Raw genomic sequence first — 57,671 nt, 5'->3', positions numbered from 1 at the left:
ACTCCCGAATTATTTTTGTTCATTTTGCCAGAAGGGATCAAAGTTGGTGGAAAGAACATTCAATTAGTATTGTTTCAGATGATCCCAGAACACCTTCCTTCGTTACATTTACGTTTGTTACATGGTCTTTCGTCATTACTGCCTCAAATCTTTGAAAAATTGATGTTGTGTCAGGAAGCTCGTGAGGTCCTAAGTGTTGTCCAACTTGGTGAAAAGGAAATGAAACCAAGTTATAAGAACTTAAACCAATCACAAATTGCGTTTGAATTACAAACCGATTTGCAAAATGGTCTCACCAAAAAGGAAGCAAACTTAAGGTTAAAAACATTCGGAAAAAATGTGATCGATAAGGAAAAGTCAACTCCTATCATTTGGAAGTTTATAAAAAGTTTTTTTAATCTATTTGCAATTTTACTTTGGGTAGCGACTGGTCTTTGTTTTGTGCCTGGTGTGGATATGCCCGAGTTAGGCATTGCGATTTTTATCGTTGTTTTGATCAATGGGATTTTTTCCTTTTTACAAGAATCCAAATCAGACCATGCAGTGGAAGCATTAAGAAACTTACTTGCGAATGAATGCCCTGTGATTCGAGATGGGGAACTGGGAATCGTTCAAGCAGATGATATTGTGCCAGGGGATCTCATCGTTTTGTCAGAAGGTGATATTGTTCCCGCAGATTGCCGCATCATCGAATCAGAAGATGTTGAAGTTGACAACTCTTCTTTAACCGGTGAGTCCACTTCAGCTCGTCGTTATAAATCAGAAAATCAAATTGTCTTAGAAGGCAAATTCCTTTGGTTGGAAATGCCAAACATTTTGTTTGCTGGAAGTTCTCTGATCAAAGGGAAAACAAAAGCAATTGTATTTGGAACCGGTCAAAACACAGAAATAGGCCAAATCGCAGGATTAACTTCACAAATCAAAAGGGAAGAAAGTCCGTTACAAAAACAACTTAGACAAACTGTAATTTCTATTTCTTTATTCGCATTTACGATAGGCGTTGTTTTTTTAATTGTTGGGTATTTTGTTGCAGGACTTAGCTTTGTACAAGCCTTTTTGTTTTTTATTGGAATTTTCGTAGCCAATGTCCCAGAAGGACTTCTTCCTACAGTTACCTTATCACTTGCGTTAGGTGTATCTAGGATGGCAAAACGGAATGCGATCCTCAAAGATCTATCAAGTGTAGAAACTTTGGGTTGTACTACTGTCATTTGTTCGGATAAAACAGGAACTCTCACCCAAAATCAAATGCGAGTGGTGGAGTTATATTTTGATTCTCAATTTTTATCTCCTGAATTATTTTCTAAAAAAGAAGGGAGTCAATTGTTATTTGAATGTGGTTATTATTGTAACAATGCTGTATTAGAACCTAACCCCATGGGTGATCCCACCGAACTTGCATTATTGTATTTGGCTTCTGGACAGATTCAAAATACAAACTATCAAAGGATATTTACCAATGGATTTGACTCAATTCGAAAACGAATGAGTGTTGTGGTTCAAAACAAAGAATTTACGAAGTCATTTGCGAAAGGTGGACCACAAGAGATCCTTTCGATTTGTTCTTATGTGTATGAAAATGGTTCCGTATTACCTCTCGATCCAAAGAAACGTGAGAGATTAAAACAAACATCAGATGAATCTGCCAGAAAAGGAAATCGTGTTTTGGCCTTTGCCTACCAAATGTTAGATGGTAATTCAGATTCAAAAAATGAATATTCGGAGAAACAAATTGAATCAAATATGATTTATTTAGGCCATGCTTGTCTTGCAGATCCGATTAGGCCAAAAGTTCCTGATGCAATCAATAAATGCCACACAGCTGGAATCAGAATCCTGATGATCACAGGAGACCATCCTCTAACAGCTGAATCATTAGGAAAATCAATTGGAATTGGTGGTGAAACTCCTGTTGTGATCACAGGTGTGCAATTGGACCAAATGAATGATTTGAGTCTTCGTGAATGGGTGAAAAAAGGTGAACCAATTTTTGCAAGAGTTTCACCTTCTCAAAAATTGAGAATTGTTTCCATTTTACAAGAGCTAGGTGAAATTGTCGCAGTCACAGGTGATGGAGTGAATGATGGACCTGCCTTAAAAAAAGCAGATATTGGAATTGCTATGGGCAAAAGGGGTACTGAAGTCGCAAAAGAAGCAGCTCGGATGATTATCGTCGACGATGATTTCGCAACCATCGTTTCGGCGATTGAAGAAGGAAGGGGTGTCTTTGAAAATATTCGAAAATTCTCAGCTTATGTATTGAATTCGAATCCACAAGAATTGATACCCTTTCTCCTTTGGGCTATGATTCCTGGTTTTCCTTTGCTTATGACCGTGATGGGAGTACTCGCAGTCGATGTAGGAACGGATTTGATCCCTGCGATGGGACTTGGTTCGGAACCGCCAGAAAAAGGAATCATGAAACGAAAACCGAGGAATCGGAATCAAAAACTCATATCGATCGGATTTATACTCAAATCCTATTGTATGGAAGGGATGATTTTGTTAGGTGCTTGCCTTAGTACTTATTACTATTTTGTTTACACGGAATGTGGTGGAGTGATGCCTCTCTCACCGGAAGGCCTCAACATGACAAAAGCAAGCAACGAGTATTTGCAATCCCTTACCACCTTCTTTTTTCCAACAATTACTGTGCAAATCGCAAATGTACTCAGCAAACGTTCATATACGGAATCCATATTCAGCATGAATTTATTTTCCAATCGCATCATTTGGATTGGAATTGGATTTTCCATCTTACTTTGTTACTTATTTTTTTATACAGAACTAAGTTCTATTTATTATTTTGCACCCCTTCCAATTCATGTTTACGGTTTTGCCTTCCACGGAACGCTGGTTTTATTATTGTATTCAGAAATTTTGAAATACTTCCGTAGAAAAAAACTAAACGCTCATTAGAATCATTCTACGGATCCATTACGGAGTTGTCCTAAATTAAATTTTCTCTTGTTAGGTGAGATAAATAGAGGCAGAACAGCAAACGGATGATAGGTTTTTTAGTTTCTTGAAAAGGAAAATTTGTGGAAGGGAAACGAGTTTTAATTGCGGAAGATGATGCAATATTAGGTTTCTATTTAAAACAAAGACTAACGGAACTAGGGTATAAAGTTTTCCTTGCCAAAGATGGTGAGAAGGCGTTACAAGCGTATCGTGAATATCCATTTCCTGTTGTGATTACCGACCAAGAAATGCCTTCCCTGAATGGTGAAGATTTAATTTCCGCTTTAAAAATGGGGGAAGTGGAACCTTCCATCATCATGATCACAGGGAACAAAGATCCAAAATTCATTGTGAAGGTGATGAAGATGGGTATTTTTGATTACCTCATCAAACCCATTCAGGATTTTGAAATTGCCATCAAACTCAAACGTGCTTTCGAATACTATGAAATGAAACGAACGGAGTTGATTGCAAAAAAAGAACAACAATTACGTTTAGAAGGGCAATTGGAATGGATCCAATGGAAGGAAAAAATGACTTCTGTTGGAAAGTTCAAAAGAGAAAACCAAAACCTTTTCGAAAGTTTGAAACATAGTTTTTGCCAAGGAGCTGGCATTGGGTCCCTTGTTTCCATTTTAAAAATGGTAAGGGATAGTTCTCAAGTCGAAGGAAATTTTTATAAAATTGAATCGGAGTTAATGGAATTGATCCAAATCAATGCTGACATGGCAGAAAAATCCTTAAACAAATTCATTGAAATTGATGCACTCATTTCCAATGAACCCCGTTTGGAATCAATTAACTTACACTCGTTATATGAAGAGATGAGGTCTTGGATAGAAGAACTAAATCCGATTGTAAAAATCAAAAATCATGAATTGTTAATCAGTGACTTTAACCTAAATCATTCTCATCACAGGATATCTATAAGTAAAACTTGTTTTAAAAAATCGTTTGTTGAGATCATTACCAACGCTTGTAAATTTTCGATTCCCAATTCGACGATTACAATCATCATTAAATTTGAAAATGATTGGTTTAAATGTGCTGTTTATAATGAACCAACTCAGAATTTTGATGGTACAACTGGGATCCCAATTGAGTATGAAAATTTGATTTTTGAACCCTTTTATCGACTCTCAAAATCCGTTTATGAAGATTATGGAACTTTGGATTATGGTTTGGGTTTGAGTTACGTTGACAATTGTATCAAAAAACATAGTGGTAAAATGTCTATATTCAATGTCAAAGACCATCTGGATTGGGATGGTAAACCCAAAACGAAGGTCGCTTTCCAAATGGCTCTTCCTACAGAAAAGGAAACAGCGAATGAATCGTTTTCTGGTTAGGGTTTCGTTTTTCCTAAGCATTCGGCTGGGATAAAAGTTGGAAGCGTTATAGTGCGTACTTATCCTAAATTAATCGGTGAGGTGCAGTATGGTGTCGAGTTTGTTCAAACGGAACACCGTGCGAATCAATTTGTTCACACCGGTTAGTCGTAATTGTAAGTTTTGGGATTCTAAAGCTGAATGGTATTTCATCAGTTCGCCAATGGTGGCGCTGTCGAGAGACATGGTGATCTCCGTGAAATCCAATTCAATGTCTTCTTTGGCATTTTGGATGGTAGACATAATCCTTTCTCGAAATCCACTCAACCCATCGAATGAAATGTCTTCATTTTTGATTTTGATCGAGATTGCCAAAGTTCTCTCTTTTTTTTCTGTATTGGAAATTTTGAAAGAATTTTTCGCTACAAAAATCCATTTCTGTCTTGTTTTTTAGAGACCTCTATTGTGTGATAAACTTCCTTACCATGGCAGTTAGCGATCGACAACTCAAACTCATCAAAGAAGCCGCAGAATTATTGGTGATGGAGCACCGACTAACAAGCGAAGATGCGGTGATTGTGATTTCTACTGCTTTAAAAAGGGAACTGGCAAGTCGAAATACTACTTTCGAAAAATTGGAAAAAGGTTCGAAAATAGAACGCACAAATTTTATCAGAAGTGTGGTTAAAAACGTTCAAATTGCACTCGAATCCAATCCATATTGGAGGTCTCACAACTTAGACAAGTCAATTGAAAATTTTTACCAAGTGCTACATGCACAATGGGACAAATAAAATCTTAAGATCCGAATTGTTTCTTTGGATTCAATTTGTTTCTTTTGCTACTGAATCGGTTTCACAATAAAAAGAATCTGGTACAACTTTTGAGCGAAACAACTCAAGAGAAAAATTTTGGGTGGCTTTAGGTAAAAAATCTTCTTCTTCTAGAGTATACGTTCCGTAATCGATGGTCTTTCCGTTCGATCCAACTAACATACATTTGATCCTAGTAAAATTGGCAATGGAGGTTCCTGTATTTTGGATTTTCCCGGTGAGAATGGTCCCTTTGTTTTTTACCTTTTTTAAGTTAATGTTTGTGAGAGTGAGTTCAGGGCGAGACAGATCGCCAACATAACTTGTGGCTGTGACAGAAACTTCATGATGGTGGAACTTTGGAGCTTGGTTGCAGAGCACTTCATAGCTAACTGATTCATTTTGAACCACCAAATTTTTTTCACCATAACCTTCACATGTGGCCAAACTACTGCCATCTTCAGAAAACAAACTGATGGTGAACTTTGGCATGAGGAGGGAAGTCTCAGACTGATTTGTGAACTTCCCAACAAAATAGACATTGCCGATTGAATCGGGAAATTCTCCTAACAGCGAAAACTCTCCTTCTGGTATGATATCAACGGAATTCAAATTAGGATCGATTGCAATTTCCTGTGTTTCCTCTTCTTGGATGGAAGAAGTGTTTGATTGCACCCATTGGAAAACAGTTGTGATGATGGTTCCAAGAAACATCCACCCCACAACAATGGCAATTAATATGTATTTGTACTTTGTAAATGAAAAGGTTTCGGTTTTCTGATTCGTTCCATAAACTTTAGGAGGAGGGGCATCATAAAGAGAAGCTGACGGTAGTTTGTCGAAGCAGTCCCCACAGCGATATACATTTGCCGATTCTCGGTATACATTGGTGCTGCCACAACTAGGGCATTGGTTTGAACTCATAATCTATTTTCCATGGAGAGTTTAGGTAAATACAAAATAGAAATCAAGTCGGAAATTTCTTTCTAATCGAAACTGCGAAGGTAATGGCTGTAAGAAATGGGTAAATTTGTATTAGGAAGGGGACGTGAGTCTACTTTTCGGTATTCACAATTTTTGATACAATTTTGGATTCTGAGTGAATTGGGCAGCGGGAAGGGGCTCGGTGGGATTTCTACAAAAACAAATTCTTGTATTTGGGTTTTATCTAAAAAATTGGCAAATCCAGATTGGGAAACATCCTCTCTAAGTAGGAAAATGTTTTTATCTTTTGTTAAAAGTGGTAAAGCAATAAAAGACATATCCGAGTTATCGAAGACAATCGTTTTTGGTTTGATTGACTCCATTGCGGACAAAGTGTTCGTTTGGTATTTGGAAATTTTAGTTAATATTTTAAGTTGGCTGTTGATTTGGTAGGTTGAATAAAGCATAACAAACGTTATGAGAATATAAACGAGTTTTTTCGGCATTTTAAGATTGGGATATTGTATGTGAATCGCAATTAGGTAAATGGGAAGGAAACCATAAAGGTACCGAGGTGTCCCATGCCCACCTGTGTTTGGTGATACAATGCACACTAAAATGGTAGCAATGGCTACCAAAAGGGACAAAACATTTTTCTTTTTTTGGATCCATTCCCATATAAGGAAAAAAAGAAAGAGGAGAAACAATGGGATTTGTTCCATAAGCAAACGAAATAAATAAACAGTTACTTCCCAGTTCCCAATGGAGTTTCTATTTTTCATCAGTCGGATGGGTAAAAATGTTGCATAGAACCCAAAATTTATGAACGAAACAAAGACCAAAAGCACACCACATAACAGAAAATATTGTTTCCAAGGAATGGAATTGGGAAAGAGAAATGGTAGAAAACAAAAAACAAAAACCAACTCCGGTCTCATCCAGATGAGAACGACACTGAATAAGGCGGACAAACTTACATTCTTTTTCGCAGTAAAATAAATCGTTACCATCTCCAAAAAGAAAACAAAAATTGTGTCATGAATCAAAAATACATACAAAAAGATGGAAGACCCAAATAACAAAAACAAAGCCAATACTTCATTTTTTGTTACGTTATAAAGTAACCAAACGCTTGCTAGTAACAGAAAAAATTGTGTGATCTGAATTCCCTTTGTTCCAAACATAAGGTACATGGGCGAAACACAAATGGAATATAAATTAGGAAAAGTAGAATAAGCGAAGTTATTTGTTAGGTGAAAAAAAAGGTTTGGGAGTGGAAAAAATTGATAGTTTGGATCGAAATGAGAAAAAGAATAGGGAAGATGGAATATGCCCTGTGTACCTAATTTGGTTTGCCATTCAAATAAGGAAAAATCAGAAAACGATTTGATTGAGTCCAATTTCGTAAGAAAAAAACAAAGCATGAAAAAACCGAATATGAAAAAGAATCCTATTGCTTTTTTTGAAAGGTTCATAACAAATCGAAACAGGTACATGGTGTAAGAGTTCCGCAGTTCTACAATGAAAAAAGTGAATTTTAAATGGTTTGATAAGACGATACGTACCCTTTTTTTTGTCTTCGTTATCTCTCTCGGATTCTTCCTTAGCCTTCGATCTATTGACAGATGGATTTTGGTTCCCTCGTTAGAGTATGGAACGTTTCATTATCCACCAAAAACAACTTTACCATTTTTTCGAAATGGGGAAGTTGAAATGGGGTTCACCAACGAGTTTGGAATCCGCGAACCAAATAACGAAAAGCAAACCAATTGCCATTATTTACTATTAGGTGATTCTCAAACTTTTGGTTCCGGCATCTTTTTAAAGGATCGTTTTTCGGAAATACTCAATGCCGAAACCGAATGCCACTGGTTCAATGTAAGTGTTCCAGGTTATACATTAGAGAATGAATTTTCGATGTACAAAAAAATCGATGGTTCCATCCCATTCCAAAAAGTATTCTTAGTGGTTTATGGTAATGATGTATTTGAAACAGGAGATACACCCGATTACATTCATTTTGCCAAAAGACAAAAATGGTATCGAGAGTTTTTTGCTTTTCTGTTGCCTGAATACACTCGGTCGATTTGGAAACGGGAATACTTTCAAACCATTCAAGTGCGGATGACAGAAGAAATGAGTCGCATTTCGGCACAAGAAACCCTCCCATCGAAAAATCTCCGTCAAACGACCAGTGCCAAGAAAATCCTACCTAATTATACTTCTTTTAAAACTTTATATTCGATCAGCCCCAATTACTTTTTTGAATCACTCAATGTAAAATCAGTATCCAATCAAAATTTTGATCGTTGGCAACAAGTATTCTTTCGGTTGATGGAAGATGTAACAAAAAGGAATGTTAAACTGACTCTCGTTTACATCCCGTTAGATGTTGAGTTTGATCCCAATCGATTAGAAATCTACAAAGAAATTGGATTTCCGATGGATAGAAATTGGCTTACGGGGGACTCTGAATTGATTATAGAATTAAACAAATTGGCTACTCAATTTAATGTTCCCATCATTGATTTACGCCATTCCTTTCGTGGTGCGAAAGACCTTCTGCAACCAGAAGACATCCATTTCAATGAAAAAGCAAATCGGTTGATTGCGGATACAATTAAAAAATCTTTGTAAACCAACGTTGATTGGATGTAACAACAATTTTGATCAATTTTGATTGATACTATTAATTTGTTTCTAATTGTTTTAAGATCGGACAATCTGGCCTATGGTCTCCATGGCAATGGTGAACCAAATGTTTTAAAGTATCTGCCATATCCTTAATTTGTTTTAATTTTAAGTTGAGTTCTTCTAAATGTTTCTCTGCGAGTTGTTTCACTTGTTTGCTACTCCTCGATTTATTTTTCCAAAGTCCAAGCAAACTTTTGATGTCTTCTAAAGAAAATCCAAGTTCCCTTGATCGTTTGATAAAACGTACATAGTGTACATCATCTTCAGAATAAATGCGATAACCGTTTTCATTCCTCCTTGTTTCTGGAATGAGGCCAATGCTTTCGTAATGACGGATGAGTTTTGTACCGACGCCTGTAGATTTCGAAAGTTCTCCAATATTCATTTTTTCCCTCCTAAAAATGATAAAAAAAATTAAAAAAAACGTAAAAAAAATGAAATCGCCTATTGACCTTCCAATGATTGGAAGGTTTAGACTGGATTCTAGATTAACAAAGGAGTTAATAGAAAACAATGAAAAAGCAAATAGGAATCGCAGTTTTTTCGGTTCTTTTCAGCATCCAACCAATGTTTGCGCATGGAGAACACAAACCGGGACCAAATGGGGGTGTAATCCGAATGCCAGGGGCCTTCCATACGGAAGTGTTGGCTTACAAAAACCAAGGATTTAAGGTGTATCTTTTGGATATCAACTTTGAAAATCCTACTTCCAAAAATTCGAATGTCAGTGCTACCATTGTGAATGCTGGCAAAGAAGTCAGGTTAAACTGTTCTGGGCATCCAGATCATTTTTATTGTGAGTTGCCGAAAGGGGCATCAATGGAAAATGGGGATTTACTTTTGAATCCAGTTTGGAAAGGCCAAAAAGGCGCAGAAGTAAAATATAAATTGCCGTTAGGCGAGATGAAAGAAGAAAAAAAGGAGCATCATCATGGTTAATTACGAAATCGAAGGAATGACTTGTACGCATTGTAAAAGAACAGTGGAAAAAATTTTTGCAGAGAATGGCAAACAAGCAATTGCTGATGTTGATGCAGAAATGGTGAGTGTGAACGAAACTTTAACGGCTGAAGAGTTGGATACCCTCAAAAACCGTTTGAGTGAGGATGGATATACCCTTGGAAACGTCAAATAAACTAGCAGAACACACGTTAGATCTTTTTGGAATGACATGTGCTAATTGTGCCCTTCGGATAGAGAAGGGCCTTTCCAAATTAGCTGGTGTGTCGGAAGTGCGGGTAAATTTCGCAAGAGAGTCTGTTTTTTTAAGATCAGAAGAATCAGTAACAGTTGATTCCTTACTAAAAACAGTTGAGTCACTTGGTTATAGCGCAACTCTTCATGATCCTAACAAACAATCGGAAACAGAAAAAAAACAGAAAGATCACATTCGCGTTTTAAAAATTCGATTTTTCCTTTCTGCATTATTTTCTCTTCCGTTGTTTTATGGGATGGTGACACATTTCCAATTTTTATCCTTCCTTCCCATGCCACACATTCTGATGGACAGGTGGGTTCAAATGATCCTTGCAACACCTGTTCAATTTATCATTGGGTTTCCATTTTACCAATCGGCTTACCGGGCCCTTCGCAATGGAACTGCCAATATGGATGTACTTGTGGTGATCGGAACTACTGCGGCTTATGGATACAGTATCTTTGGTAAGGATTTGTATTTTGAAACATCGGCGGTACTAATCACTTTCATCTTAGGTGGGAAGTGGATTGAACATATGGCAAAAGGGAAAAGTAGTGATGGGATAAAAGCCCTACTTACACTTCGTCCTGAAACGGCAACGGTTCAATCCAATGGGATTTGGACAGAAGTTCCCAATGAATACCTAAAACAAGGAGATTTGGTGCTCGTGAAAGCCCTAGAGCGTTTCCCAATGGATGGAATTGTTACCGAGGGAGAGAGTTTCGCCGATGAATCCATGTTAACTGGTGAGAGTATGCCAGTGGAAAAAAAGTTAGGTGATAAAATTCTTGGTGGAACTGTGAATGGAAACGGGTCTCTCGTTGTGAAAGCGATGAAAGTGGGAAATGATACAACCTTATCTCACATCATCAAATCCGTTGAAGAATCACTCGGAACAAAAGCACCAATCCAAAGGATTGCTGACCAAATTTCAGCTTACTTTGTGCCTGTTGTCATTGCCATCAGTGTGTTGGATTTTCTCGTTTGGTATTTCTTTTTGGCACCGGGTGATGTGAATTCTGCCATCGAAACAAGTATTGCCATCCTTGTGATAGCGTGTCCCTGTGCGCTTGGCCTTGCCACACCGATCTCTCTCCTTGTGGGTACGGGAAGGGCTGCTAAACGTGGGGTACTCTTTCGCAGTGCGGAAGCCTTAGAATCGGTGTCGAAGATCAATATGATTTTCTTTGATAAAACAGGGACTCTAACAGAAGGGAAACCTAAGGTAACTGATGTTTTAGCAACTGGTATAGCGGATGATAAAACTGCGATTGTCTTTGGTCATATATTGGCAATGGAAGAAACTTCCGATCACCCTTTGGCCAAAGCCATCCTCTCTTTTGGAAAGGAAAAAAATTACAACTCAGGTAATCTTGGTATGGTCAAAACGATCACATCTCCTGGTGGTGGAATCCAAACTGAACTTGATGGTAATTTTTACTTCGCCGGCAAGCAGTCGTTTGTCGAAGAGAAAGGTTTTTCCATTCCTGAAACGATTCGAAGTGCTGTTGAAAATTGGATCAGGGAAGGTGTGAGTTTGGTGTTTGTTGGAATTCGTGGTAAATTGGAAGGTATGATTGTGTTTCGGATCGAAGACCAAATCCGAGAGACATCCCAAAAAGCGATCCAACAACTGAAAAACATTGGTGTGGAACCAGTATTGCTCACTGGTGACAATGCGATTGCTGCAAACAAGGTAGCAAAACTTGTGGGCATCAATTCTGTTTATTCCAGTTTGTTACCAGAAGAAAAGGCAAAAATCATGAAACAACTAAAAGTTGCCAATATCCGTACTGCGATGGTGGGTGATGGGATAAATGATGCACCAGCTCTAGCCTCTGCCGATGTGGGGATTGCCATGGGTGGTGGTTCTGATATAGCCATTAGCACTGCTGATGTGGTTCTTGTGAATGGTGATATCCAAAGGATTGTAGACCTGATCCGAATTGGAAAAGATACTGTGCTAAACATCAGACAAAATTTTGGTTGGGCACTTGGATACAATTTGCTTGGGATTCCTATAGCGGCATCGGGCCTGCTTGCCCCATGGGTGAGTGGCGCTGCAATGGCGTTTAGTTCCATCTCCGTTGTCTTCAATGCACTTCGGATGAGTCGATGGAAATAAAGAAAGAAAAAACGAAATAGGAAAGTATCTTTGGACATATTGTTTTTCAAACCTTCTTCCCAATTCGAAACTTTGATTAAAGAGTTTTGGGTTTGGAGGGAGGTGAAAGCAAATCATTTGCCTTGGATTTTGCCATCTTACGAATGTGAGATGGTGTTCCATTTGGGAGATCCGCCGAGTGTAGAAACAGAATCAGGTGAAATCATTCCGTTACCGAAAATGCATTGGGTTGGCCCCCAAACAAGGAGATGGCGAGTGCTTTCTCAATCTGATTTGAATTTAGTGTCCATCCGTTTTTATGTAGCAGGTGTGTATGCCATGTATTCAATCCCAGGGCAGGATTTAAAAAACCAATTTGTTGCGATCCCGAATAAGGAACGATTGATTCAAGATTTACTCGATTCTAAAATGAAAGAAGAAGTAGTGATACGAATCCTAGAAGAATCTCTACTTTCCGTTTCTGGAAAACCTGCGGAGATTCCAGCCTATGTTCGATTTGCGTTATTCGAACTCACAAATCCCAAAACAAGTGTTAGTATACTTGCCAAAAAACTGGGAATCACTCGAAAACAATTGGAACGTAAATTCCAGGAAGTGGTTGGTTTGAATCCTTCCGAATATCGTTCAGTCCATCGTGTTTTGGATCTTGTGCGAAATCCAGACCATTACCAAACAAACAATCCAAACTTACGCCTGACAGACCTTGCCCATCATTTTGAATACACCGACCAATCCCATTTTTCTAACGATTTCAAACGAAATTCGGGCAGTATGCCAAAAGATTGGTTTGCAGAATATGAAAAAATGTCTCATTTTTACAAGCAGAAGGCCAAGGAAGGGTGATACGATATGGGCATGATCCAAAACATAATCGATTTCGTAGGGAAATCAAAATCCAATATCAGACTTCGTAGTTTGTGTTCTGCCATCACCCGGGGAGACAAAGATAGTTTTGATTTGTTAATCTCAGATTTGGAACTAAAAAAAGTTTGTTTAACAGAATCAGCTCTTTTGCTCGGCCTCGCGATTGTGGAATCAACAGATATCTATTTTTTAAAACGTCTGCTTGCCATCGGCTTAAATCCTGATGAACCAGATAACATGGGTTTGTTTCCACTTCATAAAGCAACAGAAGTCGGGAATATCGAAGCAGTGGAGATTTTACTCTACGCGGGTGCCAATCCCAATGCCGCAGATCCAAATGGAGTCACAGCATTGCATATCGCCAATAGTTTTGATGGGCTTGGTGAGATCTCAGATTTACTCATTCGAATGGGCGCCAATGTATACCAAAGGGACAAACTAGGAAAACGTTATTTGATGTAAGGATTCTTTCTTGTCGTAGATTGTGGTGTGTCCATCTTTGCGAATATGATAGGAACACCTTTTACAAAACAAGCGACAAAACTTCTCCTTTTGGGATCGGGAGAACTAGGCAAAGAGGTGGCAATCGAAGCCAATCGTTTGGGTGTCCATGTCATCGCAGTGGACAGGTATCCCAATGCACCGGCAATGCTTGTGGCACAGGAATCTCGTGTCATCAGTATGCTCGACCCAAAAGAACTCGAAGCCACCATACGCGAGTTAAAACCTGATTTTGTTGTTCCGGAAATTGAAGCCATCCATACAGAAACTCTTGTTTCACTAGAACAAGATGGATTTAAAATCATACCCAGTGCGAAAGCAGTGAACCTCACGATGAACCGTGAAGGCATTCGTAACTTTGTTGCCAAAGAATTGGGACTCAAAACTTCAAACTACGTCTTTGCCGATACAGAGGAAGATTTCACGAAGTCAGTCCATACGATTGGTTTTCCTTGTGTGGTAAAACCCATTATGAGTTCTTCTGGGAAAGGCCAAAGTTTAGTCAAAACGGAAGCCGATATAAAAAAGGCTTGGGAATACGGCCAAACAGGTGGTCGCACCGGAAAAGGAAAGATGATCATTGAAGAGTTCATTCCTTTTGATTTTGAAATCACCCTTTTAACCATCCGTCACATCGGCGGTACAAGTTTTTTACCTCCCATTGGGCATAGACAAGTGAACGGCGATTATGTGGAATCTTGGATGCCACAACCCATGTCAGAAATTGCCTTAGAGAAAGCAAAACAAATAGCAGAAAAGGTCACAACGGGTCTTGGAGGTTATGGTATCTTCGGTGTCGAACTCTTTGTGAAAGGGGACGAAGTGTACTTCAGTGAAGTATCGCCAAGGCCACATGATACGGGACTTGTGACTCTTATCTCTCAAAATGTATCCGAGTTTTCATTGCATGTCCGTGCATTACTTGGACTTCCAATCCCCGAACTCATCTTCCAAACCCCCGCTGCAAGTTCTGCCATTTTACTCGATGGAAATACAAATTCTCCCGTGTATCTCGGGATAAAAGAAGCATTGTCTACTCCAGGTGTTGACATTCGAATATTTGGAAAACCAGAAGTGCAAGGGAGGCGCCGAATGGGTGTTAGTTTAGCGTTGGGAAAAACCATCGAAGAAGCAAAAGAAAAAGCCAATCGTGGCCGCGACTTGATCCAATTAAAAACCACTTAATGGATAGGAGTAAACTTTAAAATTTGGAATTCCGAATCCTTCGGATTTTTATTTGAGGGATTCGTTTTGGTTGATGCTTTGGGTTTTAAAGTTTGTCATTTTGTCCTCGTAGATACTAGTTTCTCCAAAAGGTAAAAAAGCATTGTCATAGTGTAATGCGAGTAGTTTTGAATTTTTCCCAAAGCCACGGATGAGCTCCGATTCAATTGTATCAAAATCATAAAACTCGATTACGTCCATAAATTGGCCATCGTGTAACAAATTGAGAAAGATCACAAACTTACCTGCATGTTTTAAAATTTTAAGTGCAAATAACATTTCTCTTAGTTTCAAAAGATACAAGTAAGGGCGCATATTCCTCGCCATCACTAATTTTTGTTCGGCTTCACTCACATCTCGGAGTGCTAATCGCAAAAAAGCTTTGGTTTGCGATTTTTCTTTGTCTCTCGCTTTCCTCCCGAGTGACTCAAGCTCACTCCGAACAAGTGTTATGTTTTTTGTAAGGATTTTATCGTAGAGTTGAATGAGTTTGAATTGTGTGGAAAGAACCGCTAAGTAGGCATCTCCATACCTTCCCTGGATGTGAAGGCTTTTGAATCGTAGGTATTCATCAATGATCTCTCTGTATTCTAGTTTTTCTTCTGCAGTTCCTAAATGGATGATACTAGAATCTAGGGAACGAACAAGAAGGTAGTTTTCTTCTGCACCGAACGCTACTTGTAAGTTTCCATTGGAGTGAGTGCGACTCCCCCAAAACATACAAAGTCCTCCCAGTAGATACAAAACTAAAGTTCGCACAGTATAGTTTCGGTATCGAAGGGGTCGAAAAAAAGTTCATAATCATTGCACTTCGTTTCCCTTCCGATTATGTCAAAATTTTCATAAGAATTCCTGAAAAAACCCACTTGGTTCCAATTCTTTCTACTCGTCCTTTGGGAACCCATTTGCATCTTGGTTGTATCTCGTCTCTCTCTTCGGAATTTTTATGATCAAAATATCTGGTTTAAACAAACAATTCAATGGCAAAGTTTTATTCGATGACTTACAATTCAGTGTCAACCGTGGAGAAAGGGTAGGCCTTGTGGGCCGTAACGGTCACGGTAAATCAACACTTGTCCAAATCATTTTAGGAAAAACAGAACCTGACTCAGGGAACATCACCATCCCCAAAGGTTACCGCATCGGCCACTTGGAACAACACTTAGTGTTCACAAAACCCACCGTATTAGAAGAATGTGCCCTCGGATTACCGGAAGGCGATGAATACGAAACTTGGAAAGTGGAACGGATTTTGTTTGGACTTGGATTTTCGGAAGGGGATATGGAACGAAGCCCCAATGAATTTTCGGGTGGTTACCAAATCCGAATGAACTTGGCAAAACTTCTTGTTTCTGCCCCTGACATGCTCATCCTCGATGAACCAAACAACTATTTGGATATTGTCACCATACGTTGGTTAGAGGAGTTCCTTCGCGAATGGGAAGGAGAAATCATCCTCATCACACACGATAGAAGTTTTATGGACAGTGTTGTGACACATACAGTGGCCATCCACCGCACCAAAGCCATCAAGGTACAAGGTGATACAGAAAAGTTGTACACACAAATCAACCAAGCAGAAGAAATTTATGAAAAAACAAGGTTAAACGAAGCGAAGAAACGGAAACAAGAAGAAATGTTCATCGCCAAGTTCAAAGCCAAAGCAAGTTTTGCAAGCCGTACCCAATCCCGTGTGAAAAAATTAGAAAAACAAGGGGAGATGAAGGCTCTCGATACGATTGAAGATATGGAATTGTATTTTAACAGTGCTCCATTCTCCGCCAATCAGATGTTAAGTGTCGAAGATGTTTCTTTTTCCTATGATGGTAAGTCTCCCTTTTTGTTTGAAAATTTTTCTATTAGCGTTGGGCCAGAGGATCGGATTTGTATCATCGGTAAAAACGGAAAAGGTAAATCAACACTTCTCAAACTCATTGCCGGAGAACTAAGTCCCGTTTCAGGTGAGGTGAAAAAACACCCCATCTTAAAAGAAGGGTATTTTGGACAAACTAACAAACTGAATATGACGGAAGCAAATACAGTGGTTCAGGAAATTATGAGTGCTGATCCCAATTGTTCTGAAGGTAAGGCCCGTAACATTGCCGGTGGTTTGATGTTCTCAGAAGACTTGGCCTTAAAAAAAATTAAAGTCCTTTCAGGGGGAGAAAAAAGTAGGGTTTTACTTGGCAAAATTTTAGTGACACCTTGCCACTTATTGTACTTAGATGAACCAACAAACCACCTGGACATGCAATCCTGTGACTCACTCATCGAAGCGATTGATAACTTCGATGGTTCCGTGATTATGGTCACCCACAATGAAATGCACTTGCGTGCTGTGGCGACAAAACTAATTGTATTCGATGATGACCGAGTTTTTGTCTATGATGGTGGTTATGACGACTTCCTCTCAGACATTGGCTGGAAGGATGAAACCGTTTGAAACCAATCCTAACTGTAAAACAAGTTTCCAAGTCTTATGACAATGGATTCCAAGCCCTAAACCTAGTGAATTGGGAAGTAAAGGAAGGGGAAATCCATGCCCTTCTTGGACCCAATGGTGCCGGAAAAACGACCCTGATCAATTTGATTTGTGGGATTGTTTCACCTAGCTCTGGTGAGGTGAAAGTGGATGGCTTTGATATCATTCATGATTTTAAAAAAACAAGATCCCTAATTGGACTTGTCCCTCAAGAACTCAGTGTCCATGCCTTTGAAACCGTTTGGGCGAGTGTGAGTTTTACTAGAGGATTGTATGGAAAACCAGCAAATCCAAGTTACATCGAAGAAGTATTGACGTCACTTTCCCTTTGGGACAAAAAAGACCAGCGGATTATGACTTTGTCTGGTGGAATGAAACGTAGGGTGCTCATCGCCAAAGCATTGTCACACGAGCCAAGGATTTTGTTTTTGGATGAACCAAGTGCCGGTGTGGACGTGGAACTCAGAAAGGACATGTGGAAAATTGTGGAGTCCCTTCGTAAAAAAGGTGTCACCATCATTCTCACAACTCATTACATTGAAGAGGCAGAATCCATAGCGGATCGAATTTCTGTGATCCGAAAAGGTGAAATTTTCCTTACCGAAAACAAAGACAAACTCATGAAACAATTGGGTACCAAACAATTGCGGATTGAATTAAAAAAATCAATCAAAACGATCCCAAAGTCATTAGCAAAGTACAAATTGGAACTTGCAGATAACAATACCGCTTTTGTTTTTACCTATGACCGTTCTGATGACAGCAGTGTGATCACAAAACTACTTGATGATCTCAAAAAGGAGAAAATCCAATTCAGCGATTTGAGTACGAAACAAAGTAGTTTGGAAGAAATTTTTGTTCAATTATTACAGGAGTCAGTATGAATTTTTTTGCAATCCAAGCGATTTACCGATTTGAAATGGCTCGTACATTTCGTACTCTCTTACAAAGTATTGCCTCTCCCGTACTTTCTACTTCTTTGTATTTCATTGTTTTTGGTTCTGCGATTGGATCTCGCATCCAAGAAATTGATGGCATCCACTATGGAAGTTTCATTGTACCTGGACTTGTGATGTTGTCGCTACTCACAGAGAGTATCTCCAATGCATCCTTTGGAATCTACTTTCCAAAATTCAATGGAACCATATACGAAATCCTTTCGGCACCGGTCACCATGTGGGAAGTGGTGATAGGCTATGTGGGAGCAGCGGCCACAAAATCATTGATGCTTGGGGTTCTTATGCTCATCACCGCATCCTTTTTTGTTCCCATTCGCATTGACCATCCGTTTTTAATGGTATTTTTCCTTCTCTTAACATGCATTAGTTTTAGTTTGTTTGGATTTGTGATTGGGATTTGGGCAGATAGTTTTGAAAAATTACAAATGATCCCAATGCTTGTGATCACACCTCTCGTTTTCCTTGGTGGGAGTTTTTATTCCATCCAAATGTTACCAAGTTTTTGGCAAAAAATAAGTATGTTCAATCCAGTGCTTTATTTGGTGAGTGGGTTTCGCTATAGCTTTTTTGAACGAGCGGATGTGGCTTTGTCCGTGAGTGTGACCATGATTTTGGTATTTTTGTCACTCTGTTTGTTTGTGACTTGGCTCATCTTTCGCACTGGTTATAAAATCAAAAACTAAGTCGAACCATACAAATTTCCCATTTGGGTTCGTACCCATTGGGAAATGGATTCTCTTTGCTTCCCTTTCGTAAAGGGAAGAAGCAAAAAACTTTTTTCTTTCATTCCTTTAAAAACGAATCCAAAACTATTTTTTGGTTAAGATCCTAAGATCAGAAACTAACCTTTGTATGTCGCCAGTTCCTTTGGCTCTATAAATCCCACGTAAGTATTTTTTTTCATCAAACAAAAAAATATTTTCTGTATGTACAAATTCATATTTGTTTTTTTCCAATGAAAAACCTTCTACCTCTGCTCCACAGGTTTCTTTTGCAAATGTTCCAATACTTTCTGGATCACCGGTATAAAAATTCCAATGGGGGTTTTGGATTTTATAGAGTTTTCTGTAGTTTGAAAGGACGGTAGGTGTATCTTCTTTTGGGTTAATGGAGATGGAATGGATTTCTAAATTGGGGAATTCTGCCAAATCTGGTTGGATTTGGATCATATTTTTTGTGATGAGAGGGCAGATGCCTCGGCAGGTAGCATAAAAAAAGACAACCAAACTGATGTTAGATGAATTTTCTTTTAGAGAAATGGATTTTCCCAAATGGTTTGTGAGTTTGAATGCATCAGGGATTTGTTTTAATCCAGAAGTTCCAATTGGATCTCCCGGCCATACGGGATCAAAATCCTTCCCCGTAAAATAAGGTAGTACATTGCTGTTTGGAATTGGATTGGATTCCTTACACGAAAGAAGGAACAAACTAAATCCAATGAGTGAAAGGAAAATCCATTTCCTAAAAAGTGGAATGAGCAAAACAATTCTAAAAGACCCATCTGAGTGATGGTTTGTAAATGGTTTTAGTGCCAATCTGTGAGGGAGGTGTGTTTGCGTCTTTTGCATACGAAAGATTACTTTGTTTCGTTTGTTAAAATTGTGGATTCGGTTTGGTTTCTGTTTCGGGGATGGGTTCACAGAGTTTGCTACCAGGCCTTCCAAAACTTTCCCCCGTTTCTAAGAATACATGGTTCAAGTAAATTTGTCCCCGTTTGTTCCATTTTTTTACGACTTTGGGTTTGCCAGAAGGGAAAAAGGTTTGGTAGGTAGACATCTCTCCGTTGTCAAAGTATTCGATGTGTTCGCCTACAGGGATCCCATTCTCAAATTCGGAACTTTGCCTAAGTGTCCCATTGGGAAAATACAATTTATGTTTTCCATGTTTTTGCCCATACCGTACATAACGAAACTCTAAAAGGGTTCCGTCAAACGATTTGACCGTATAATCTCCGTGAGGTGCCCCTTTGTAGTATTCTGTTTCGTAGGTTTCCTTTAGAATGGGGTTTTCAGCGACCAAAATCCCCGTAAACCGTTCCCCTTGGTAGAGGAGGAAGTGGTTTTGGTCTTCCGATAGGTTTTCGTTCCCCACCTCTACCCTTTGTTTGGCACAAGACAAACAAAGGAGGAGGCTAAACCAGAATACAGGGAAAAGGAATCGAACCAAACGAGTCTTAGTTGGAAACCGTTCCTGGTGTCCCGTGGAAATAGGAACCGATTAGGGTATTGGTGCCAGCAGTTGTATCATTAGTATAATGGTAGTGATAGATTGCAGAAGAGAAATGTGTTGTCGTAGTGGTATGACCGTGATTTGAATCTAAATCTCCTGGAGTCGAAGTTACACCGGCAAAAGTACGGCAGTCGCGACCATAAACTGGGAATCCATCCAAAAGGATACCAATCAAATTCGCATTGTTATTCGAAACATTTAAAGGTTGGGAGTGATGGTGGTAGACTCCAGAACTTTGTGGGTGTCCATTATATTGGTCAAAAGTTTGTACTTCTGACGCAAGTGTATCACCTGGTGCGGCCGCATTATTAAAAATAGCAAGGCCATTCACTGTGATCCCAACCGATACATAGCCACTTTGTGTCCCTGTTTTTGATCCAGATTTCTCTGCAGGGGAGCTTGGAATCGAATACACCAAACACTGAGATGAGATTTGGTTATTCCCTGCAGACTTTTGGCCCGAACCCAATGCTTCATACATAGGGGAGGAGGATCCAAAATAATAACTTTTGTTATTCGGTATATTTTGCGAACGGAATACATAATTACTTCCAGAAACAGAACCAACGGCACATTTAAAATTATTGCGGATCCAAGCGGGCAGGTCAGACGACATAGAAGATGTCATGCCTGTGATGCAATCTGTATTGGTATCCAAGGTGGCAGTGGAGTTCACAACAGTGGTCCCTGTAAAAGAAGAATTGGCACAAACTCGTTGGCTCGCAACGGCAGCTAACAAGAGTAAGTTCTCGTCGTCCGAATCAGATTTGGTTTTACAATTGGTTAGTGAAAGTACGAGTAGTACAATTGAAGTTGAGGCCGCTAGAATTTGTTTCCTTTCCATAAGGGGTTCAACATAGAATGATTCTAGGGATTGTCAAGGAATTTCGCCCAAGAGAAACTCCCTTTCCAATTTGTGCAAACTGTACTTTAATAGATTTTGAGGAGTTCCACTTCAAAGATAAGAGTGGAATTGGGTGGGATATTCCCCACTTGTTTGCTTCCATAGCCAAGCTCTGGTGGGATGATGAGCTTTCGTTTGCCACCCACACGCATGCCTTTCACACCTTTGTCCCAACCTTTGACCACTTCGCCTGCGCCCAAATTGAATTCAAACGGGCGGTTTCGGTCTCTTGAACTATCAAATTTGGTCCCATTGGTCAATCGACCTACATAGTGAACCGTCACATAAGAACCAGAAAACGCTTCGTCCCCTTTCCCAACGACAAGATCAATGATTTGGAAATCCTTTTCTGCGGGAACCAGCGGAACTGTGAGGAAAAAGAATAGGGAAACTGTTAGGGAAAGGAATGACTTCATATTGATGGAAAGGGTAGGAAAAACCAAAAACTTTGCCAATGAAAAAAACTAGCCGAAGGAACTTCCTAAATTATGGTGAAACTATGTTTCACGAACTCGTTTTTTATTGTAAGGAATTGGAATCGTTTATCCTGCGAAACCAAATCCAAGAATTTTTGGAAGGGGAACATGATAGTTTTTTTGCAGAAGAAATGTTAAAAACCATCCAAACCGAATCCTTAAAAATCCCTCAGTCAGAAAAACAAAAGTATCCAAACCTGCCGTGGGACAAAATGGATACAATGTGGCAAAAGGATTTGGCTCGTGCCTACGACTACATCGACTTAAAGATGTTATACTATGTTTGTGTTTATGAAATTCCAAAATTCACAAAAACAATCAAGTTGGAAATCAGATAAACGATTACGCCGCAGTCCTTCCGTTGTTTTTGATGATTTCGATGTTTTCTTCAAAACGAACTTTCTCCGCATAACTTCGTTTCCCTGAAAATTCAATTCCCACTAATAAATCACCAGTTTCTTCTTTATGTGCCCAAGCGATTTTTCCAAAAAAACGAAATGGGGTTTGCAGTTTGAATACAAGTTCAAGTAAAATGCCTTTTTGTTTTGGAAGTGTTTCCACCAAATTGCTGTTCTTCACCCTCAGTTTGAGTCCAGTTGCCGAAAGGTCTATGACAGGAAATTTTTCCACTGTTGTCATTAAGTTTGCATCTTTGATCCGTTCGATCATCTCGGCAATTTGGGTTTGGTAAAATTTGAGATCATCCTCAGTTATGGATTTATCTTTTGTTTGCAAAAAGTAATACCCAATGGGTATGATTTCTTCTAATTCATTTTTGTACAAGATTGGGAGAATGAGTTCGGACTTAATTTTTTTGTCACGAGCAGCAAACGCGAGTTTTTCGACATTGTCCTCGATATCATCTTCGTAATTGATAAAACCCTCGTCGTCCATTTTATAACTTTCTGGATTTGTTGCATCTTTGATGTAGAGGATTTTTTGTGTGGATTTGACAACATCAAACTTTCGTTCCATACCCGATTTGAAGATATCCATGGTCCCTGCTTCTCCAGAACGAACCATCATTCGTTTGCGATAGTCTTCAAAATTAACACGTACGAGTGTAGGGATATTGAACATGTTGGCTTCTATGATGGTTTTGGAGCTGACAATGTTTGTCACATTGACAATGCCTTCCTCTGTGATGGTAAACCTTGGGTTTAATCTTTCTTTTTTTGCAATGAGGACTTTTTCAACGCGGAGTTGGACTTTATGAGGTGCTAGTTGTTTGACAAAGGTGCAATGCAGTTCTAAGTAACGTGCAAGCAATTTGGAAAGAACAATGGTGGAACCTTCGGCAAGTACCCAAACTTCATTCCATTGTACGATGATCTCCTCACCACCAGGCACTTCTTGTAAAACAGTCATGGTTTGCACCTGACCATTCCAATTGGCCTTCATTTCTTGGTTCATAAGATAGTGTAAGATCACATGGTGTTTTTGTTCTTTGCCTGTGATTTGGTCCATTGGTCGCATAGCTAATTTCCAGTTCGATTGAGTTCGGATGGGAAATAAATTTCCCATCTATAGGAAAGTAAAGTTCACACGCATCTCTTTGGCAAGAAAAACGAATTTTTAAAGAAGCAGTAAGTGTTTTTTTTCAGTGAATTCATAACAAAAACGAATCCATGAAAAATGATTTTGTAAGTGAGAAAACTCGGGAAGGTACTGAGATAAAAACGTTTCGCAACGTTTCTCGCGTTCATTTTGTTTTTTTTCCATGACAGATGTTAGATCAAAAATTGTTTTTTCGTATATGTCATGGTCCATATAACCTTCTTGTAAGGCCTGTTTTAAATACTCATTTTTTTCTTTCCACTCACTTGGGGAAAGTACGGGGATTGATTGGAGTTCCAACCAAAACTCTTTGATTGCTCTTTCAAACTTAGGGATTTCCTTTTTTAGAGACTCACATTTATAAAACAAAGTGCGGAGGTGGCTTTTTGCATTTTGGTCAATTTCGAGAAGGGACTCTTCTGGGAAGGGAGGGAAAAGTTTGGGAAAGGAAAAGGTGAAGACGGGACCAAGGTAGGGTTCGAAGAGTTCCAATTGGTAAAAGGACTTGGTTGACCACTGCAAGGTCCCTTTGACCAAAATCCCTTCTACTGTGACTTCAATTGTCCGTACCCCGAGCATACAAATCAATTGCATTCGTAGCAAAATTTATTGTCCTCCCGCCATTTTTTTTTAAACTTTTTTGCAACGAAATCTGGGGGCAGGAACTCTGACAGTGAGATGGCTAAAAAACCAGCAGAAACAACAGAGACTCACCAAATCCCAAAAGCGAAGGGGGCAAAAAGAGCCTTACTCGTAGAAGGTGGTGGGATGAAGGGCGCTTTTTCTGGGGGAGTGTTGTATGCTTGGAACCGCTTCCTCAGTCCAAATTACTTTGATTTGGTGGTGGGAGTGTCATCTGGGGCCTGCGCTGCGGCGTATTATGTATCCATGCCAAAACCAGAACCCATCAAAAGTGAAAAAGCGTTAGCTGTTTGGTACAGACACCTTTCTGGAAGAAAACTCATTTCCCTCTTCCATCCCTTCCAAGGGAAAACCTTACTCAACCAAGAATACCTTATTGATTTTATCTTTCGTAAAAAAGTTAGGTTGGAATCGGAAACCCTCGATTCGAAAAAACTCCCACATTTTGTGATCGCAGTGAGCAATTTGCACACACATTCTGTTGAATACATCAAAGCCACATCAAATAATGTTTTTGATTTATTAAAAGCAGCAACCTCCCTCCCCATCGCCACTCGCGGTAAACATAAGTTAGATGGAAAATTGTATTCGGATGCAGCAATCCTCAATCCATTGCCCATCCAAGATATCATTGAAGCGGGTTATAAAGAAATTGTAGTAGTGATGAATTCACCGATACGTCATATCTCGGGTCCACTCACAAGGCTTACCAGCCTGCTTGCGTTTCCCAAACACAGAACCATTCGCCGTATGATGCGAAAGTTCCACCACTTCCATTTCAATTTAGCACGTGAGATTGTGGTACAGCCACCGAAAGGTGTGAAGATCATCACCGTAGCCCCTGATAAACCACTACCGGTGAAACTCACCACGACGATCCGCAACAAATTGTACCAAACGGCTTACCTCGGTGCCAAAAAAGGAGAAGAAGCAATCCAGTTTATTTTGAAACGCAAACCAAAACCAAAGTCCAAAACTTGATTCGAATCCATATTCAATTCCCAAAATTCTCTCACCCTGTCTATCTCGATCAAAAATACAAAGATTGTTGGATCGAATTTTGTTAGTTGCTAGGTGGTTCGTTTAGGTCGGTGCGAAAAAATCCACCATAGGCCTTGTTAAAGGCATCTTTAAATTCTCCCCCCACATACCATTTTCCATTATGATAGAAGCTAGTGTAGACCGTACTATCAGGGTTCGGTGCCCAATTTAGGATGTTGTAAGAACCTGTTTGGAAGGCGCTCACGTTTGGCGTTGTGGTGGAACCATTTAAGCCAGTGAACGAACCACCTACGAGAACCCTTCCATCAGGAGCAGGTGTGATGGCATTCACAAATCCGTTTGCATAAATGGAGTTTTGGTATGAGTTTGTCGCAAAATCATAAATCGCAAAATTGTTAAAGGCACCTAGGCCTGAGATTGTAGTGAAACTTCCACCCAGGTAAATTTTTCCATCATACAAAGTTTGAACCATCACATCGTTTTGTGGATAATTAGTAGTGGAAGGCAAAGAGATTGCCGTTCCAGTGACGGTATCAACGGCTCGGTAATATTGGATTGTATTGTTTCCATTGAGACTTGTATACAATCCTCCGATAAAAACGGCATCACCTACGACAAGCAGTGAGCTTACAATGCCAGTCACATCAACATTGGGGTTCCATTGGGTGAGTGCCAGTGTTTCTTCCGATATGGCCGCGACTCGATTTCGAGTTTGCCCACTAACCGTTGTAAAACCATCCCCACCAAAATAAACCTGACCATTCCCACTTGCGATGGCTCGGATATCACCCGTTATTCCCGGTATTTGTACGTCCATTGGATTCAATTGGTAGTGAGGTAAATCTAAAGCCGCAAATGAATTCCGACTGATTCCATTGATGGTTCGAAAACTCCCACCGAGAAACAAGCGATCCCCTTTCAAATGCATCGTAACAATTCCGAAGTCAAATTCAGGGGTGTTGTCTAAGGGATAACCTGTTGCTTCATCAAACACCACGAAATGTTTTTTCGGAATCAGGTTCACTCCATACCGATTGAATCCGAGTACCACGTCGTTTCCAAAAGGGATCACAGCTCCTCCTGGATTGGAAACTGCTTCATCTAAGGAAGGATTCCAATTGGTGAGTGCTCCGCTTGGAACTTCAAATGCCGCTGCATAATTCCTCGAGATTCCTTTTGCCATCGTAAACTGTCCTAAGGCATACAACTGGTTTCCAACGAGGTGGAGAGATGTGACAGTAAGGTCAATGGCAAAATCATTTTTGACTGCAGTGCCCGACCCATTGTCTACACCTACTAAAAAATTGGCCGTTGGTGCACCAAGGACTGAAGTAAAACTCCCTCCTAAGTAGACAGTGTTTTCATATTGTTGGATGGCTTCTACTGGAGCATTTGGGTTCGGAGCCCAAGAAGTGAGTGTTCCGTCTGGGTAAAAGGCCGTCGCATTGTTCCTTGGCGTGGAAAAGGAACCACCCACATATAATACAGGACTCCCTTGGGAGTCGGTACCCATATTCAAATCAAATGCTGCACCACCAACATTCAATTGACTTGTAAAACTTGTATCCACAACACCTGTTGTTGCATTGAGTTTTGCGATTCCAAGTCTTACGGCTCCGATTGTATCGAATGACCCACCTATAAAAAGAGAATTGCCAAAAGACACAATAGAATAAACATAATTGTTCATGGCACCAGGGAAAAATCCTGTATTTAATTCTCCCGTATAACGATTGACAGATGCAATATTTGATTGTGGATTCGATCCCCAACTTGCAAAATTTCCACCAACGTATAAATTATCACCTAATACATGGAGTGTGTAAACGCTTCTCGATGCATCTTCTGTTACATTAAAATTTGGATCTAATTGGCATCCAGGCAAAATATGGGCAACTTGGCTCCTTTTGATCCCTTGCACGTGTGTGAAAGTTCCGCCGATGTAAAATCCTCCGCTCCCGTCAGGAACTGCTGCATAGGTTTCTCCTTTCACTTTGAGGAAGGGACAGAACCGACTTGGGATCGCTGTCCCTGAATGTTTGTCGAGAATGGCCACACTCCCTGTCGAAAGGCCAACTTTATTGAAGTCACCTCCCATTAAGATATGATTGCGGTAGGATAAAATCGAACGAACTTTTGGAATCGAAGTCGATACATACACCCCCCATTCCTCTAAAAAACTAAAGGCAGGCAAACAGGAAGGCGACCGGTCTCCTGTGGCAAGTCTCACGAGGGAAGCCAATAAAAAAGATTCCGATTTGACATCGCAGGTACTTTCTAAGTCGGCTGGTTTGCAATTGGTGGATGCCATTGCAATGAGAACAAGGAAAATCGATAAATAGAAATTTTTTGCCAAAGGACGCATGGATTCCATTCTAAAAAGGCAGGTTTTCTGTCGAGTGTTTGCTTTTTCTATTCTGTCGTTATATCTAGTACAATGTGTTTCGTTCCAAACGAAATGCACGTCATTCATTCAAATGAGTACGAAACAAGCCTCCATATGTATTTTTGACTGCGTTTTGAAATAACCCACCCAAGTAGTACTTTCCATTTTTTGGATGTGAGGAAAGCACAGCATCATTCACTCTCGCATTCCAAGGAGACAAGGCATTCGAATACGAATTGTACACTCCAAATTTGTTATAAATTGTGGAAGCATTGAGCACCGTAAAATCCCCACCTATGAAAACATTCCCATCAGGATAGGAAGCAATGTATTTGACAAAATTATCTGCGTAAAGTAGGGAAGGTGGTTCATAACTTTGGGTTGTTAGGTTGTAAGCAGCCAAATAACTATACCCTGTTCCAATCGAGGTAAATTCACCTCCTAAAAAGATTTTGTCACCCACTAATGTTTGTGTGTTGACAGATGCATTTGGGAAAATGCTACCTGATGGGACCTGCCTTTTGGTTCCATTCGTTTTATCCACGGCTTGGTATCGAAAGGTTGATCCATCTCCGTTGATTCCAAGATAAGCCCCACCAATGAAAACCAAATCATTCACAGCCAATACAGAATTTCCCGCTCCATTCAAATTGGGATTCCAATTGGTTAAAGAGAGGTCTGTTGTATTCAATGCAAAGGCATTGTTCCTTGTGGCAGCATTTACAGTTGTGATTGCATTGCCAACTGCATAAACTTGCGTTTCATCACTTGTAATGGACCGAACTTCCATCGTTCCCCCCGCCACAGTGGGGCTATTCGCATTGATTGTGTAATGTGGTAGATCTAAGACCACAAATGCATTTTTTGATTGGCCTTGCACATTGGTAAAAGAACCTCCCACAAACAATCGATTGTCAATGCGTAGGAGGGATTTGATCGGCATATCAAAGTAAGGTGTGCCTTCGATCGGTTTCCCTGTGTATTCGTCGATCACTGCAAAATTACTACGGGCTGTCACATTGACGGTGGAACGGTTTGAGGCGACGAGGATCACTCCATTGCCTGCGGGAACAAAACGTGCACCAGGATTCGTGATGGTATTATCATACTTGGGATCAAACGCAGTCACACCTTCACTTGGGAGGTCCAAAGCCGCTACATAATTCCTTGGAACTGATTTGATGGAAGTGAAACTCCCACTGATATACAATGTATTCTCAATTACCTGGAGAGAGGCCACCTCTCCATTCACAACAAAATTTGTGGAGATCGCCGTACCAGTGTTATTGTTTACGGAAACTAAATTAGCAGCGGCTGTCCCACCGTTAACAGTTGTAAACTGTCCTCCTAGGTAAATCGTATTCCCATACTGTTGTACGGAGCGGACATTCGAGTTTACATTGGGTGTCCAAGCTGTGACTGTCCCATCTGGGTACACTGAGAACGCATTGACCAGGGGTGAAATGGATAAACTGTCACCCACTGCATAAATATTGGGGCTACCTGCAACGTCGGTTCCGTAATGAAGGTCAAGGCAAACCCCACCGTCAACACCAGGGTTAAAGGATGAGACAACGGCTCCCGATACAAAATGATACTTAGCTAAATTCCTTCGACTGAGTCCGCTTATATTTGCGAAACTTCCACAGATGTACATCGCATCAAGATCGGAATCCAAATCAAAGACTGGATCATCCACCTGGAGATTAAAATCTGGTTCCAAAGCTCCCGTGTATCGATTCAATCGAACAAGATGAGTGTAATTTGTATTCCCATCCCAATTGGTAAAGTTACCTCCCACATATAAAGAGTCCCCTCTTAAGAGGAAGGCCCTCACTTCTCTTGTATCATCAACTGGAGTTTTAAAGTTCCGATCCAATTGGCAACCAGGAAGGATATGGGCGATGCTCGACCGATCTTCCCTTTGGACACTATAGAAAGCACCACCTATGTAAAAACCGCCACTCCCATCGGATATCGCTGTGTAAGTAGCTCCTGAAACTTTTAGGTAAGGGCAATAACGATTTGGCAAAATATTTCCATTGGCAGTTTCTAAATAGACAACATTTCCAGTCGATGGCCCAAGGTACTGGAAGTTCCCACCGATGATGATTTGTTCATTGAAACTCGTGATGGCATTGGCAGATTGGAAACCCGATGTGCCACGGAACACTCCCCAAAGGTCTTGGAAATCAAAGGAAGGGAGGCATGATGGGGAACGGTCCCCTGTCACATAACGAATGATACTTCCCAAAAGAAAGGAATCGGTTTTGGCATCACAGGCATTCGAGAGGTCTGCTGGTTTGCATTGGAAGAAAACTCCGATCAACAAACAGTAGGTGATAAATGTCGATCGTAACCAAGGCATGGAAATAATTTTACCAAACGTAAGGAAAATTGTCTAGCGGTTTGTAAAATAATGAGCGGGTTTTGCAGAGTCTAATCGTTGTATGTTTTGGATTTCCCTAATCTTAGTTAGTTTGCCCTTTGTTTTTTATTGGCTTTGGCCAAAAAATGGGAAGGGAAGTGAACCAATGGGACAAGAATCGTACAATTTGTCCAAAGGAGCAAAAGGATCCTTACCACCTTTTTCTGCTGAAACCGTAGTTTATTTCGATGCCGGTAGATCTGAATTGGCACCAAACGAAGTACAAAAATGGAAAGATTCCGTTTCCCATTATTTATCACAATCGTTAGATTCTGTCACATTGATTGGGTCGGCGGATACCACGGGAAACTTGGCGAAAAACCGAAGGCTTGTAAAAGAACGGGTGCAAGGGATTAAAAAACATCTCATCTCCAGGGGAGTGAACCCCAAAATGATACTTTGCCAATATTTAGAACCCATCCAAGGGCGAACGCCAAAGGAAAGGGAACAATTTCGTTCGGTCGTCATCCAATGGAAGGGATACGGTTCGGCGTGACAAAATCCATCGGTTTGGGAATTTGTCAGTGAAATGATCCGAACTGAAATCCAAATTCGATTTAATGATATGGACCCCATGCGAAGGGTAAATAACGCTAGTTATTCGGCCTATTTGGAATTGGCACGACTTGATTTTTGTAATCGGTATTTGTCTGTTTCGCAACTAGAAGACATTCCCTTTGTGATGGCCCGTGTCGAAATGGATTTGATCGCATCTGTTTTGCCCGGGGACTCCATTTACATCCACACTTGGGTTTCTAAAATTGGTACGAGTTCTTGGGAATTTTCATACGAAATCAAAAACCAAAAAACAAATGTTTTGTATGTCAAAGCCAAAACCATACAGGTATATTTTGATTACCGCGCCCAAACCAAATTGCCGATCCCAAACGAATTTAGAAATTGTTTGGAAAAGGAAATGGGATGAATCGAATTAAAAAAATTGATTGGTTTGGTTTGTTTTTAAAACAATTCTTTTGAATCAAAATGTTTCCATTCCCAATGGTAAGCAGACTTATCCCCAAATTGGATGCATTCGTCTAACCAGTTGGATTCGGTCTCTGGATTGAGGGAGGCATAGGTTTCTCTGATAGTTTTTATGAGTTCTTTGTATTCGGGAAGGATCTCTGGCAAGAGAGGGTCTGTTTCTCGGTTGAGGAGTCGCAAAACAGCTTGGATCAAGGCAAAGTAGATCCCTTTTCTTAAGAGCTCTGGTAAGTCCTTTGGCAGGGGGACAAGTGCTTCTAGTTTTTGGAAATGGGGGATTAGTTTTGGCAACTGGACCGACAAATGGCTTGGCAACTGGCTTTGGATTGTTGTAAGGTAAACTTCATTCTCTTTGTCTGCCATGGCCACTCACTCTTCTGACCAATTTCAAATCAAAACCATCTGCGAAAAAGAAGGATTTTCTTTTGTTGGGTTTACGAAGGCAAGTTTACCCGATAAAGACCTCCAGTTTTTAGAAACATGGATCACAGAAAAGAAATATGGCAATATGGATTGGTTTGCAAAAGACCATGCCATTGCCATTCGCAACCGATTTGAGAATTTGGGTTTTGTTCCAAGGTCTGCGATTTGTTTGGGTTTTGTCTACCGGTCGAGCGAAAGTGAAGCCCTAGTCTCTCAAATGGAACGAAAGGTTTCGCGGTATGCCCTCGGAACTGATTACCACATTGTTTTACGGAACAAAGGAAACCAAATTTTAAAGGAGTTACGGAATCTTTTTCCAACAAACCATTTCCGCCAATCGGTTGATAGTTTGCCCATCGCTGAAAAAATCCTCACAAGGGAATCGGGTGTTGTTTGGCAAGGGAAACATACCAATCTCATCCATCCCAAATTGGGATCTTATTTTTTTCTCTCCATCATTCTCACCGATTTAGAGTTAGGTGAAACAATTCCCGAAGAGACCACCACAGACCATTGTGGGAGTTGCCGTAAGTGTTTGGACATTTGTCCCACAAATGCCTTGGAGCCTTACCAATTGGATGCTTCTAAATGCATTTCCTACCTTACCATTGAAGACAGAGTTGATCCTCTGGTGACAGAATCATTTTTGGAATGGGACAGAAAGGGTTGGGTCTATGGGTGTGACCTATGCCAAGAAGTTTGTCCCTGGAATGAAGGGATCGCCAAACGAAACCAGGTGGAAACAAACGAACCTAGTTTTTTGCCAAAAGAGTTTTGGAAAGATCCCACGTTCCAATCCAAAGAGTTTTTATCAGAAACTGAATTTAAAGGATATTTTGAGAAGTCACCCATCGAATGGATCGGAGTCTCTATTTGGAACCGAAACCAAGTGAATAAAAAAGATTCTTACGAATAGATCATTTCATAACGTGTAAAAAAAATGAAGTATTCTTTTTAAAATACTTGGGTAAGGAACGAATACCGTGTTCGTGGCAAAACGGTTCTCTCCAAACCATTTCGTTTGGTGCGGGGATTCAAAACAAATTTCGTAATGATTCTGTTGTTTCTTTTGGATCTTTTGCCGAACAGATTGCACTCACAACAGCTACCATATCGGCCCCCGCATCGATTACCTCTTTTGCATTGCCTATGTTGATGCCACCAATGGCGACAACGGGGAGATTTGAATTTTCTCTGAGCCAGCGAACACCTGCTAGTCCTAAAGCTTCTTTGGTATCGGTTTTAGTAGGAGTCGCAAAAACAGGAGAAACGGCCAGGTAATCCAAATTGGGGTTAGGATGTTCTTTCTGTAAGGTTTCAAAGTCTTCTTTTGTTTCGATGGAAAGGCCAATGATGGCATTTTTTCCAAGGAGTTTTCGTGCTTCTGGCCATGGCAAGTCGGATTGGCCCAAATGCACCCCATCTGCACCCGATGCCAAACAGAGGTCCACGCGGTCATTGATGAGGAGGGGGACTTGGAAGGGTGTGAGGATATCTTTTAAATGGATGGCAAGAGCCAAAAATTCTCGGGAAGTGGTTTCTTTTTCCCGAAGTTGCACAAGGGATACGCCACCGGAAGCGGACAATCGTACCACTTCTTCTAAGGAGTGGTGGAGGCAAAGGGGTCTATCTGTCACCAGATACACCCCACGGAATCTATTTTGCATTTAACCTTTGTTTGATGGTATCTGCATTCAGTTCGTAAAGGGCATCAAGGAATGCCACCTGGAAACTGCCAGGGCTAGACGTTTTGGATTTTGCCATCTCACCTGCAATTCCCATCACCGCCATCGCAGAAGTTGCCGCTCTCAACTGGTCTGTTTGGACCGCAGCAAAGGCACCACAAAGCGCAGAGGCAGTACAACCAAGGCCTGTGACCTTTGTCATCAGAGCATCTCCATTGGAGATTTGCGCCATGTCGGTTCCCTTTAAGATGTAATCAGTAGCACCACTGATGACAACCACTCCACCTGTGACCTTGGATAAAGACTTTCCAGTCTCAACTGCAGACTCAGAGGAGTCGGTTGCATCCACACCTTTGGTTTTTCCGGAAGAAGAAAGTGTTGAAAGAATTTCAGAAGCGTTTCCACGGACAATGGTCGGGTTCCCTGCATCTAAGATCCTTCGGATTGCCGCATTACGAATGTTACTTGCTCCTGCTCCCACAGGGTCAAGAACCAAGGGTTTTCCTAATGAAACAGCTTTTTTAGCTGCTTTTTCCATACTTTGGATCCAAGGTTCCGAGAGGGTTCCAATATTGATGACGGTTGCCGAACAGATTGTAACCATTTCTTCCACTTCTTCGATGGCATGTGCCATAATGGGAGAGGCACCGACAGCAAGAAGGGCATTGGCTGTGTTATTCATCACAACGTAATTGGTAATATTATGAACTAGTGGGACTTTCGAACGTAAAAGTTCTAAATCTTCGATGGTATTTTTTAAAATAGTTTGGGACATACGGAGGTTTCCTAGGAGAACCTAGGCAATCTTCGTTATCGCGTCTTCTACTTTTTTGATTAAATCCGATTCCGACCACGGTTTGTTTAAAAAACTATGTAGGTCCACTTCCCCTTTCAATTGGTTGAGGGAATGTTCATCGATGTGTCCGGAAATAATTATTTTTTTAATGTTTGGGTAGGTTTTGTGAACTTCTCGTAAGAACTCATCACCACGTTGGTTTGGCATCAGCCAATCCGAAATGATGATGAGGATATTGATTCCTTCTTCGGCCAATTCTTCAATGATCGACCATGCCTCTTCCGTATTTTGGGCCGTTTCATAACGATACTCGTTCCCAAAATGTTTTTTTAACTGAGATTTCAAACTCATCAGAATGATTTGTTCGTCATCGACGAAGAGGATGGCTTTGCCCATTGGATTATTTACCGTCGTGAGGGCACTCGGTCAATTTGTCATGGCCTGGACAGGAACGTTTTTCTTTTCCCGGGCAAATGGCAAATACCGACGTTGTAAAAAATAATACGCTTAAAATCGCAACAGTAAGCTTCATACGATCAACCTCTCTTCAAATTAGACGAAAGTTTCATAGCGAAGGCAAGAACCTTTTCTTCAAACTTTTGTTAGAATTTCATACCCTTTGTCTGTGACAAGGATGGTGTGTTCAAACTGTGCCGATAGTTTCCCATCTTTGGTTCGGACAGTCCACTTGTCTGAACGATCAAAATTCACTTCCCAAGTTCCCAAATTGACCATTGGTTCCACAGTGAAGATCATTCCTGTTTCCATTTTGGCTAATTTTCGGGGTGAGCGAAAATGTGGTACTTGTGGTTCTTCGTGGAAATTTCGGCCCACGCCGTGCCCCATCAGGTCACGCACAATCCCATACCCAAGTGGGGTTAAAAAGTCATCAATGGCATTCCCGATGTCGTCAATCCGGTTCCCTGGTTTGATTTGTTCAATCCCCACCCACATGGCTTTTTCCGTATCTGCGACAAGTTTTTCCGCTTCGGGAGTGGTTTTACCACCCACGATAAAGGTTTTGGAAGTGTCTCCAATGTAACCATCGACTATCGGGGAGACATCTAAATTGACGATATCTCCATCCGCGAGTACGTCTTCCTTTTTGGGAATCCCGTGGCAGACCACATGGTTGATGGAGGTACAAATGGATTTTGGGAAACCTTTGTAACCGAGTGGGGCAGAACGGTGGCCATTTTTTTTGGTATAGGCTTCTGCGATGTCATTCAGTTCCAAAGTGGAAACGCCCGCTTTCACGAAGGGTTCCAAATACACGAGGAGTTCGGCGGCAAATTTTCCCGCCTTCCTCATCTTTTCAATTTCTGATTTGTTTTTGATATAAATCACGGATTAGAAATCAGTCGACCGAACCGTTGTTCTTTTGTTGGCAGAAGTTCTTTCGAGTGCTTTGTCGATCAAACGGTAAATTTCTTCGTTGATACCATCAATGGCATCCCCGGAAGTCATAAAACCCTTACTTTTGATGTATGCTTTCACCTTGGAAGTGACAATAAGGGATTCTTTTGACGTTGTTTCTGTTTGTTCTTCGGACATGGATACCTCGGTTATTTCTTTCTAACTCCGAGGATGGTATCCACAAGGGATTTTTCAATATTTAATTTTTCACTAATTGCCTCAGAAGACCACTGGTAGTTGTCATGGAGGCTCTGGATGGTCGCTCTTTTTCGCTCGACTAAGGGATTTCCCGAATTTTTGCGGTCAGTTTTGGCTGGGGTACTTGGGTTCTGCATCGCCCCTTGCACAATGTCCAGAAATTGGGAGAGTTTTTCGAAGGTTTCGTCCGCTTCTCCGAGGAGGGATTCCAAATCGTCCTTTGTGTCACGAGTGGAATCTTTTAGGTCTTCCAATCGTTTTTGCAGGGTCAGGATTTGTCGGTGGCGGTCGGAAAGGTCCCCAAGCAGTTCCTCAATTTTGTCAAATTTACGTTCGACGGAATCAATCTGAGCCTCACGTTCCACAAGGAAGGAAGTGCGGTTTTCGGCCTGGCGGATGGTTTCTGTGAGTTCTTTCTCCCTTGCTTCCACCACATCGATCTCGCGGTCGAGGATGTCGAGGCGGGCTTGGAGTTCCCGTGCATTGTGTTTTTGGCCTTCCAAGTTTTCTACTAAGTGGAAAACAGAATCTTGTGATTCTTGGAGGGAAGACAAAAAGGATTCAATTTTTGCCTGTTCTTTGGTTAGGTTTGCCACCCGTGACTCAATGGAGCTGACTTCGGTTAGGCTTTGTTCAAACCCTTCCATGGTTTCTGATACATGTACCAAGTTGGAGGCAAGGATTTGGATTTGTTTGTCGATGTCTTCTGATTGGAATTGTGCTTCTTTTAAGGCTTCCAATTCCGTTGTTATTTGCGATCTCATTTCGCTGAATTCAGAGATGGCCGATTGGACCAATTCCAAATCTGGTTTGCCTTTTTCGAGAGATCGCAGTGCTTCTGATATTTCTTCCACTGCTTTGTTCGATTCGTCTGCAATTTGTTTGGCGGAAGCGAAAAGGTCAGAATGTTCTTTCACCGTTTCCAGTTCACTGGAAAGTGTGAGGATTTCTTCTTTTAGGTTCTCGAGTTCGTTTTGGAAACCAGACAAAGTTTCTTCTTTGGTTTCCGTGAGTGATTCCAATCCATTTTGGATTTCAAATTTGAGATCATGGAATCGGTTCAAACTGTCTTTCAAAAAATCTTGGCTTTCTTTTGCGATTTCCTTAAACGATTTTTCGTAATCCCTTTGGTAAGTTTCAATTTGTTTTTTCGATTCGTCTTTGGAACGTTTGATACTTTCTTCTAAGTTGCGACGAACTGTGTTTAGGTGGTTTGAGATTTTTTCTTCAAGTTGGCCAAGTTGGACATTCCCTTTGTCGAGGAGTTTTGTCAATTGGTGAGAGATTTTGGAATCGATGGTTTCATTCAAACGATCCATTTTTTCTTCTTGTAGGTTGAAGAAAGATTCACCCGATTCTTCTAAGTGTTTGAGGATTCTTTCCACTTCACTACGAGCCAGTTTTGCTTCGTCTTCCAAACGAGAGATACTTTCTTTTGTTTTGGATTCCGCAACAGTCTCCAAATTGGATTTTGCTTTTTGGAATTGGTTTTGGAATTCCAAAAGAAGGTCTGCTCCCTCCACGTGGATTTCTTTTAAGCGGTCTTGGAGTTTTTCGATGCTGTAGTTTTGGTCTTCTCGCATCTTTCCAAGTTCATCTTCCCATTTGCTCACAAATTGTTCTAAATTGGCATTGGCAATGCGGATCTTTTCCGTAACGATTTCTTCGGATTCTTTGGCTTTTTCTTCTGCAGTTTCTAATATTTCATGTGCCGATTCGCGCAGTGCAGACTTTAATTCTTCAACATATTCATCCACATCTTTCGTTTGAGCTGTGATTGTTTCACCTAGTTCTTTTACTTGGGATTGGATCGAATCAAGGTCTGATTCCATATCCTGCTTCTGGATTTTGAAATCAGAGTGCATTCTCTCTTCTAATTCTTTTTTGAGTTCAAAAAGAGAAGTTTTGATGACCATTTCTTGGCCAGATCGAACCGTTTCGAGTTCACGGTCAAATTCCTTTAATTCTTGTAAGGCGCTCTTTTTCAGCGTGGTTGCTTCTTCTCTTAGTTCCTCTGAAATACGGTGGAATTCTTCCGAAAAAGCTTCGATCTCACGGATGAGTTCTTGTTTGCGAATGTCTGCTTGTCGGAGGAGTTTATTTTCCGCCTCTAAGTACTTTTCTTGGAATTGGATGATGGTTTGGTTGATGCCATCAGCTTGTCTTCTTGTTTCATTGATGATGTCATCTCGTTTGGAAAGTGTTTCGAGTGACAAGTCTTCGATTTCACGTTTGATCGCATCCGTTTCTTGGTTTAATCCCTTCATAAAGGAATCTTTGGTGTGGCTTACTTGGTCAACGATGGATTCAAAACGTTCTTGGATTTTTTTCTCAAGTAAGGATACTTTTTCTTCCAATTTGGAAGAGGCTCTTTGGTATTTTTCTTCTAACCTTTCATCAAACTTATCTACCTTGTCAGATAATAAAGAAGAAGTGTCTTCAAACTTTGTTAGACGGACATCCAAATCACCTTGTGCATACTTCATGGATTCGAGTAATAAATCCATTTCTTTTCGCGCATGGTCAAGTCGCCCAGCGGTTTCATTTACCATCACATCGGCATGGGTTAATAATTTTTCTCTCGCAGTTTCTGCAATTTTGGAAAGGGAATTGTCGAGAAAGTCTGATTTGGTTTCGAGTAGGCTCTCGAGTTCCACCATCTTTTGGGCAACGGATTGTAAAATTTCATCACTTCGTAAGTTCAATTTGTTTTGGAAGGTATCGAGCATCGAAATGGATTCATTATGAAGGGCTTCCATATCTTCTGAAACTTCACGTAACTCACGTTTGTGGGAATTGATTTGAGAAAGTCCTTCTTCCATGTATTGTTTTTCACGGCGGACTTGGTTACTCAAATCTTGGATTTGCTCCATCTCTCCCGAAAGAGAAGAGAGGTAATCTTTACTTGCTCTGATTTTTTCAAAGAGGTCTCTGGATTCGACGCTTAAATGTTGGATGTCTTCTGCGACTTTTCGGGATTGTTTGACGAGGATATCAAGATCAATCCCTGCATCCTTTACCATTTGGATCTTTTGCAAGGCGACCCCTTGCATTTCTTCAGTGAGTTTTGTGGCGTAACGTTTCAGTTGGGACAATTTGGTATTGGATTTGTCCAAACGACGGAGTCCGATGGTCACGGCTACACTCGCCAAAAAAGGCAATAAAAAGACTTCTAATCCCATTTTCTCAAAGATCCAATAATAGTATTATGTCGCATGAAGATGGTTGAAGGAAACCAAGTTGAGATTTTTTTCGCAAGCCTTTTTTAATTTAGGGAGAATTCACCGATTTGGCGCCAAAAACGAGTGAAAATTTTGGCCTCTTCGGCTTCCAAATGGGCAAGCCTTTCCGATGCTTTTGGGTCCAAGCGGAACATTTCAGCACTCATCTCGGACAAATGGCCTTCCTCTTCGAGGATGAGGTTGGTTAGGCGGATGGGGGAACCAGATTCGTTTAAAATTGCATCGTACGCATTGTAAACGACCATGGCTCTTTTTTCGATCACAGTGGTGGTGTACAAATAGGCAAGGTAGGTGAAGGTTCTTTCGTCAGGGAAAGCGGACCGAAGGTTTTTGCGGACAAGGCTGTCTAGTTTTGCGAAATAAATTCTTGCGGCAGTCCCTCGCACAAGGGAGGAGTTTTGGTAACCTGAGCGAAACTCTGGTTGGATTGTCCTTGCGGCCTTTTTGAAAAAAAGAGCATGCCTTGCTTCTTCTGTGGCATGGCGTAAAATCATTTCCGAAGTGTCTTCACTGGATTGGGTGAGGAGGATTTTTCTGGAACCGATGTGTTCGAGAAGTGAGAGGGTGTTCAGCCAAAGGGCATGGTTTGACTCGTTCGATACAATCGCTTTTAAAACCTGAGGGATGGATTCATTGGAAGTGAGAGTTGGAATGCCCATACATCCAAGTTGGAAAACCTAAGATTCTCTGCTAGCCTTTCTTTAAAGGGATGTTCAGTTGGGCGATGGTTTCGCCGTCTTCGTGGTAAATGCGAAATTGGTCGGTGGGAAGTCCCTCACCTTTGAGGAGGATGATGCAGAGTGCGATTCCAATCCCTTCTCCCTCTGAGTTGTCACCCCTCTCGATATAGTATTCCATTATGTCATTGTAGTTTTGCGCATGTAAAAGTGAGTTTCTGATTTTTTGCATTTCCCCGCGCACTAACATTGAGTTGTTGCGGATATCAAATTTCATTTGGGATTCGTTATGTTCGATTTTGACATGGACATATAAATTTTTTTCACGAGCAAGTGGTTCAAATGCATTCCCCCTTCCTGAGAGGATGAGGCTTTTGTACATTCTAACACCTAATTCATAGTCGGCGGGGGATTGGATGTCCAATTGGTTTTCCTGAAAAAACAGTCGTTTGAAATTGGCTTTAAATCCATTTAAGATCAAATCTTTGACAATGGTGAATAAAATGGCCGATAAATTTTCAATTTTGTATCGGCTGGTGAGTGAATCAAGTGTCAGTACTAAAGATTCATCTAAATTTTTGGAAGCGCCATAGGCTCTGAATTCCAAAGGGCCTGGTGTTTTTAGCCAGTCCTCAATTTGAGATGACGACAATGGTTCCATTTAAAAAATATATTGGCTAGGAAACAGTGCGTTGGATTTCGCTTTTTCTTCGACGAGCATGGCTTGTAACTCATCTCTTAGACGTTCTGTGATGCTGTCGATAGTTTTCTTTTTGTCTTCTTTGTATGAACCAAAATAGTCATTGATCGTAAATGGTTTTCCTAGTCTAACAATTGCTTTGTGAGGTCTTTGTTTGGTTTCCCCAAAGATTTCGTTTTCATAACGGTATAAAAATTCATAAAGTCTTTCTGGGCTTGGAAGTTCTTTGATGTATGAAGTTTGGATGGAAATAAAATCATAGGCCTTTGTCGCCGCATTCCTTGCCCATCTTGCCATCTCAAGACTTGGTAACTCACCATTCGGATCTGGGATGCCCACAGAAACCATTTCGAGAACACTTAGAATCTTTCTGAGTTTTTCGATGGCATTTGTTTCTCCATCCCATTTGGGAATTTTAGCCTTCCTTGCGATATTATCCAACATGGCATGGCGCATACGACCCAATCGATAATCAAAGTCGTCCGCTCTACTTTCGTCCACAGGCACACCGTATTCTTTTTCTTCTCGTTCCATCATCCGTTTCCCAACAGATAAAAATCGGTGGACAATGTCTTTGCCTGACTTAGAGATCCCGAGTCTCTCTTCCATTTTGGTTAAGCTCAAGTCGATGTCTTTTTGCATCGACTGGATTGAGTTTGTCATTCTGTATTTGATGAAGGTTGGCAAAACCCAAATGGTAGCATTTGGATCTTTTTTTAGCGCATCTTCTAATCCCCAAATCCCCAGTTGTGCCACACCTGGTTGGAAGGGGAGTAAGGTATCATTCATCCCACTCGTAGGTTCTCCCTCTGGGAATAGGGCCAGTTTCCCTTCAGGATTTGCTAATATATTCCTTGAAGCTTTGAGTGATTCCCGATCAGGTGCACCAGCTAACACCGAGTATGCACCAATAGATTGGATAAAATCACCAACAAATCCATAACCCCATTCAAAAACTTCTCTTGCGGCCATATAATGGAAACGGGAGCCCATCAAGTTTGCGGCATGGTAGGCAATTCCTGGTTCTTTGGTTGTGGGATGGTTGGAAATATAAAGAAGGCGTTCTTTTTGAAATGATTTTAATGTTTTTTCGTCATTTTTCGAGATTTCAATCGAATCGATATTATGTACCAATTTATTGAGCAGAGGCAGTGTCAGATCGGTAAACCAAAGAGCAGGGAGATTGAACTTTGCAGGAATAAAGGATTTGATTGACATAGGACGAATGCTGACAGCTTAATCAAAGGAAGCAAGTACGATTTAACATGGCACTGATAGAAGAACTCAACCAACAAGGCAATTTTCTTTTCCGATGGCGCTCCTACATTCCTGGAGTCATTTTGTTCCTTTCCTTACTATATTTACCCTATGTTCCTTATTTCCAAGGGAACTATATGTCCAATTTATATTGGCTTACTGGTGCATTTGTAGTTAGTTTAGCGGGATTATTTGTGCGATGTTTCACCATCGGTTACACTCCTAAAAATACATCTGGGCGAAATACCAAACAACAAGTAGCCGATGTGGTCAACCAATCAGGGATTTATTCTCTTGTTCGCCACCCACTTTATGTAGGAAATTTTTTGATGTATTTAGGACCTGTTTTTATCCTTCGCGATTTCGCATTCGCATTGGTGTATATCATGTTCTTTTATCTGTATTATGAAAGGATTATATTCGCAGAAGAGTATTTCCTTCGTGGAAAGTTCAAAGATGCATATTTGAAGTGGGCGGACAAAACCCCAGCATTTATCCCACGTTTATCGGGGTATCAAAAACCAAATTTGAATTTTTCTTTCCGAAATATCTGGAAACGTGAATACCCAAGTTTATTTGGAATCATTGTAGTGTTTACTGTATTTGATCTCATCCAAATTTATTTCCAAGAACCAAACCTTCGAGTGGTAGACATCACAGGGATTTGGAAACCGTTTCACACTTGGTTTTTTGGATTTGGCTTGGTGTTTTATATTGTTACACGTCTGATCGTAAAGACCACCAAACTTCTGGAAGTCGAAGGACGATAATTTTTTTATGAGCCGATTGTCCAATGGTTGGAAGGTTCCAGAGTCACTTGAAGAGAAAAAAGAACTTCTGGAATCCTACCTAAACACTGTGAATGGAATGGAAAGTGAAAATCCACTTACCATCTTTCGCGAACATATGGACAACGGCCTTTTGTTCAAAGCAGGTTTACAAGATGCAATGAACCAACTCACCACTTTTGCAAACTTGTATATGAGTATCATCGAATTAAAAGAAGAAATCAAAAAACAATCGAAAGCCTAAACAAATTGGAAACCAATGGAAAGTTGAAGGAATGGAGATAATATCCCTTTACGAAGGACATACAGACTTCGGTAAACTTTCCCAACGATCTAAAACAAACCTAAACCCAATCCATCAGTACATCCAAGACGAGTTCCAAACAGGTGATCCTTGTCTTCTTTCTTCTCAAATGCCCTTTCTGCAATTACAGAATGTAATGGCAAAGATTCGCCACAAAATTTATGAAAACCATTCCATTGCAAACTTCCTTATTCCCATATTAGAAGAGTGGAATGTTGATCCAAATGATGTGTATGTGGATTTGTTTCGGCTTCGTTGTGTTCCAAATGGATTCCACCAAATGGAAGGTGCAGAATCAGTTCAATTCCTCCACCGTGACCCGTGGTATGCCAATCCTGAAAACCAAATCAATTTGTGGCTTCCCATCACAAAAGTAGAGTTAGGTTCTGGGTTTTCTCTTTATCCTTCTTATTTTTTGAACCCGGTGGAAAACAACTCTCACTCATTTGACTATGAGCATTGGATAGAAACGGGTGGGTTCCAAACAAGTTCCGATCACCCAAAAATCGGTGAAAAAGTATTCCCAAAACCTACAAGTCCTGTTTCGGATCCAAACCCTCTTTCGGTTGCGGGAGATTTTGGTGATTATTTTATTTTTGCCTCTCACCATTTGCATGGAACTAATGACAATTCACAAGGATATTCTCGCTTTAGTTTGGAAGTACGTTTTGTCATCGGTGAACATATCAAAAATCAAATTGGTCCTAAAAATATTGATAATGCTTCTAAGGGAACCACACTTTATGAAATGAAAAACTTGGTGAATGGTGAGGTATTACCAACGGATGTTATTGGATCTTACGTAAGGCAATCTGTTCTTTTGTAAAAGAAATCGGATGGATTGGCCATTTTTTGATTTGATTTACATAGTCGATTGCTAATTTCTCTCTTTCTAAAAAATTCCCTTTGATCATAAAAAAATCTCGTTTGGCTTCAGCCATCGCTTGCAAAAAACGGTTTTTCATTTCCTCCCTTTCGTCACCTAAGTCTCGTAATTTGTCCTTTTCCCATGGAATGTCGATGTCTAAAAATAAAGATGCATCATATTGTAAACCAAGCGCCCGTTCGGTGAGCCAAGGGATGTCTGATCTGTAGTATCTTTCTAAATATACTTTTGTTGTGAGTAAATCTGTATCCAAAAATAGAATTCCGTTTGAGTTTTTTGCGGCTTCAATTTCACTCAAAAGATGCCCTTTCGCGATCGGTAAAAAATCGGATTCGTCCATTGGAGTTGGTTTTTCTTCCAAATATTGCCTAGCAAACTCAGGGATCCAATTGGTTTCAAAATGATTTGCCAGTTTTTTTGTCAGTGTGGTTTTCCCAACGGACTCACTTCCTGTGAGAACAATCCGTTTGACAAAATAAGATCGGATTGGTTCAGGAATGTATTCCCAATATTGGATTGGGTTTTCACGGATCTTTGATGCCGAGATGGGTATTTGTTTTCTTTTTAGATCAATCGGTATATGTTGGCACCCAAGAACAGACGCGAGTGGGTCACCATACAATTCTGAGGTGAACACAAAATCGATGGGTAATTTGGAATGGGATGAAATTGTTTGTTTCCAAATCTCCCAAAAATTGGGATGGTCTTCTGGGTATTGTGGGTTTTCGTCCTTCACCCAAACCAATTTTATATTGGGATCTGGGATTAATCCTTTCATCCATTCAAAGCGGAGTTCTCCAGGTATGATCTCACGTTCTAAAGAACAAATAAGCACTGTTAGTAGATCACATTTTTTTTTTGCTTCTTTGATTAGGTGGAGGTGGCCTTTGTGAGGTGGGTAAAATTTACCAAGAACGAGTCCATGGATCATTTGTTGGCCTCAGTTTGGATTTGATAAGAATTGATATAAGCCAATTGCTTTTTTCCATCTAACGGATAATTGGTGGAAATCAAAACTTTGGAATTTTCACCAAAAAGGGATTTTAGTTCCTTATGTAAAATATTCTTTTCTATTTCCCATTGGAATTCATCTTTTATGATTTCCGTTTCCAAAGACAGGCGGCATTCCCATTCATCTTTTCTGGTTTGCTCCACTTGGAATTGGAAAATGAATGGTTTTTTTCTGAGAATCCTTCCTACATCAATTGGATTAATAGTATCTCCATTTGTATTCTGAAAATAAACGGATTTTCGACCAGATAACAGGCGTAAACGTGGGAAATGGTCACCGCAAAGGCAAGGTCCAAATTGAATTTCTCCCAGGTCACCTGTTTTGTAACGTAAAAGTGGCAAATAAGGGTTCCTTCCTCCAGTGACGACAATCTCACCCATATTGCCCGATGGGACTGGGAATCCAGTATCTTTTGATAATACTTCTACATACAAATCATGGGGTAGGATGTGCATCCATTCAGGATGGATCGGGCAGGAATATGCGATTGGCCCTGTTTCGTTTAACGAATAAAAGTTGATCACGGGGCATTGAAAGTAATCACTGAGTTTAGATCGTAAAGCTGGCGTTAGTTCAAGGGCAGTAGATTGGATGGCTTCTGGCTTATATTGGATCCCCATTTTCATTGCGGATTCAAAGGCATAGGGATCGCCAGTTAAGATTTGTGGAGAAGATTCTATGAGGAAATTTTGTAAGTCCGAAGGTTTTCTCCATGAATTTGGGTGGATATTGATTTTGGCAAATTTGGCCCCTCCCGCCAAACTATGACAGGTGGCGTATTCTATGGTTTTTTCCTGGTAACAAAGTTGGATGGCGAATGTTGATTTTGGTGAATGGATGGGTTTTACTCCAAACTTTTCTACGCTGTATTCAATCAGAGGTACATAACACCCAATTGACTTTGGATGGTTCGGCGCAAGGATTGGTTTTCCCGTTGTCCCAGAAGTTGGATTGATCACCATCTTGGATAAATCTAAATCTTTTGGAATGATGGCAGTGATGTTTGTTTGTAGGTCATCTCGATTCGTGAGTGGGATGGATTCGTATTCGTCACTAATGTTCAGTCCAAACAAACGGGAGCGAAAAAATTCAGACTGATTGCGAAAAACTTCAATGAATAAAAGAATGGACTCTTTGGTTTGGTAGTTCGCATCTTTTTTGGCTTGTAAAAATTCGTTTTGGAATGATTTCACAAACTGGTATTCATCTTCTCCAATTCGGTCACCAATTTTGGCATTCCATTTTGGTGCGTACTTTGAATGGATCAAATTCACTAATTCTTTTTCCCATTCTTCACGTAACAGAGGTGTTGTGGCAAAATCTAAAATTTTATTCACGGTTGTATTTTGAGGCAGCTTCTTCCTCTTCTTTTTGTTTCAATTGCCGTAGGATTTCTTTTGCTCTTTCTTGTGCTTTTTTTGTTTCATCTAAAATTCGGATTCGTTCACGAGAATCAATGGAAAGGTAACGATCTTTAAAGTATTCTTTGGTTTCATTTTCTGGAAAAATGCCAAGTGAATGGAATACACTTCGAATCAATTCTTCTGCCCGTTCAGCATCCGTTGTCCATGTATTGTAATTGGGGACAAGGTCACATAAAGTAGGTAAGGTATTTGTTAAGTATTCGAAGAGGGATTCTTTCGGTATTTCTGGGATTTGTGCCTCCTTGTCATTCAATAGATTTGCTAAAATAATATGGAGTGCTTTTAGATTGAGATTGGTGATGCTATCAAACGATTTTGGAAAAACATCTGTTTTCCCTTGGCCAGTGCGAAAAAAGAATACATCAAACCAGAGAGCATCCAGAGACACAGAAGGTAAATCCACCAAATGTAAGGCTGTGTTTAGAACTTGTTTAACGTAGTATCTGATTTCTAACATAATTCCTTTCTACGAAGTCCTTACTAAACTGAATTAAATCAGTCCAAGTTTTGATTGGGTAAATTTCCCAACCACTTTGTTTGAGTTCATTCACAACTGGGTTATTGTTTGGTTGGTACAGTTGTAAAACCATTGACCCTCCACCACATGCTTTTTCTAATGCATTTTTCACTATGGCACGCGGGTCACGTGGGTAAGTTTGGGTGAACATGGTATCAATTCCATCATCGGAGATGATTAGGATGTGGCGTTTTCTTTTGGGAACTTCTTTGTATCCATCTTCAAGAAGTTCCAAAGGAAAACATGTCCCTCCACCGAAATAACCAGTCAGTACTTTTAAGATTTCTTTTTCATTTTTAATAAAACCATTCGTAGTTAAAAATTCTTTTTCTCCTGACCATAATGTCACTCGCACACCACTGCCGGTTTTTAATGCAGATAAAGCGATGATGGCACCTGCTAAGGTTAGATACGATAATTCGTTTTGGGGATTTGGCATGGAACCTGAACAGTCAACAAACAAATCTAAGTCGATCGGGTTCAATTTGATTTCATTGGATGTTGTTTCGCCAAACACATCTTCAACGGTTGTATAACCTGGAATGATAACAGGGCTTTTGATTGTGGACTCAAGCCAATTGATTTTATCAATTGGAGAACCTGGATCCCATAATTCGTTCCCTTCTAAAATTTCTTCTTTTGCACCAGGAGTGATTAACTCTGGGAAAGGGACAAGGTAGGGCAAAGCTTTGTCTTTGTAGTATCGGTATGTGATTTCAGATATATCTGCTTCAATACCCATACTTTTACAAATGGTTGAATACTCGGCAGGTGAAAGGGATCGTTTCGAGCCTGTGATCCCTTCAGTAGGAAATAATTCGGATGAGATTTCTACGTCTGTGAGGCCTGAAGGAGGGGGCAGACCTTTCCCTGCATCCAAAGTATCTAATAAGGATTTGATGACTTTGGAATTCGATTCTTGATTGGTCTCAAAAAAATAAGGAAAACAGATACTAGCAAAATCGAACATTGCTTTTTCCCAATCATTAGGGTAATTGCGAATCATTCTTGAGACTAGGGCCGCATCCGATTGGATTTGGTCACTTAACGTCCCTTCGGTGAGAGTCCCAGTAGGAAGAGCCCATAATAATTCATAAGTTCGCATATAAAAATTCCAAAAAGGATCCTTCTGTTTCCCTAATTTTTTATAAACCTCTTCCATTCGTAAATTATTTTGCCGTTTTAGGTGATCGTTGATAAACAAGTCCTCGTAAATATTAACGATCATTGGTGTTAGGTGGTTATAACGAGGCATTGCTAAATTTGTGATGTATACTAATTTTGCTTGGTCTGCTAAATCCCCGGGACAGAAAACATGGTGTCCGATTTCGTGGCCTAAAATTTCCAAAGCAAAATCTTCGAGTTTGTAATGTTGGATTTGTCTCACAGATAATAGGACTCTATGGTCTTTTAAGCGAATGGCTGCAAAAGAAGTAGTTAAACCTTCTCCCTTTTCTTCGGATTCTGTGAATAAAAACTTAGCAGGCGTTAACTTTACATAATCACTCCAAAGTTTGAGTGCTTCATTCCATTTTGATTCCCAAACTTTTACAAAATCCACTTATGTTCTCCCCTTATAAAACAAATACAGTTGGTAAGAGTTTCTAAGAGTGATGATTAAAAAAGAATCCTTTTCAATAGATGAGGTGACGAAACTAGGATCAAGTTTTTGTTGTATCATAGGTTTCCAAAGGTTTGAAGGTTTATCACTCATTCTTACGGCGGATTGTGTTTTTTCGATGGGATAAAGACTGGTTCCAAATTCATCCACGAAGAGTTGAAACCAAGTTTCCCCTGAAGATACCAATATCTTTTCCAAGTCAAGATAAAGAATCGGTAATTGTTGGAAACTGCCACCAAACAAGGTATAACCAGAAATAAAACGGAAGTGGAAGTTTGGTTTTTCTGATTGGTTTCCCACTTTAGCAAAAAAAGGTGATTGGATTGAGGATTCATCGATCCCAAACAATTGTTTGATTTCAGATTTTAAAGATGGGTTTAGATTCAGGAATGGTGATTGTAAACTTTCTCTATATTCTGGTTTGCCACTTGCCCAATACAATAATCCTAACACAAAATTTGATTCCTCTATGGTTTGGATTTTGGGTAAGATAGAATGGAATCGTTTGAGAAAAACATCCTTTTTGTCAGGCTCCAATTTGGAAAACACATTGGCGAAATATGAAAAAAATAACTTTGGATCCCGTTTCACATCAGGGTGAATCTCAGAAAGGATTTGATAGAAAAGTTTTTTTGTTTGGTCCTTTATAGATAAAACATGTTTAGAAATCAGTATGACTAAGGTTTCAAATAAAGAAACGATTGTTACATCATCCATTTCAATTTTAAGATTGGTCAGTAAGGAATCCATAAAAAGTTCTAAGTGATCGGCCAATTCTTCCTCAGGGAATTGAGGGTTCACTCTTTTTATGGAATGGACGAAGTGATTACAAACTTCTTTGTGTTTGAGAAGGATGGATTTCCAGGGAATGGAACTCATACATTTGATTCCACCCATTTTAAGTAATTCGTATACCTTTGGTGGAGGTATTTTAGGTTTAACAAATCGTCAAACATATGGCCATATAACTTCCGTTGTTTGGACATGGATTCGATTTCTTTTTCAATTTCGACAAGCCTCTGTTTTGTCTCTTTCGCAGACAAACCTTCTAATCCTTTCTCAAAGATTTCTGTGAGTTGTGATACTTTATCATTTTTGTCAAGCCCAAGCCTTTCATATTCACTTAAAGACAAGGTAAAGAGTTTACGAATCCAACTCACACGATCACTTCTATAAATTTGATTTTCAGCTTCTTCAAAGAAAGGGGAGTCGATGTTTTGTGCTAGTTTATCATGGAGTACAAACGGTAAAACATGGCTTAGGTCATCGAGAGTAACTTCAGTTAGTCCTCGAAAGTAAGCGAGTGCCTTTGCATAATTGATGCAGGTAAAAATTGCCCTGACACTTAAGCCATTTTTGGTTTGTGAACCGATGTCTTTGATTTTGTCTTTTCCAGTCTCAAGAGATGACAATCGACTAAAATCGGAAGCACTGAGTTTTGCTGTGTCTTTTGTTTTGTATTCCAACTGTTCGCCGGCATACTCCATAAATTCAAACTGTGATGCAAAAAATTCCATCCTACGCCGAAGGCCTGTTGGGAATTGCACTTGTTTGATTTGTTCCGTGATGGTTTTCATTTCTTCTTCAGAAAATATGATTTCCTTTGGAACAAGTGATTCAGGTTTGTATCCTTCTTCAACCCTTTGGATGAGGTCCTTGATGAAACGTGTGTTAAAGTGTGGTGCTTTGACTACCACGTCAATTCGATCCCGAAGGGCTTCGATGACTTGGTAAGTTCCTCCACCCGCATCATCATTTGCAGTCAGATACCAAGCGGCCTCTGGGCATTCATAAATTTGGTCATAAATTTCTGCATAATTATCTCCCATAATGGTGAGAAGTGCTGATTGGGTTCGTGTAGGGATACGATTGTATTCATCGATGATTTTTACTTGCATCCCAAGCCATTTCCTCCATGCGATTTTGATTTCATCCATGGATTTCGCTTGCATCATATCACTTGGTAATGGGTTTCCCAGTAAATCAGTAATTGTCATTTGTGGTTGGCCATGTTGGATGGCTCGTTTGATTTCTTTGATAGAATACCCAGCCAAAATTCCCATTAAAATGGCTGATGCCGTTTTCCCACGTCCTGGACCACCAACTAACAAACATTTTCCTTTTACAATCAATGAAATTAAAGGTAGTAAAACAAAGCTTGAATAACTTTGCGCTGTTGGAAGTGTAACGGTAGATTTAGAATCACCAATCGAAAACTTTAATGGTGGTGTGTCATTGTATTCGATGTCATAAAATGGATTGATGATTGCAAAATTGGTAATCCAAAAATAGGCTTTTCTTAGTTTTTCATCTAAATCCAGATTTTGAGAATCTGATTTTTTTAAAGGAAGTGGCCCTTCTTCTAAAATACTTGTAATGTCAAATTTTCTTTCCTTACCTTTGTTTGGCGGAATTGTGGGAGATGCGGAAAGTTTATTAGGTGTGGTTGTCATAAAACCTCTTTTAATTTCACTTCAGCCAAACAACCAGTTCCGCCGTTTAATTTGAATTCCGGAGTTAGGATATAAATATTCTTTGGATACTCAGTTTCGATTTGGAACTTGGGGAGTTTGTCTAGTGGAATGGAAATTTGGTGTTTCCCTTTTTCTTGGAACAAATGTACAAATGAAACTATATCCTTTGGCATTCGGAGTTCTTTGTCTACATTGATGCTCTCTCGTAACAAAAATCGTAAAGTAAAAGGAGGGATCGTGTCATTTGGGCATGCTTCTACCGATAGGGATTCAAATTTTCTAGGTTGGAAAACCTTCCCATCCCAAACATGAGAGAGTTGCATTTCTAAGAAAAAATCAAAATCGACCGGCGAGTTACGAATCTTTCTCCAAACTGTGGAAGGATTTTTGTCTAATAGAAACGAAAGCCCAGTGGATGCAGTTACGTCTTCGATGCGAAACGGTGGATTTTCTTTGTAACGTTCGATCTTTTGGTTAGTTCCAGAATACAGAAAGTAGTTTCCAAAGAGAATACAAACGACACAAAAAAGAATCGGAAAAACAATCACAGGTCTCATAGAAAGAAAAACTTATGCTGAATGCGAAAAAGGGCTACTTCTTTTTTTATTTACACCATCCATTGGAGTCGTTATGAAAATTGGAATTTTAGGTGGAACAGGCCTTATTGGAACGTCCTTCATTGAAACTGCTGTCAAACATGGCCATCGTTTTCGTGTTTTCTCTCGTAGGAAGTCGATTCCAAAATCTTTATCCAAAATTCCAGAACTAGAATTTGTAAGTTGCCTTTTGCCACAATCCTCGGATTTAGAGGGACTTGATGCGATTCTCAATTTAGTTGGTGAACCAATTGCAGGCGTTAGGTGGACAGAAGAACGAAAACAATTGATTCGTACCTCAAGGATTGAATTCACAAGAGGACTAGTCGCACGCATCCAAGACCTTAAGACACCACCCAAAGTTTTCTTAAATGCAAGTGCTGTTGGTTATTATGGAATGTCCGAATCGGTCCACCCTCCCTTTTCCGAGTTGTCCCCTCCTGGGGATGATTTTTTAGCAAATCTCTGTGTGGATTGGGAAAACCAAACCAAACCTTTGGAACATTCAGGAATTAGAACGATTCTACTCCGTACGGGAATCGTGCTTTCACCAAACGGTGGTGCATTAGAAAAAATGATCCCTCCATTTCTATTGGGAGTCGGTGGTGCCATCGCTTCTGGAAACCAAGGGATGAGTTGGATCCATCTCTCTGATTTTATCCACGCAACATTACATTTGATGGCACTAGAATCTGCAAAAGGTGCCTTTAATTTGGTTTCTCCCAATCCGACAAGTAATGCGGAATTTTCAAAACAGTTGGCAAAAACTTTAAAACGTCCCAATATTTTCAAAGTACCTAGTTTCGCTATACAAGCGTTATTTGGCGAAGGCAGTGTAGTTGTGACAAAAGGTCAATACGTTGTCCCTGAAAAACTATTACAATCAGGTTATGAGTTTCAGTTTCAAAATTTAGAAAAGGCTCTCTCAAATCTTTTAGAAAAAAACTGATTTCTTCTTTTCAAAAGATGAGAAGGGTAGGAGACTGGAGCCATCCTTATCTCGGAGTAAGAAATGAACTCAAAAAAAGTATTAGTCTCTCTACTCGCTGTCTCCTTCGCATTTGTGATGGTGGCTTGTGGCGACTCCAAACCAAAAGAAGAAACACCAGCTGCTCAGGAAACTAGTTCTAGTGCCGATCCTGACATTGCAAAAGGAGAAGAATTGTACCTTCAAAATTGTTCTTCTTGCCACGGTGAAAAAGGAGCTGGTGACGGTGCTGCAGCTGCTGCTCTCAATCCAAAACCAAGAAACTATAAATCTCCTGCTTCTGAATGGAAAAATGGAAACACAATTGCTGGTATCACCAAAACTTTGAAACAAGGAATCAAAGGATCTCCAATGGTAGCCTATGGCCATTTGGGTGATGAAAACATCAATATCCTTGCAAAATACGTAGAATACCTTTCTAAAAATTAAATTGCCTATTTTCGGTTCCGTTTTTTTAGCGGAACCGAAACCCTTCCTTTATGAACCAAATCATCAAAAAAGCTGACCGACCCACCTGTGATTGTGGAACCACTCGGGAAGATGAGAACGCCCGTAAGGTTGTGAAATATTCCACTTGGGGGATGATTGCCATGGGCCTTGTCGGGATATCTGCTACACCAACGGACATCTATTTTGTCTGCCGAAAGTGCAAACAACCCTTTGGTCGGATGACAAAAGAAGAAAGAAAATCGAAATCCTAATTTTTGTTGACCCGCGTTCTCAGTGGAATTCCCTGGAGGCTAATGATGGAAGAGTTTAAGATTCGATTGGGATTTGAGAACGGGGGGAACCTCCCGGTGATCCATATTTCTGGCGAAATCACATCCGAAGCGGAAGAAGAAATTGTCGAATCTTACGAATCGATCCCACAGGACAAACGTTCTCGTGTGATCCTTAACTTTTCAGAAACTTCGTACATCAACTCAGCAGGCATTGCCACTCTCATCAGCCTCATCACAAAATCCTCCGAGAACCAGGGCAAAATTGAATTTGCCGGACTCAATACTCATTTCCGCAAGGTGATGGACATTGTGGGACTCACTGATTTTGTTCTCATTCACGATTCCCTTCATTCTGCACTCGCCCAAGTGTAAATTCTTCTAGATTCCTAACTTACGTTTGCTAAGATAGGAGGGAGAGAGGTCTTTTCATGAGTGAAGTGGAAATCCACATCAAAGGCAAAACATACAAACTTCCAGTGATCACTGGTACTGATGGAAAGGAAGGCATTGACCTTACTGATTTTTATCGAAAAACAGGGCTTGTCACTGTTGACCCTGGCTTGTTTAATACTGCCCTTGGTTTATCAAAAGTTTCCAGACGTGATCCTGAAAAAGGAGAACTTACCTATCGTGGATACGACCTTAAAGAACTTGCATACCAATCTACTTTTGTTGAAACATCTTTTTTATTAATTTATGGTAACCTTCCCACAAAGCAAGAGTTAAGTGATTTTTCAAGTCGCCTTTCAAAACACTCCATGATCCATGAGGATATGTTAAATCTATTTGATGGTTTCCCTGGTGTGGCAAACCCACTCGCTGTTTTATCAGTGATGGTAACCTCTTTATCGAGTTATTATTTAGAAGAGTACGAAGAAAAGTTAGATATGGGCGTAGACTTAATTGCACGATTACTCGCCAAAATTCGTACCATTGCTGCTTTCACTTACAAACACGCTGTGGGCCATCCCTTTGTATACCCACTCGATAAAAATCCTTACTGCACGAACTTTTTGTATATGATGCACAAATTGCCTGCAGACAATTACAATGTTCCAGAAGAATTTGATCGTATCCTAAACCAAATGTGGATCCTTCATGCTGACCACGAACAAAATGTATCCAATACTGCTGTGCAAGTGGTTGGCTCCACCCAAGCGAATTTGTTTGCATCCATTTCAGCTGGGATCATGGCACAATGGGGAGCAAGGGAAGGTGGAAGGCCAACTGCTGCCATTGGCCTCATCGAAGACATCATCAAAACAAAAACTCCTGTGAAAGATTACTTTGAAAGATTCAAACGGGGAGGACTCACCATCCGAACCAATGGTTTTGGACAAAAGGCATACGATGTGGTCAGTCCAAGGGCACAGGTGGCACGTGAGATCATCAAAGAATTTTACAAAGGCCGAAAACTGAGTGCGGTAGAAGACATTGCTTTGCAAATTGATGAAGTTGTTTGGAACGATTCTTATTTTATGGAAAATCTCCTGTATCCAAACTTGGAGTATTATTCTGGTTTGGTTTTCCATACCTTGGGAATCCCCAAAAATATGTTCTCTGTGATGCAAGTGATTGGAAGGCTCCCCGGTTGGCTTGCCCATTGGAGAGAACAAAGGATGAAAGGAGATTTCTCAAAAGTTCGTCCAAAACAAATATATGTGGGCGAAAACCAAAGAAAGTACATTCCGATCGCCAACCGTCTCTAGGGGAAAACGGGAATTTGTGAAACAGTATCTCCCTTGGACTTGTTTCCTCTGGAGTTTGGTACTTTTGTCATGTTCTGTGACAGAAGTACCACCCGTAGCAAAGAAAGGTCACCTAACAGCCGATCAGTATTTGGCAAATCCGAATCATACCATCCAATTGGTAGGAGATTGGGAGTATTACCCAGGCCTTTTGTTTTTACCAAAAGAATTACCTGAAATCAAATCCATCCGCGAACCTCATTATTTTACCGTTCCAGGTGTATGGACAAATTCCTTTTTGGAAAAGGGATTTTTAGCAGGTGATGGGTATGCAACATTTCATTTAGAATTTGTGCATGGACAAAAGGGGATCCCTCTTTCTATCAAATTGCCTGAAATGGAAACCGCCTATAATTTGTTTGTTGATGGTGAAAAATTAGGTTCAAATGGATTTGTTTCTACTTCTTACCAAACTGGAATACCTGAATACCGACCTCAAATCATTGATTTTATTCCAAAAGAAAACCAAACCTCCTTTTTATTACAAATTTCCAATTACCACCATCGAAAAGGTGGACCAGCACAGATCCTGACAGTAGGAAGAACTTCCGAAATCCACAAACAATTTGAGTTCGAAATCCTGCGTGATATGTTGGTGGTGGGAAGTATCCTGTTCATGGGTTTGTATCATATCTTCTTGTATTGGAATCGTAAAAAAGATCCATTTACCTATTGGTTTGCATTAACTTGTATTCTTGTGGCCTTACGTGTGTTTATCACAGGTAATAAATACCTCGTACAATTGTTTCCCAATCTCCCTTGGGAAATTCACTTAAAACTCAGTTACCTAAGTTTTTTCTTTATCACACCAATATTTGCAAGGTATGTATACTTGTTATTTAAACCATATTTCTCAAGAAGAGTTTATGAGTTACTAAAGTATTTTGGTTTTTCGTTTTGTTTTATCGTCATGGTAACGAGGTCATCGTTTTACACCTATTTGATGATCCCTTTTCAAATATTTACTTTATTTGGAGCTTTGTACACGATCATCGTTTTGTATCGGGCAATCCAAGATAAACTTCCTGGTTCCATCATTTTTTTAACTAGCTTTTTGGTCTTTGTGACCAGTTTTGTGAACGATATTTTGGTCAATAACCTCATCATCAATTCTCCACTTACCATCCATTTTGGAATTTTTATGATGTTCTTTGTGCAATCCATTTACATCGCACGAAATTTTTCAAAAGGATTTGTCGAAGCAGAGAACCTTGCAATTGAACTTTCAGAAAAAAACCAAACCCTTCAAAAGGTACAAAACCAAATTACAATTTTAAACGAACGATTAGAGTCGCGTGTCAAAGAAAAAACAATCGAATTACAAAGTAAATTGGATCAAATCACAAAGGACATGAGACTTGCCAAGTCCATCATCCACAGTGTCACGAAGGTTCCAGAGATGGAACCGTATCTGAAAGTGGACATTTTGTACAAACCGACTGCAGATGTAGGAGGTGATATCTATTTTGTAAAAAGGATCCAAGATTTTTACTATCGGTTTTTTTTGGGAGATGCCACAGGGCATGGATTACAAGCTGCATTGTATTCTATGATGATCCAATCAGAGTTTGAAAGGGTTTCGGCTGTGGCCATGCGTCCCAATGATCTTTTGTTCTACATGAACCAACATTTTTATGATAAAAATGCGGATTTGCAAATTTATTTCCCTGCCTTAGTAATGGATTTTGATTTCCACCAAAGTATCCTCCGTTATGCGGGAGGTGGTGTACAAAACCAAGTCATCCTAAAAAAGAACTCCGAACCAATGATATTAGAGAACACGGGACCCATCATTGGCATTTTGGAACACTATCGTTACGGCATTTTTGAAACAAAAGTTGAGTCAGGAGACCGGATCTTTTTGTTTACCGATGGACTTTTTGAAGAGTTAAATGAAGCAGATGGAATGCAAGCATGGGATGAATTGCTTCGTACCATCCAAAGTACGAACGGTTTGCCCTTCGCCGAAGTCATTCCATCCATCCAATCGATGTTATACCAAAAAATGAATAAAACCGTTTGGAAAGATGATTCGACTCTTATGTTGATTGAAGTGGTTTGAGCGGAAAGATATAAATAGTGCAGTCAATCTAAATCATCCTTTTATTCTATAAGGATTGGTTATTGGGTAATTTCTGAGTCGATTCTCTTTGAAATGATAAGTAGGGGAAACTTGGCGTATTCGCTGAATACGAATTGACAGCCTCCCTGAATAGGAAAATGTGTAAAAGTCTTCGCAGTATTGTGTTAGTTTATGAGATTTCTCGAATTGTTTTACAGATTCCTCCTTGAAATCCTTTTGGTTTCTATTGCTATATTTGCCTTACTTATCTTCGTTCAATTTAAAGGCGCAGATGTTGGGATCTTTGAGTTGGCTAATTGGCGTTATGTCCATTTGGGCGATGCAAGTGAAAATATTAAGAATGCCCTATTTCTAGCGAAAGGTGGAAAATTAAACGAATATGTGACTAGTAATCACATGCCTGGTTTGTATCTTTATCTATCTTTGTTTTTTTCAATTTTGCCAAAATATCTTTTGCTTAATTCATTAAGTAATGGAATTTTCATTCTACTATTTTCAAGTTTTGTTACCATTTTTACTTTAGTTGGTTTAACTTTCTTTTCCATCCGATTGATGTTGGGAGAGAAACAAGTTGTAATCTTTGCAAAAATATTTTTCTCTTTCATTCTCTTTCATTTATTTGTGCGTTTTGATTTTTACAGAGTTTTATCTGAAACTTACCTACCATTTTTGCAACTGACTTACTTAAGTTTATTTAGTTATTATTTATCCAATCGAAGGGAACGTTTCGGTTATTTGGTTTCTGCATACTATTGCATAGGTTTTTCCATTTTTTTTGGACTTACTAATCTTTTTACTGATTTTATTTTTTTTGTTTTTTTCACATTTTATCTGGTAAAGGATTTTCGAAGGATTCATTTAAAACATTTTGTTCCTGTTCTTCTTATACTAATTTTTCTTAAGTTTAAATCTGGAAATTTGGATTTCCGGTATTGGATTATTGAAACTAATAAAGCCCAAGGTCTAGGAAGTGGTTTTGCAATGTTCAAAACTATTTTAGGGAATGCTTTTTTTTGGCCTAAAAATTGGTACGAATTAGATTCCTTTGGTCCACTTTATGACCATCGAATTTTCGTTACAATACTAGGTCTAATTGCCATTTTCCTTACAAGGAAATTTTTACATATGGTTTTGTTATTATGTTTGAGCATTCTTGTTTTGCCACTTGATTCTTGGAGAATTCCTGAACAGGGAAATATTTGGATATCTCAGTCATATAAAACAGATGTAAATATGGGGATTTGTTTTTTTTATTTATTAGTCGTTTCAGATAAAGTTAAAGACAATATTGATCGACTCCTTGAAGTATTTAAGTCGAAATTCAATTTTAAATTAGAAAAAGTAATTTCTAAATTTGGTGTGCTATTGATCAGTATATTTTGTTTTTTTCAGATTTTCTCTTATTTGGCCAACTTCATCGAATTTGAAAAATTT

Annotated in this window: 58 protein-coding genes (1 of these 58 running past the window's edge); 28 read left to right on the top strand and 30 right to left on the bottom strand. The window is 39.9% G+C overall.

Features of this window, described 5'->3' with window-relative positions:
* Window positions 1-2,919: the 3' portion of an HAD-IC family P-type ATPase gene (locus EHQ62_RS07090; protein ID WP_135641502.1), read on the top strand. Its footprint begins 210 nt before the window's first position; the window shows 2,919 of its 3,129 coding nt (coding positions 211-3,129); its start codon lies off the left edge, out of view; it ends in the stop codon at window positions 2,917-2,919.
* 122 nt (window positions 2,920-3,041) lie between these two features.
* On the top strand, window positions 3,042-4,310 hold the full coding sequence (locus tag EHQ62_RS07085) for a hybrid sensor histidine kinase/response regulator (RefSeq protein ID WP_135641501.1): 1,269 nt from the start codon (window positions 3,042-3,044) through the stop codon (window positions 4,308-4,310).
* Window positions 4,311-4,379: 69 nt separating this feature from the next.
* Here EHQ62_RS07085 and EHQ62_RS07080 read toward each other — a convergent pair whose 3' ends face one another.
* A complete protein-coding gene (locus tag EHQ62_RS07080; RefSeq protein WP_135641500.1) occupies window positions 4,380-4,664 on the bottom strand; it encodes an STAS domain-containing protein in 285 nt (94 codons plus the stop codon).
* A 110-nt stretch (window positions 4,665-4,774) separates the two neighbouring features.
* Between EHQ62_RS07080 and EHQ62_RS07075 the strand changes: the two genes are divergently transcribed.
* Entirely contained in the window at window positions 4,775-5,083 is a 309-nt protein-coding gene (locus EHQ62_RS07075; RefSeq protein WP_135641499.1) for a hypothetical protein, read from the top strand.
* 30 nt (window positions 5,084-5,113) lie between these two features.
* Here the strand turns inward: EHQ62_RS07075 and EHQ62_RS07070 are convergent, their stop codons facing one another.
* On the bottom strand, window positions 5,114-6,025 hold the full coding sequence (locus EHQ62_RS07070) for a hypothetical protein (protein ID WP_167482854.1): 912 nt from the start codon (window positions 6,023-6,025) through the stop codon (window positions 5,114-5,116).
* A gap of 62 nt (window positions 6,026-6,087) precedes the next feature.
* Window positions 6,088-7,500 carry an LA_3751/LA_3752 family putative glycosyltransferase gene (locus EHQ62_RS07065; protein WP_425269530.1) on the bottom strand — a complete coding sequence of 471 codons (1,413 nt, stop codon included), beginning with the start codon at window positions 7,498-7,500 and terminating at the stop codon, window positions 6,088-6,090.
* Window positions 7,501-7,738: 238 nt separating this feature from the next.
* Here EHQ62_RS07065 and EHQ62_RS07060 point away from each other — a divergent pair, with 238 nt between their 5' ends.
* A complete protein-coding gene (locus tag EHQ62_RS07060) occupies window positions 7,739-8,662 on the top strand; it encodes an SGNH/GDSL hydrolase family protein (protein WP_244241672.1) in 924 nt (307 codons plus the stop codon).
* A gap of 52 nt (window positions 8,663-8,714) precedes the next feature.
* On the opposite strand, the gene cueR is transcribed toward EHQ62_RS07060, so the two are convergent.
* Window positions 8,715-9,104, bottom strand: a complete 390-nt coding sequence (cueR, locus tag EHQ62_RS07055) for a Cu(I)-responsive transcriptional regulator (protein ID WP_135641495.1) — start codon at window positions 9,102-9,104, stop codon at window positions 8,715-8,717.
* A 128-nt stretch (window positions 9,105-9,232) separates the two neighbouring features.
* On the opposite strand from cueR, the gene EHQ62_RS07050 reads away from it, so the two are divergent.
* Genes EHQ62_RS07050 through purT form a run of 6 tightly spaced genes read left to right on the top strand, consistent with a single transcriptional unit; the run spans window position 9,233 to window position 14,592 of the window.
* Complete coding sequence (locus EHQ62_RS07050) at window positions 9,233-9,658, top strand: hypothetical protein (protein WP_135641494.1); 426 nt, start codon at window positions 9,233-9,235, stop codon at window positions 9,656-9,658.
* Complete coding sequence (locus tag EHQ62_RS07045) at window positions 9,651-9,854, top strand: heavy-metal-associated domain-containing protein (RefSeq protein ID WP_135641493.1); 204 nt, start codon at window positions 9,651-9,653, stop codon at window positions 9,852-9,854. The genes EHQ62_RS07050 and EHQ62_RS07045 overlap by 8 nt, the downstream gene beginning before the upstream one ends.
* A complete protein-coding gene (locus EHQ62_RS07040; RefSeq protein WP_135641492.1) occupies window positions 9,838-12,042 on the top strand; it encodes a heavy metal translocating P-type ATPase in 2,205 nt (734 codons plus the stop codon). The genes EHQ62_RS07045 and EHQ62_RS07040 overlap by 17 nt, the downstream gene beginning before the upstream one ends.
* 30 nt (window positions 12,043-12,072) lie before the next feature.
* Complete coding sequence (locus EHQ62_RS07035; protein ID WP_135641491.1) at window positions 12,073-12,885, top strand: helix-turn-helix domain-containing protein; 813 nt, start codon at window positions 12,073-12,075, stop codon at window positions 12,883-12,885.
* A gap of 12 nt (window positions 12,886-12,897) precedes the next feature.
* Window positions 12,898-13,368, top strand: a complete 471-nt coding sequence (locus tag EHQ62_RS07030; RefSeq protein ID WP_135641490.1) for an ankyrin repeat domain-containing protein — start codon at window positions 12,898-12,900, stop codon at window positions 13,366-13,368.
* 45 nt (window positions 13,369-13,413) lie between these two features.
* Entirely contained in the window at window positions 13,414-14,592 is a 1,179-nt protein-coding gene (purT, locus tag EHQ62_RS07025; protein WP_135641521.1) for a formate-dependent phosphoribosylglycinamide formyltransferase, read from the top strand.
* 48 nt (window positions 14,593-14,640) lie between these two features.
* On the opposite strand, the gene EHQ62_RS07020 is transcribed toward purT, so the two are convergent.
* Window positions 14,641-15,390 carry an adhesin OmpL37 family surface protein gene (locus EHQ62_RS07020; RefSeq protein WP_244241671.1) on the bottom strand — a complete coding sequence of 250 codons (750 nt, stop codon included), beginning with the start codon at window positions 15,388-15,390 and terminating at the stop codon, window positions 14,641-14,643.
* Window positions 15,391-15,577: 187 nt separating this feature from the next.
* Between EHQ62_RS07020 and EHQ62_RS07015 the strand changes: the two genes are divergently transcribed.
* From EHQ62_RS07015 to EHQ62_RS07005, 3 genes are read left to right on the top strand one after another with little or no spacing between them, the layout of a single operon-like run.
* Window positions 15,578-17,074: an ABC-F family ATP-binding cassette domain-containing protein gene (locus EHQ62_RS07015; protein WP_135641489.1), complete on the top strand. Its 1,497-nt coding sequence runs from the start codon at window positions 15,578-15,580 to the stop codon at window positions 17,072-17,074.
* A complete protein-coding gene (locus tag EHQ62_RS07010; RefSeq protein ID WP_135641488.1) occupies window positions 17,071-17,997 on the top strand; it encodes an ABC transporter ATP-binding protein in 927 nt (308 codons plus the stop codon). The genes EHQ62_RS07015 and EHQ62_RS07010 overlap by 4 nt, the downstream gene beginning before the upstream one ends.
* Window positions 17,994-18,755 carry an ABC transporter permease gene (locus tag EHQ62_RS07005; protein WP_135641487.1) on the top strand — a complete coding sequence of 254 codons (762 nt, stop codon included), beginning with the start codon at window positions 17,994-17,996 and terminating at the stop codon, window positions 18,753-18,755. Before EHQ62_RS07010 ends, EHQ62_RS07005 begins: the two co-directional genes overlap by 4 nt.
* Before the next feature lie 126 nt (window positions 18,756-18,881).
* Here EHQ62_RS07005 and EHQ62_RS07000 read toward each other — a convergent pair whose 3' ends face one another.
* The 4 genes from EHQ62_RS07000 to EHQ62_RS06985 all read right to left on the bottom strand — a co-directional run bounded on the left by EHQ62_RS07000 (window position 18,882) and on the right by EHQ62_RS06985 (window position 21,621).
* Window positions 18,882-19,712, bottom strand: a complete 831-nt coding sequence (locus tag EHQ62_RS07000; protein ID WP_244241670.1) for an SCO family protein — start codon at window positions 19,710-19,712, stop codon at window positions 18,882-18,884.
* Entirely contained in the window at window positions 19,666-20,238 is a 573-nt protein-coding gene (locus EHQ62_RS06995) for a toxin-antitoxin system YwqK family antitoxin (protein ID WP_135641486.1), read from the bottom strand. Before EHQ62_RS06995 ends, EHQ62_RS07000 begins: the two co-directional genes overlap by 47 nt.
* A 7-nt stretch (window positions 20,239-20,245) precedes the next feature.
* Window positions 20,246-21,130 carry a YHYH protein gene (locus EHQ62_RS06990; protein ID WP_425269531.1) on the bottom strand — a complete coding sequence of 295 codons (885 nt, stop codon included), beginning with the start codon at window positions 21,128-21,130 and terminating at the stop codon, window positions 20,246-20,248.
* A 101-nt stretch (window positions 21,131-21,231) separates the two neighbouring features.
* Window positions 21,232-21,621 carry an FKBP-type peptidyl-prolyl cis-trans isomerase gene (locus EHQ62_RS06985; RefSeq protein ID WP_135641518.1) on the bottom strand — a complete coding sequence of 130 codons (390 nt, stop codon included), beginning with the start codon at window positions 21,619-21,621 and terminating at the stop codon, window positions 21,232-21,234.
* An 83-nt stretch (window positions 21,622-21,704) separates the two neighbouring features.
* Between EHQ62_RS06985 and EHQ62_RS06980 the strand changes: the two genes are divergently transcribed.
* On the top strand, window positions 21,705-22,019 hold the full coding sequence (locus EHQ62_RS06980) for a HepT-like ribonuclease domain-containing protein (RefSeq protein ID WP_135641484.1): 315 nt from the start codon (window positions 21,705-21,707) through the stop codon (window positions 22,017-22,019).
* A gap of 4 nt (window positions 22,020-22,023) precedes the next feature.
* On the opposite strand, the gene EHQ62_RS06975 is transcribed toward EHQ62_RS06980, so the two are convergent.
* Window positions 22,024-23,157 carry a DUF1577 domain-containing protein gene (locus EHQ62_RS06975; protein WP_135641483.1) on the bottom strand — a complete coding sequence of 378 codons (1,134 nt, stop codon included), beginning with the start codon at window positions 23,155-23,157 and terminating at the stop codon, window positions 22,024-22,026.
* Window positions 23,158-23,256: 99 nt separating this feature from the next.
* On the bottom strand, window positions 23,257-23,832 hold the full coding sequence (locus EHQ62_RS06970) for a hypothetical protein (protein WP_244241673.1): 576 nt from the start codon (window positions 23,830-23,832) through the stop codon (window positions 23,257-23,259).
* 84 nt (window positions 23,833-23,916) lie between these two features.
* Here EHQ62_RS06970 and EHQ62_RS06965 point away from each other — a divergent pair, with 84 nt between their 5' ends.
* Window positions 23,917-24,861 carry a patatin-like phospholipase family protein gene (locus tag EHQ62_RS06965; protein WP_135641482.1) on the top strand — a complete coding sequence of 315 codons (945 nt, stop codon included), beginning with the start codon at window positions 23,917-23,919 and terminating at the stop codon, window positions 24,859-24,861.
* 82 nt (window positions 24,862-24,943) lie between these two features.
* Here EHQ62_RS06965 and EHQ62_RS06960 read toward each other — a convergent pair whose 3' ends face one another.
* Together EHQ62_RS06960 and EHQ62_RS06955 are read right to left on the bottom strand one after the other, a co-directional pair.
* Window positions 24,944-27,238, bottom strand: a complete 2,295-nt coding sequence (locus tag EHQ62_RS06960; RefSeq protein ID WP_425269529.1) for a hypothetical protein — start codon at window positions 27,236-27,238, stop codon at window positions 24,944-24,946.
* Between the two features lie 109 nt (window positions 27,239-27,347).
* A complete protein-coding gene (locus tag EHQ62_RS06955) occupies window positions 27,348-29,636 on the bottom strand; it encodes a hypothetical protein (RefSeq protein ID WP_135641480.1) in 2,289 nt (762 codons plus the stop codon).
* A 166-nt stretch (window positions 29,637-29,802) separates the two neighbouring features.
* On the opposite strand from EHQ62_RS06955, the gene EHQ62_RS06950 reads away from it, so the two are divergent.
* Window positions 29,803-30,192 (top strand): OmpA family protein, encoded by a 390-nt coding sequence (locus EHQ62_RS06950; protein ID WP_167482853.1) that lies wholly within the window; start codon window positions 29,803-29,805, stop codon window positions 30,190-30,192.
* Between the two features lie 33 nt (window positions 30,193-30,225).
* On the top strand, window positions 30,226-30,621 hold the full coding sequence (locus EHQ62_RS06945) for an acyl-CoA thioesterase (protein WP_135641478.1): 396 nt from the start codon (window positions 30,226-30,228) through the stop codon (window positions 30,619-30,621).
* 35 nt (window positions 30,622-30,656) lie between these two features.
* Here EHQ62_RS06945 and EHQ62_RS06940 read toward each other — a convergent pair whose 3' ends face one another.
* On the bottom strand, window positions 30,657-31,043 hold the full coding sequence (locus EHQ62_RS06940) for an LIC_11502 family protein (RefSeq protein WP_135641477.1): 387 nt from the start codon (window positions 31,041-31,043) through the stop codon (window positions 30,657-30,659).
* Between EHQ62_RS06940 and queG the strand changes: the two genes are divergently transcribed.
* Complete coding sequence (gene queG / locus EHQ62_RS06935; protein ID WP_135641516.1) at window positions 31,042-32,019, top strand: tRNA epoxyqueuosine(34) reductase QueG; 978 nt, start codon at window positions 31,042-31,044, stop codon at window positions 32,017-32,019. The two genes, EHQ62_RS06940 and queG, sit on opposite strands and share 2 nt — an antisense overlap.
* 118 nt (window positions 32,020-32,137) lie before the next feature.
* Here queG and thiE read toward each other — a convergent pair whose 3' ends face one another.
* The 9 genes from thiE to EHQ62_RS06890 form a co-directional block, all read right to left on the bottom strand.
* Window positions 32,138-32,770 (bottom strand): thiamine phosphate synthase, encoded by a 633-nt coding sequence (gene thiE, locus EHQ62_RS06930; protein ID WP_135641476.1) that lies wholly within the window; start codon window positions 32,768-32,770, stop codon window positions 32,138-32,140.
* Window positions 32,760-33,563: a hydroxyethylthiazole kinase gene (gene thiM, locus EHQ62_RS06925; RefSeq protein WP_135641475.1), complete on the bottom strand. Its 804-nt coding sequence runs from the start codon at window positions 33,561-33,563 to the stop codon at window positions 32,760-32,762. Before thiM ends, thiE begins: the two co-directional genes overlap by 11 nt.
* A gap of 21 nt (window positions 33,564-33,584) precedes the next feature.
* Window positions 33,585-33,980, bottom strand: coding sequence for a response regulator (locus EHQ62_RS06920; RefSeq protein WP_135641474.1), 396 nt, complete (start codon window positions 33,978-33,980; stop codon window positions 33,585-33,587).
* Window positions 33,981-34,175: 195 nt separating this feature from the next.
* On the bottom strand, window positions 34,176-34,931 hold the full coding sequence (gene map / locus EHQ62_RS06915) for a type I methionyl aminopeptidase (protein WP_135641473.1): 756 nt from the start codon (window positions 34,929-34,931) through the stop codon (window positions 34,176-34,178).
* A 3-nt stretch (window positions 34,932-34,934) separates the two neighbouring features.
* Entirely contained in the window at window positions 34,935-35,138 is a 204-nt protein-coding gene (locus tag EHQ62_RS06910; protein WP_002978419.1) for a hypothetical protein, read from the bottom strand.
* A gap of 11 nt (window positions 35,139-35,149) precedes the next feature.
* Window positions 35,150-38,380 (bottom strand): SpiroCoCo family coiled-coil protein, encoded by a 3,231-nt coding sequence (locus EHQ62_RS06905; protein WP_135641472.1) that lies wholly within the window; start codon window positions 38,378-38,380, stop codon window positions 35,150-35,152.
* 83 nt (window positions 38,381-38,463) lie between these two features.
* Window positions 38,464-39,099: a rubrerythrin gene (locus tag EHQ62_RS06900; protein ID WP_135641471.1), complete on the bottom strand. Its 636-nt coding sequence runs from the start codon at window positions 39,097-39,099 to the stop codon at window positions 38,464-38,466.
* Window positions 39,100-39,130: 31 nt separating this feature from the next.
* Window positions 39,131-39,778, bottom strand: a complete 648-nt coding sequence (locus tag EHQ62_RS06895) for a hypothetical protein (RefSeq protein WP_135641470.1) — start codon at window positions 39,776-39,778, stop codon at window positions 39,131-39,133.
* Entirely contained in the window at window positions 39,779-41,035 is a 1,257-nt protein-coding gene (locus tag EHQ62_RS06890; RefSeq protein ID WP_135641469.1) for a 1-acyl-sn-glycerol-3-phosphate acyltransferase, read from the bottom strand. It abuts the gene before it with no gap.
* A gap of 47 nt (window positions 41,036-41,082) precedes the next feature.
* On the opposite strand from EHQ62_RS06890, the gene lmtA reads away from it, so the two are divergent.
* Genes lmtA through EHQ62_RS06875 form a run of 3 tightly spaced genes read left to right on the top strand, consistent with a single transcriptional unit; the run spans window position 41,083 to window position 42,992 of the window.
* Window positions 41,083-41,844, top strand: coding sequence for a lipid A Kdo2 1-phosphate O-methyltransferase (gene lmtA, locus EHQ62_RS06885; RefSeq protein ID WP_135641468.1), 762 nt, complete (start codon window positions 41,083-41,085; stop codon window positions 41,842-41,844).
* A 7-nt stretch (window positions 41,845-41,851) separates the two neighbouring features.
* Window positions 41,852-42,106: a hypothetical protein gene (locus EHQ62_RS06880; RefSeq protein WP_135641467.1), complete on the top strand. Its 255-nt coding sequence runs from the start codon at window positions 41,852-41,854 to the stop codon at window positions 42,104-42,106.
* 31 nt (window positions 42,107-42,137) lie between these two features.
* Window positions 42,138-42,992 (top strand): hypothetical protein, encoded by an 855-nt coding sequence (locus EHQ62_RS06875; protein ID WP_135641466.1) that lies wholly within the window; start codon window positions 42,138-42,140, stop codon window positions 42,990-42,992.
* On the opposite strand, the gene EHQ62_RS06870 is transcribed toward EHQ62_RS06875, so the two are convergent.
* Genes EHQ62_RS06870 through EHQ62_RS06840 form a run of 7 tightly spaced genes read right to left on the bottom strand, consistent with a single transcriptional unit; the run spans window position 42,955 to window position 50,657 of the window.
* Window positions 42,955-43,983: an AAA family ATPase gene (locus EHQ62_RS06870; protein WP_135641465.1), complete on the bottom strand. Its 1,029-nt coding sequence runs from the start codon at window positions 43,981-43,983 to the stop codon at window positions 42,955-42,957. The genes EHQ62_RS06875 and EHQ62_RS06870 overlap by 38 nt on opposite strands.
* Window positions 43,980-45,401, bottom strand: coding sequence for a phenylacetate--CoA ligase family protein (locus EHQ62_RS06865; protein WP_135641464.1), 1,422 nt, complete (start codon window positions 45,399-45,401; stop codon window positions 43,980-43,982). Before EHQ62_RS06865 ends, EHQ62_RS06870 begins: the two co-directional genes overlap by 4 nt.
* On the bottom strand, window positions 45,394-45,945 hold the full coding sequence (locus EHQ62_RS06860) for a hypothetical protein (protein WP_135641463.1): 552 nt from the start codon (window positions 45,943-45,945) through the stop codon (window positions 45,394-45,396). The genes EHQ62_RS06865 and EHQ62_RS06860 overlap by 8 nt, the downstream gene beginning before the upstream one ends.
* Window positions 45,920-47,566: a vWA domain-containing protein gene (locus EHQ62_RS06855; RefSeq protein ID WP_135641462.1), complete on the bottom strand. Its 1,647-nt coding sequence runs from the start codon at window positions 47,564-47,566 to the stop codon at window positions 45,920-45,922. Before EHQ62_RS06855 ends, EHQ62_RS06860 begins: the two co-directional genes overlap by 26 nt.
* Window positions 47,567-48,505, bottom strand: coding sequence for a hypothetical protein (locus EHQ62_RS06850; RefSeq protein WP_135641461.1), 939 nt, complete (start codon window positions 48,503-48,505; stop codon window positions 47,567-47,569). It abuts the gene before it with no gap.
* The gene (locus EHQ62_RS06845; protein ID WP_135641460.1) at window positions 48,502-50,079 is read right to left on the bottom strand and encodes an AAA family ATPase; all 1,578 of its coding nucleotides are present in this window, start codon (window positions 50,077-50,079) and stop codon (window positions 48,502-48,504) included. Before EHQ62_RS06845 ends, EHQ62_RS06850 begins: the two co-directional genes overlap by 4 nt.
* Window positions 50,076-50,657, bottom strand: coding sequence for a hypothetical protein (locus tag EHQ62_RS06840; RefSeq protein ID WP_135641459.1), 582 nt, complete (start codon window positions 50,655-50,657; stop codon window positions 50,076-50,078). Before EHQ62_RS06840 ends, EHQ62_RS06845 begins: the two co-directional genes overlap by 4 nt.
* Window positions 50,658-50,730: 73 nt before the next feature.
* Here EHQ62_RS06840 and EHQ62_RS06835 point away from each other — a divergent pair, with 73 nt between their 5' ends.
* The 7 genes from EHQ62_RS06835 to EHQ62_RS06805 all read left to right on the top strand — a co-directional run.
* On the top strand, window positions 50,731-51,645 hold the full coding sequence (locus EHQ62_RS06835) for a TIGR01777 family oxidoreductase (protein WP_135641458.1): 915 nt from the start codon (window positions 50,731-50,733) through the stop codon (window positions 51,643-51,645).
* A gap of 63 nt (window positions 51,646-51,708) precedes the next feature.
* Window positions 51,709-52,113, top strand: coding sequence for a c-type cytochrome (locus EHQ62_RS06830; protein WP_135641457.1), 405 nt, complete (start codon window positions 51,709-51,711; stop codon window positions 52,111-52,113).
* Between the two features lie 50 nt (window positions 52,114-52,163).
* A complete protein-coding gene (locus tag EHQ62_RS06825) occupies window positions 52,164-52,385 on the top strand; it encodes a hypothetical protein (RefSeq protein ID WP_135617659.1) in 222 nt (73 codons plus the stop codon).
* Window positions 52,386-52,427: 42 nt separating this feature from the next.
* Window positions 52,428-52,778, top strand: coding sequence for an STAS domain-containing protein (locus EHQ62_RS06820; RefSeq protein WP_039928787.1), 351 nt, complete (start codon window positions 52,428-52,430; stop codon window positions 52,776-52,778).
* Window positions 52,779-52,834: 56 nt separating this feature from the next.
* A complete protein-coding gene (locus tag EHQ62_RS06815) occupies window positions 52,835-54,115 on the top strand; it encodes a citrate/2-methylcitrate synthase (protein ID WP_135635808.1) in 1,281 nt (426 codons plus the stop codon).
* Window positions 54,116-54,131: 16 nt separating this feature from the next.
* Window positions 54,132-56,216, top strand: a complete 2,085-nt coding sequence (locus EHQ62_RS06810) for a SpoIIE family protein phosphatase (protein WP_135641456.1) — start codon at window positions 54,132-54,134, stop codon at window positions 56,214-56,216.
* A 237-nt stretch (window positions 56,217-56,453) separates the two neighbouring features.
* Window positions 56,454-57,671: hypothetical protein (locus EHQ62_RS06805; RefSeq protein ID WP_135641455.1), on the top strand; the 1,218-nt coding region annotated here is incomplete at its 3' end.

This window comes from Leptospira jelokensis (genome assembly GCF_004769635.1).
In the GTDB taxonomy this organism is placed as follows: Bacteria; Spirochaetota; Leptospiria; order Leptospirales; family Leptospiraceae; genus Leptospira_A; species Leptospira_A jelokensis.
This window is presented reverse-complemented; position numbering and strand designations above follow the sequence as displayed.

Excerpts from the sequence above, each read along its gene's own strand:
- EHQ62_RS07075 (WP_135641499.1), top strand. The coding sequence starts at position 4,775 with ATGGCAGTTAGCGATCGACAACTCAAACTCATCAAAGAAGCCGCAGAA.
- EHQ62_RS07070 (WP_167482854.1), bottom strand. The coding sequence starts at position 6,025 with ATGAGTTCAAACCAATGCCCTAGTTGTGGCAGCACCAATGTATACCGA.
- EHQ62_RS07065 (WP_425269530.1), bottom strand. The coding sequence starts at position 7,500 with ATGAACCTTTCAAAAAAAGCAATAGGATTCTTTTTCATATTCGGTTTT.
- EHQ62_RS07060 (WP_244241672.1), top strand. The coding sequence starts at position 7,739 with ATGGGGTTCACCAACGAGTTTGGAATCCGCGAACCAAATAACGAAAAG.
- cueR (WP_135641495.1), bottom strand. The coding sequence starts at position 9,104 with ATGAATATTGGAGAACTTTCGAAATCTACAGGCGTCGGTACAAAACTC.
- EHQ62_RS07050 (WP_135641494.1), top strand. The coding sequence starts at position 9,233 with ATGAAAAAGCAAATAGGAATCGCAGTTTTTTCGGTTCTTTTCAGCATC.
- EHQ62_RS07045 (WP_135641493.1), top strand. The coding sequence starts at position 9,651 with ATGGTTAATTACGAAATCGAAGGAATGACTTGTACGCATTGTAAAAGA.
- EHQ62_RS07030 (WP_135641490.1), top strand. The coding sequence starts at position 12,898 with ATGATCCAAAACATAATCGATTTCGTAGGGAAATCAAAATCCAATATC.
- purT (WP_135641521.1), top strand. The coding sequence starts at position 13,414 with ATGATAGGAACACCTTTTACAAAACAAGCGACAAAACTTCTCCTTTTG.
- EHQ62_RS07015 (WP_135641489.1), top strand. The coding sequence starts at position 15,578 with ATGATCAAAATATCTGGTTTAAACAAACAATTCAATGGCAAAGTTTTA.
- EHQ62_RS07005 (WP_135641487.1), top strand. The coding sequence starts at position 17,994 with ATGAATTTTTTTGCAATCCAAGCGATTTACCGATTTGAAATGGCTCGT.
- EHQ62_RS06985 (WP_135641518.1), bottom strand. The coding sequence starts at position 21,621 with ATGAAGTCATTCCTTTCCCTAACAGTTTCCCTATTCTTTTTCCTCACA.
- EHQ62_RS06980 (WP_135641484.1), top strand. The coding sequence starts at position 21,705 with ATGTTTCACGAACTCGTTTTTTATTGTAAGGAATTGGAATCGTTTATC.
- EHQ62_RS06975 (WP_135641483.1), bottom strand. The coding sequence starts at position 23,157 with ATGCGACCAATGGACCAAATCACAGGCAAAGAACAAAAACACCATGTG.
- EHQ62_RS06970 (WP_244241673.1), bottom strand. The coding sequence starts at position 23,832 with ATGCAATTGATTTGTATGCTCGGGGTACGGACAATTGAAGTCACAGTA.
- EHQ62_RS06965 (WP_135641482.1), top strand. The coding sequence starts at position 23,917 with ATGGCTAAAAAACCAGCAGAAACAACAGAGACTCACCAAATCCCAAAA.
- EHQ62_RS06955 (WP_135641480.1), bottom strand. The coding sequence starts at position 29,636 with ATGCCTTGGTTACGATCGACATTTATCACCTACTGTTTGTTGATCGGA.
- EHQ62_RS06950 (WP_167482853.1), top strand. The coding sequence starts at position 29,803 with ATGGGACAAGAATCGTACAATTTGTCCAAAGGAGCAAAAGGATCCTTA.
- EHQ62_RS06945 (WP_135641478.1), top strand. The coding sequence starts at position 30,226 with ATGATCCGAACTGAAATCCAAATTCGATTTAATGATATGGACCCCATG.
- queG (WP_135641516.1), top strand. The coding sequence starts at position 31,042 with ATGGCCACTCACTCTTCTGACCAATTTCAAATCAAAACCATCTGCGAA.
- EHQ62_RS06940 (WP_135641477.1), bottom strand. The coding sequence starts at position 31,043 with ATGGCAGACAAAGAGAATGAAGTTTACCTTACAACAATCCAAAGCCAG.
- thiE (WP_135641476.1), bottom strand. The coding sequence starts at position 32,770 with ATGCAAAATAGATTCCGTGGGGTGTATCTGGTGACAGATAGACCCCTT.
- thiM (WP_135641475.1), bottom strand. The coding sequence starts at position 33,563 with ATGTCCCAAACTATTTTAAAAAATACCATCGAAGATTTAGAACTTTTA.
- EHQ62_RS06920 (WP_135641474.1), bottom strand. The coding sequence starts at position 33,980 with ATGGGCAAAGCCATCCTCTTCGTCGATGACGAACAAATCATTCTGATG.
- EHQ62_RS06910 (WP_002978419.1), bottom strand. The coding sequence starts at position 35,138 with ATGTCCGAAGAACAAACAGAAACAACGTCAAAAGAATCCCTTATTGTC.
- EHQ62_RS06905 (WP_135641472.1), bottom strand. The coding sequence starts at position 38,380 with ATGGGATTAGAAGTCTTTTTATTGCCTTTTTTGGCGAGTGTAGCCGTG.
- EHQ62_RS06900 (WP_135641471.1), bottom strand. The coding sequence starts at position 39,099 with ATGGGCATTCCAACTCTCACTTCCAATGAATCCATCCCTCAGGTTTTA.
- EHQ62_RS06895 (WP_135641470.1), bottom strand. The coding sequence starts at position 39,778 with ATGGAACCATTGTCGTCATCTCAAATTGAGGACTGGCTAAAAACACCA.
- EHQ62_RS06890 (WP_135641469.1), bottom strand. The coding sequence starts at position 41,035 with ATGTCAATCAAATCCTTTATTCCTGCAAAGTTCAATCTCCCTGCTCTT.
- lmtA (WP_135641468.1), top strand. The coding sequence starts at position 41,083 with ATGGCACTGATAGAAGAACTCAACCAACAAGGCAATTTTCTTTTCCGA.
- EHQ62_RS06880 (WP_135641467.1), top strand. The coding sequence starts at position 41,852 with ATGAGCCGATTGTCCAATGGTTGGAAGGTTCCAGAGTCACTTGAAGAG.
- EHQ62_RS06875 (WP_135641466.1), top strand. The coding sequence starts at position 42,138 with ATGGAGATAATATCCCTTTACGAAGGACATACAGACTTCGGTAAACTT.
- EHQ62_RS06870 (WP_135641465.1), bottom strand. The coding sequence starts at position 43,983 with ATGATCCATGGACTCGTTCTTGGTAAATTTTACCCACCTCACAAAGGC.
- EHQ62_RS06860 (WP_135641463.1), bottom strand. The coding sequence starts at position 45,945 with ATGTTAGAAATCAGATACTACGTTAAACAAGTTCTAAACACAGCCTTA.
- EHQ62_RS06850 (WP_135641461.1), bottom strand. The coding sequence starts at position 48,505 with ATGAGTTCCATTCCCTGGAAATCCATCCTTCTCAAACACAAAGAAGTT.
- EHQ62_RS06845 (WP_135641460.1), bottom strand. The coding sequence starts at position 50,079 with ATGACAACCACACCTAATAAACTTTCCGCATCTCCCACAATTCCGCCA.
- EHQ62_RS06840 (WP_135641459.1), bottom strand. The coding sequence starts at position 50,657 with ATGAGACCTGTGATTGTTTTTCCGATTCTTTTTTGTGTCGTTTGTATT.
- EHQ62_RS06835 (WP_135641458.1), top strand. The coding sequence starts at position 50,731 with ATGAAAATTGGAATTTTAGGTGGAACAGGCCTTATTGGAACGTCCTTC.
- EHQ62_RS06830 (WP_135641457.1), top strand. The coding sequence starts at position 51,709 with ATGAACTCAAAAAAAGTATTAGTCTCTCTACTCGCTGTCTCCTTCGCA.
- EHQ62_RS06825 (WP_135617659.1), top strand. The coding sequence starts at position 52,164 with ATGAACCAAATCATCAAAAAAGCTGACCGACCCACCTGTGATTGTGGA.
- EHQ62_RS06820 (WP_039928787.1), top strand. The coding sequence starts at position 52,428 with ATGATGGAAGAGTTTAAGATTCGATTGGGATTTGAGAACGGGGGGAAC.
- EHQ62_RS06815 (WP_135635808.1), top strand. The coding sequence starts at position 52,835 with ATGAGTGAAGTGGAAATCCACATCAAAGGCAAAACATACAAACTTCCA.